This is a genomic window from Anaerococcus sp. HMSC068A02, assembly GCF_001811125.1.
Lineage (GTDB): Bacteria > Bacillota > Clostridia > Tissierellales > Peptoniphilaceae > Anaerococcus > Anaerococcus vaginalis_C.
This window is the reverse complement of sequence record NZ_KV803711.1, coordinates 57672-115342: the sequence shown is the minus strand read 5'-3', so window position 1 is coordinate 115342 and position 57671 is coordinate 57672. Positions and strand designations below refer to the sequence as shown.

Below are 57671 nucleotides of genomic sequence, written 5' to 3'. Positions count from 1 at the left end.
CAGTTTTGCCAAGAATTTTAATAGGAATTTTTGCAGGACTAGCTTTTAAAGGATTAAAAGACAAAAATAATGAAAAAATCAGAAAAATTTCTTTGATTTTGTGGACAATTCTTACAGGATTTTTAATTTATTTGGTATTTTATAATTTAACTCATCAAGCAAAAATATATCAAATTGTAATTTCTATAGTAATAACTATAATTGCTATTTGTATGCTTTATTTAACTTATAAAAATAAAAATTCAAATCTTTCTGTAGCTATTGCATCTTTTGTTGGAACAATGACTAATACTCTTTTTGTTATGGGTTTTATTTATTTGTTTTATGCTGAAAAATATGTAACAGCCTTGGGTATTTCTGTTGAGGCTGCAAGGAGTACAATTTTTGGCGCAATAATTACAAATGGACTTCCAGAAGCTATTATGTCAATAGTTTTGGTTTCTGCAATTGTAAAAGCTGTAAGAAGATAATAAAATTAAATCCCCTAGCTTTTTATATTTTTCTTATTGGCTTTGCCAGTAAAAAATTTAAAAAGCTAGGGGATTTTTTTAATTATTTTTAATTATTTCTGTTGCAAGCTCAAGCATATCAACTGCCAAATAATAATTATCTCCTAATAAATCATAAACTAAATCTTCTGAAAAAATACCTTGACTTATTTCTGGGTCAATTTTTCCTTGATTTGATTCTTCTAAGTCTTTCATATATTCTTCTGACGAATAATAATCGGATAATTTTTTATAATCTTTTTGGCTGTTTTTAAATTTTTCAAGTGCCTTTCTAAAATCTTCTACTTCTTTGGTGTTTTTATTTAGAATTTCTTCCATTTCTTTTATTTTATTTATATCTGCCATTTTCTACCTTCCTTATAATAAACTATTCCTTATATTATTACCCTATTTGAATTTTTTAATATAAAAAGGACTGTTGCAAAGTTATAATTATCTATAATTTTACAACAGCTCCTAATTATTACATATTTGATTTATTTATTATTTCTTTTAATGTTTTTGCGCTTTCTTTCATTCTTTCATCTTCTATATCAGTAAGTGGCACTTCAAGAACCCATTTTACTCCATTTTTTCCAATAACTGATGGAGCTCCAATAAAAATATCTTCTAAACCATATTCCCCATCAAGATATGATGAAGTAGAAAATACAGAATTTTGATCGTTTATAATTGCTTCAACAATTCTAGCAAGCGCCATGCCTATTCCATAAAAAGTTGCTCCTTTTTTATCAATTATTTCATAAGCTGCATTTTTTACTTTTTCAAAAGTATCTAAGAGTTCTTTTTCGTCAGTTTCGCTGTGGCTTTTAACCCATTCATACAAAGGCATACCGCCTACATTTGTGTGTGACCAAACTGCAAATTCGCTATCTCCATGTTCTCCCATTATAAAAGCTTCAACGCTTCTTGGATCAATTCCTATTAAATTTGCAATTTCTTTTTTAAATCTTGAAGAATCAAGAGTAGTTCCTGTGCCTATAACTTTATTTGCTGGAAATTTTGAATATTTCCAAGTTGCATAAGTCAAAATGTCAACTGGATTTGATGCAACTAAAAATATTCCATCAAAACCGCTATCTACGATTTGTCCAATCATATCTTTAAAAATTTTAAGATTTTTTTCTATTAAATCAAGTCTAGATTCTCCAGATTTTTGTGGAATTCCAGCTGTAATTACAACTATTTCCGCATCTTTACAATCACTATAATCTGCCTTATAAATGTGTTTTGGATTTGTAAAAGAAAGCACATCGGAAAGATCCATTGCATCTCCCTCTGCCTTTTTTTCATTTATATCTATAATTCCCAATTCTCTTCCAATACCAAGAATTGTAGAGGCATAAGCAAAAGAACTTCCTACAGCTCCATCGCCAACTAAAATTATTTTACTGTCTTTCATTATTCCTCCCTAAAAATTTTATTCCTAGTTATTTACTCGGATTTATAAAATTATTATACACCTTTGCGTGGAAAATGATAATAATTCTTAATTATTTAATCATTAACAAATAAATTCGAATTATTTCTTAAATAAAATAGCAAATTAATATAATCTTTTTGATAAGGAACAAATTCTTTTTCGTCAATAATTTTAATTAGCTCATTTAAACTTACAAATTTTGCATCAGAAACTTCTTCTTTTTGCAATTTTAATTTATTTAAATCTATATTTTTATTACTTATTATAAAGACATCATCAATTCTAAATCCAGTATTCACCGAAATATTTGGATAAGATTTTGAAAAATCATATTTTATTCCAAGCTCTTCAAATAATTCTCTGGATGCAGCTGTTTGCGAACTTTCTCCACTTGATACCGCTCCTGAAACTGTCAAGTCCCATAAATTTGGCCAAGATTTTTTTACTTTACTTCTTTTTTGAATCAAAAGTCTTCCCTTTCTATCAAAAATTAAAACATGGATGATAAGTCGATAAAGACCTCTTGGCACAATATCTCTTCTTTCTATAATTTCTCCAGTTTTATTTCTAAAATTATCGTACAAATCTACATACTCTTTCATCTTTTTCTCCTTTATACATTAACTTATTCTTACCCTATTTGACAATTTAAAAGCGACAAATAATTGCCGCATTTAAATAATTTTATTTTAAATTCTATTAAATAAATAAAATCCAAGAAAAATATGTAATCCTATAAAAATCGGAATGCCTATCATAAATTTTTTGTGACGAGTTTTATGATGAATTAATTTCATGGTAATATACATAAAAAACGCTCCTCCCATAAAGGCAAATAGCAAAAGAATATTTTCCCTTATTCTATTCCTTTTAAATTTTTTTGAAGCAATTTTATCATAGAACACTAGAAAAATCGAAATTAAGGAAACAAATATAAAATAAATTATTAAATATTTAATTTTCATTTTTTATCAAATCTTCAAAAATTTCTACAAATTTTTCTTTTTCATCTACAAATACAGCATGACCAGAATTTTCAAATTTTATAAAATTAACCTTGTTTGGAAAATATTCAATACTTTCTAAAGCATCGTCAATTGGTATAACCATATCTTTGTTTCCATGAATCCATGTAACTTTTTTATTTATTTTTTCAATCAATCCACTTCCTTTTTCTTTCGTGTTATTGTAGGTTACCATAGAAAGCAGAGATTCCAAAAAACACCTTTGTTTTAGAAAATCTTCAGCCATTTTCCTTAAATCATCAGGATTTGGATCGTTGACATTATAAATTGTTTGCCTAAATAAATCTTCAAAAAAATCAATATCCTTATCTTTTATTCCATTTAAAATAGGAACAGTAAAAGAATGATCGTGTTTAATGTTAAAATTTTTCAAAAAATTAGGAAGTTTTAATTTTTTATCTTCATCATTTACATCTTTATCTTTTGGCATAACAAAACCCTTAACTCCAACAGAAGCTATCAAAATTAATTGCTTTATTTTTTCAGGAAACATTCCTGCAAAATCCATGGCGACAAGTCCACCCAAAGACCAGCCTACAAGAGAAAAATTATCTATATTCAAAGAATCAGCAAAATATTTCAAATCCTCTGCCCACTCTTTCATTTCCTTGTGCTTATTTTCATAAGAGCTTTCCCCGTATCCAATTAAATCTGGAGCAAATACTTCAATTTTTTTATCAATATTTTCCAATAAATCTTCAAAAAATTGGGAAGATGATTGAAAACCGTGAATCAAAATAACTTTATTTTCTCCACAGCCCACATGTCTATAAGCCATGGTCTCGCCATTATCCAATTTTATTTTTTTAAAATCAATTTTACTCATTTTTTCCTCTGTTTTTATATAATATACTGATATTTTATCAAAAATATGTCTTTCAATCTAATAATTTTTGGTTAAAATTATCAATAAATATTGCACCAATAGGAGCTGTAATTATAATCCCCAAGACTGCCATCGATAAAATTATTTCTCCACTAGAAAGCCCATTTGCAAGTGGAACTGCTCCAATAGCTGCTTGAACGGTTGCCTTTGGCATATAAGAAAAAACTGTAAACAATTTTTCCTTTTTATTTAAATTTGAAGTCGAAATTGAAAGCAAAGTTCCCAAAGACCTAATAATAAGTGCCAAAAAAATCATAATAATCGAAGTAAATCCAAGTTTTCTTATATAAAAAATATTAACCTCAGCTCCAACCAAAACAAATAATAAAACTTCTGCAAAAATCCATAATTTTCCAAATTTTTCTGAAAGCCTTGAAGAAACTTCATCATTTGCCTTGATTTTGAAAACACAACTCATAGCTATAACTGCCAAAAGAGATGAAAAAGCAATTTTATCTTTTAATATATTTTCCATTGCTACTAACAAGAATGAAATAGCAAGAATTATTATAAGCTTAGTGGAATTTCTTATCATATCGCCTTTTTTATAAAAAAATTCAAAAACGATATATAAAATATAGCCAATAATAGCTCCTACAATAATTCCCAAAATTATAGAAATTGGAACATTTGCCAAAGAAATCAAACTTACATCTTCTCCCTTTGCCATTGACAAAAATGATGAAAACAAAACAAGAACAAATATATCATCACAAGATGCACCAGCAAGAATCATTTGTGGGATTGATTTTTCAACTCCCCTTTTTTCTTCAATTAATTTTACCATTCTTGGCACAACAACAGCTGGCGAAACAGCTGCAAGAACCGAACCCATTAAAAGTGCATCAACACTTCTTATTTTGAAAAATATTCTTGCAAAAATAAAATAGGCTAATATTTCAAAACTTGCAGGCAAAAATGACAATAAAATTGCAGATTTTCCTATTCTTTTTAAATCAGAAACATCCAAAGAAAGACCAGCCTTAATTAAAATTACAATCAAGGCAATTTGTCTAAGCTCTGCTGAAATATTTAAAGTCTTTGAATCAATTAAATTTAAAACATTAGGTCCTAAAATAATTCCAGTAAAAAGCATACCAATTAGAGCAGGTATTTTTAATTTTTTGCAAAAAAATCCAAATATTAACCCAAAAATAATAATTAGACCAAAAGAAACTAACATAAATCCTCCTTTTTGGGACAAAAAAACTGATGAAATCTGTCCCCTAATAGTAACAGAAGTCATCAGCAAAATGCGGTTTTAGAAATAATCTAAGGGAGAACTTCATTCCCTTTTAGTATTATAAATTTTTTGAAAAAATATGTCAATTTTTAATTTTTATAAATTCCTTGAACTCTTCTAAATTTTTTGCCATAAAAAATGGATTGATTAAAAATTCTTTTTCAACACTTGTCGGAAGGCTAGGAAGAGATCTTGAAAGTTTTTCTTTGGCCTCACTTATTGCATCGTCCATAATTTTATCTTTAATAATTCTTTTTGATGATTCTATACAATCAATAGTGTATTCATGAGCTGGATAAATCAAAATATTTTTATCCAATTGTTTGATTTTTTGAACGGAATCAAAAGAACTTTGATAATCTCCAGTAAAAACTCTTCCACACCCCGAAGAAAATATTGTATCTCCACAAAATAAATTTCCATCTACCAAATAAGAAATATGTTCTTCGGTATGGCCATTAGTTTTTAAAACTATAAATTTATATCCAAAAATTTCAAATTCATCTTTATCTTTTAAAGTAATATCATTTAAATTTTTCGTTTCAGCTGGACCATAAACTCTTACACCTTTATATTTTTCCTTTAATTTTTTCACTCCACCAACATGGTCCATGTGTTTGTGAGTTAATAAAATTGCGTATAATTTTTTATCTTTCAAATAATCAAAACAAGGATTTGCCTCTCCTGGGTCAATTAAAATTACCTCTTTTTCTTTTTCTATTGTCCAAATATAATTATCTTCAAAAGCTCTAATAAAATTTATTTTCATAAAAACTCCTCTCAAAAAATTTATACCCAAAAATCAAAATAAAAAAAGTAGGCAAAAGCCTACTAATTTAATTTATTTATTTTCTTTTGTAGAGTCATTTCCTAGTGCGAAAAATTTCTTTCTAATTTTCCTTCCTGTTTCTGTTCCTGCTATTCCACCTATTCCTGTTTCTCTTAAAGCTTCTGGTAAAGTAGATCCAACTTCTCCAGCCGCTTTACAAACTTCATCAAATGGAACTATGCTTGTGATTCCTGCCATTGCCATATCAGCAGAAATAAATGCGTTTACAACTCCAGATGCGTTTCTAAAAGTACAAGGATATTCTACAAGCCCTGCAATTGGATCACAAACAAGACCTAACACATGCAAAAATGCAAAACTTGCTGCGTGAAAACAAACTTCTGGGCTTTGATCGTAAAGAAAACATGCTGCAGCTGCTCCCATGGCAGCTCCTGATCCTGTTTCTGCTTGGCAACCGCCTTCAGCTCCTGCAAAAGATCCATAATATCCAATTATTTTTCCGATTCCAATAGCTGTTAACATTGCATCAACCATTTTTTCATCAGAAAATCCTTCACGTTTTTTAAGAGAATATAAAATCGCTGGCAAAATTCCAGAAGAACCTGCAGTAGGACTTGCAACAATTTCTCCCATTGCTGCACTAATTTCTAGAGTTGAAAACGCCATTGCCATTGCCTCTGTGACAAAATTTCCTGTAATGGATTTTCCTTCTTTTGAATAAGCGTTCATTTTTTTTGCAAATCCATCAATCATACCCATTGCAGTTTTTGTTTCATGATTTAAATTTCCTGTAGCAGATTCTTCCATAACCTTAAACATTTGTGTCAAATTAAATAAAATATCATCTTTATTGATTTGCGATGATTTTAATTCTTCTTCAAGAACTAAATCTTTGATGTGGACTCCTCTACTTTCACATTCTTCTATAACTTCAGATGCTTTTCTAAACATTATCTAACCCCTTCTATATAATTTGCGTAATCATATCTCTTATTATTTATAATCTCGTCAATAATTTCTACTTCTAATTTTTCATTTAATTCAACAATTAGTGTTACTTCATCGTCAGCTTTTACTGTTTTCATACTTTCAATATTGTAATCATTAGTTGCTAAAAGCTTACTTACTTCATAAATTACGCCTTTTTGTTCTTTGTATCTTAAAATAATTGTTGGGAATTTTCCATTATAAGAAATTGACACATCATTAATTTCAATTATTTCTATATTTCCACCACCAATTGATGAGCCAGTAACTGATGATGTTGTTCCATCTGGATAATAAAAAACAATTTTTGCAGTATTTGGATGAACCGGTCCTAGATCATCTTTTATAAAATGATATTCAAGTCCTTCATCGTCGGCAATTTTAAATGAATCTCTTAATCTTTTGTCATTTGGTCTAAAACCTAAAACTCCTGCAAGAAGTGCCTTGTCAGTTCCATGTCCCTTATAAGTTTGAGCAAATGATCCATGAAGATGAAAATCTACCCTAGTAAAACCGTCTTTTACAATTGATATAGCAACTTGTCCAATTCTTGCAGCTCCTGCAGTATGAGAAGACGAAGGTCCTATCATAATTGGTCCAATTATATCAAAAACTCCATACTCTTTCATAATACCTCCATTTAATTATAAAAACCTTTGCATTATATTACAAAAACTTACATCTAATATTATATTACACTTTTTGATAAAAAAATAAAAGCCAATTGATATTATTTTGCTAAAATTTTGCAAAATAATATCAATTGACTTCGATTAATTTCAATTTTTTAAAAATATAAAAATTTAAAAAGATAGAAAAATTATATAAAATTGCAGCCAATAAAAAATAAATTATTGCTGGTAGTTTATTTAATAAATTTGTAAAAACTGGACTATAAGAAAGATAAGCATAATTTAAATTAAATTTCAAATTTATTATTTCAGTTATTAGCAAAAATACATTTACAAATATAAATAAAAATTTCAAATTTTCTTTTTTTATTTTAATTTTGTCGACTATTAGGAAAAATAGTGAAACCCAAAATACTAAAAAATGTGTCAAAAAGAAATTTACATACATAATATGAGGCCATGAATATGGCATTAAATCTGGAAAAATCAATCCAATAATTCCACCTATTAGTCCCCAAAAAATTGTAAGAATTTTTAAATTATTTGAATTAAATATAAGTGCAAAAAATCCACTATAAATACTTATCCTACAAGTGTATAAGGGCAAGGCTTCATTTATTGTATCTTTTCTTACAAAACAAATAAAATATAAAAAACTTATCTGCTGAAATGCCAGCAAAAAAATAAAAATAAATCTTACATATTTATATATTTTTTTATTTTCTTTGATTTTTCTTCTGTATTTATATAATAAAATTGCTACAATTACCATAAAGGCAAATAAAATTAAATGCAAAAAACTATATGAATCAAAGACAAAACCATCTTCTTTTCTTCTAAAAAATTCATCCATAAAATTATTCATTACTACTCCTAAATTTTCTAGCTACTATCATATAATAATTTTTATTTTTAGTCTATTATTTTTTATCAATTAATAAAATAAATTTTAAATTTCTCAATAAAAAAAGCCAAAAGATTTTTTCTTTTGGCTAATTTACATATTAAATTTTTTAATTATCCTTATCAAAGGCTATAAATGCATTAGAAATTCGTCTTCCTAAATTATGCATTGATTCAAATTGTGGACTGCCTCCATGACTTACTGGCTCATCAAAATCACTCAAAAATGAAATTGCAAAAACACTATCGCCAACATCTATTATAGCAATATCATTTTCTATTCCACCATCTGGATATTCTCCCGATTTATTTAATCCCTTAGCTTTTTTTGGCAAATCAGCCAATAATTTTATTTTTGATGTTGTAGTATTTTCAGACATTGCTTTCATTGCTATATCGCAATGCTCACGGCTAATAATTTCTCCATCATAAATTACAATCAATGCCTTGTTGAGGTCTTTTGCATTTACAAGATTGGCTTTGCCTCTTCCATGCATTTTTGTATATAAGGCACATCTATTTTTTCCAGTTACCTTATTTATCATTCTCCCTACATTTAAACATGCAGTCTTCATATCATTATCGCCAATTTTATCTATTAATCTATCTGTAGCTTCATTGTTGGAATCTCTTAACATTAAATAAATATCATCTTCCACATCTTTTTCATCCAAAATTCCTTCTTCAACTTGCCTATAAGTTTCAAGTGCGATAAAAATTTTAATAGTTGATGCCGCAACTTGTGCATCATTTTCATCAGAAGATTTTTTCTCAATAGATATATTAGATTTTCCACTAATTGTATCAACAGCAACTTGCCAATCGCCCTTTAAATTTTCCGTTTCTTCATCAATTATTTTTTCAATTTTTGTATAAAGATAATCATCAGTTACTCTTTTGTTTTTGAATTCATTAGAATAATCTTTATCCATTTCATCAGCAAAAGTAACATTTGAATCATATAATTTTTCTATATCATTTAAATACTTATCAGATTTAAATCCAACCACGCTATTTTTTGCTGGATGTGGCTGAATTTTTTCTGATTTTTTGTCTGACTTAGATAATTTAATAATAAAAATTAAAACAAATAGAATTATAATAGCCAAGGCAAAACTAGGAATATTTTTCTTATTTTTTCTCATAGTTCCCCCAATAAATATGTACTTCTAATTTTATGCTAGCCCATTTGTAAATTAGTGTCAAATTTTTAGTGTTTTTTTATAAAATTTATAAATTTAAAATAAAAAATTCTCCTATAAAAATAGAAGAATTAATTATTGCCTATTAAATTATAAAATTAAATTCCTAGCATTTCATCTGTTATTTGAACTTCTTCACGATAAAATTCTTTATCTGTAAATTTTAATGGTTTACGCAATAAAACCAAAGGAAATTGATGAATTAAGCTATTGTAAGATTCAATGCACCTATTTAGTTCAATTTTGCTATTAGATAAATAATTTTCGCTATTAATAATTTCATCTAATAAAATTTTTACATTTTGATTGTTGCTAAGTTCTGGAAAATCATTAATAAATTTTCCAAATTCTTGTGAACTTGTTACAAGCACATCTTCATCGCTATAAGTTTTTAAACGATCTTTAGTATTTTTTTCGTGACGTTCTTCCTTTTTTATAGAACTTGCTTTTGCAATATCAATATAAGATTCTTTTTCATTTTTTTGATGTTTATCTATCAAACGATTTGCCTTATCAACCAAATCACGATTTCTAATTTTTATAGATTCAAGACTGCTTGTATTGCTATATATTCTTTGCTCCAAAGACTTAGCACTGTTATATTGATATATAAAATTTGCAATAAGAGCACATGCAAATCCAAAAGTCACACTTGCACCACTAAAAGGCTCTACTGTCATCTCAGCATCATCTGGAGTAATTGTCATAGAAAAAATCATTAACCAAACAATAGTTAATAAAAATCCTAATCCGACAAATACACATACAGATTTAAATACACTTTTTGATTTCATAATATCTCCTCAAATTTTTATACTATAAATATACAAAAAATACTTAATATAGTCAATAAAATTATGTATAAATGTAAAAACTAAATCAAAGCAAAAAATTCAAAAAAAAAAACAAGATTTTTAAAAGAGAGTAATTATTTCAAAAATCTTGTTTTTAAAATTGAACAAAAAATAATTTTTAAAATTACTTTTCATTTTCATATTAATAAGCTATTCATCTAAGGAGAAATCATAATTTTCATTTGATTTCTTGCTTATTTTTTTTAGGAACTTGTATAGCCATAAAAATGGAACCAGCAAAAAGAAGTACGCTTGCAATAATCATAAGATAAAAACCTGTTGTGGCAAATTCCATATATTGTTCAAATGATTGATATTGAAGAATAGCTATAGCTAAATTTAAAACAGAAAATACTATAGTAAGAATTTTTTTCTTCAATAAACATGAAAGAATTGCCAAAAGAGATAGACCAATCAATATAATTCCAGAGCCAAAGCTATCATCAGGTTTTAATAAATTTATTTCTTGACCCAAAATTTCTGCTGCAGGAATTACAGTGGAAATACAAACAAGAACGCCAAATACAATCACTAAAATTTGGCTAGCATAAATTTTTTTCATAATTTTCTCCTCTAATAATTTTATTTTTCAAATAAATGTTCCAAGATAAAAAACAATACTAATAAAAAATAATTTTCCCCTTAGATTTCAAGTTATTTTACTTATTATATAAAATAAAAATCGGTCAAAATAAATTAAGATAATATTATACACTATAAAATAAAATCCAATTTTAAATATAAAAAAAGCACCTCCTGCAAAAATCGCAAAAAGGCACCTTAAAAAATATCATCAAAATTTCGGATAAAATAATTTACTTTAAATTTTCTTATTTTACATAAATTCGCCATGAACATAATTAAACTCTCAAAAAGCATTAATTTTTTTAATATTATAGCACTTTAATTTACAAAACACAATATAAAAATAAAAATTTTTTTATATAAAATCATTATAAGATTTTAACTTAATAAATTCATATTATTTTAAAATAAAAATTACACGCAATAAAAAAAGACCCAAGTGGGTCTTAAATTACTATTTTCTTCTTTTTTTTCTCTTTGCTGCCTCAGATTTCTTTTTTCTCTTAAGGCTTGGCTTTTCGTAGTGTTCTCTTTTTCTATATTCTGTTAGAACACCGGATCTTGCGCATTGTCTTTTGAATCTTTTAATTGCACTATCTATTGATTCGTTTTCTCCAACTTTGATCTCTGTCATCTCTATCCCCCCTCTCGTATCACACAATTAAGTTTGAAATCAACCTGGTGGCCATTGCAAGGATCTTTGTGCTAAAACATGAAAGTGCATGTGCTTAACACTTTGTCCTCCATCTTCTCCTGTATTGTTGACTATTCTGTAGCCATCTTCTGCTACGTTTAGATCTTCTGTTATTTTTTTAATAACCATAAAGATATGAGAAATTATATCCTTATCTTCTTCATCTAATTTAGCCAAACTTTCTATGTGTTTTTTTGGTATAACAAGAAAATGGATAGGTGCTTGTGGATCAAGATCATTAAATGCAATTACTTTTTGATCTTCGTAGATTATATCTGATGGTATTTCTCCGTCAGCAATCTTACAAAATACACAGTCCATACTTCACCCCCATTGATAAATATAATATCATATTTTAATAAAAAGGTAAAATTTTTTTATAATTTTTACAAATTTATTTCTTTTATCTTTTCTTTTTTTATAATACTTATTAATAATCCTAAAATAATTCCAAATATTGCTGGAATCAACCAGCCAAATCCTAGTTCAAATGCTGGTAAATAATTTTTTGCAAAATCTACAATTTTGCTTATAGAATTCGTACTTGAAATATTTTTTGGCAAAGCTTTAAGCAAATCAAAAATTGAAAATATGGCCGTAAACAAAATAGTTAAAGAAAATATTATCTTGTTTTTGCCAATTATTGGATATGCCAAAGATAAAAATATTAGAACTATTGCAAGCGGATACAAATACATCAAAACTGGTATTGACAAGCTAATTATTTTTTGAAGTCCTAAATTTGCTATCAAAAATGATATTAAGGTAAAAACTACAGCATAAGCTTTGTATGAAAGTGTATTTGGATACATTTGTATAAAAATTTCAGAGCAGGCAATGATTAGTCCAATAGCTGTTTTTAAACAAGCTACTATTACTATTGCAGCTAATAAAATCTTGCCGAAATTTCCCAAATAATAAAATGAAATATTAGATAAAATTCTTCCACCGTTATTGCCTAATTTCATTATATTTACAGAAGATGATGACATAAAAGATAAAGAAATATAAACTGTGCTCATAGCAATCAAACAAATTACTCCACTTTTTAAAGTTTCTTTAGCAATTTGATTTGAATCTTTTACTCCAAGTTTTCTAATACTTGAAATAATTATAATTGCAAAAGCAAGGCTTGCAAGAGCATCCATTGTGTTATATCCATCAAGAATTCCTGTAAATAATGGATTTTTTTGGTAAATTTTAGTAGGTTGATTTTTTGCCAAATCTCCCATTGGTTTAATGATTGCAAAAATAACCAAAACTGACAATAAAATCAAAAAAGTTGGCGTCAAAATTTTTCCTATATTATCCATAACTTTGCCAGGTTTTAATGCGAAAGCTAAGACAGCAAGAAAAAATATTAATGAAAAAACAAATAAAAATAATTTTATTTTATCTTCAGAAATATTTGGAGCAATTCCAACTTCAAAAGCTACCGTTGACGTTCTTGGAATTGCAAAAAATGGTCCAATCGTCAAATACAAAGCTGTTGTAAAAAAATATGCAAATTTATCATTTACAGTCTTTCCCATTTCAAACAAACTATCATTTTTTGAAATAGCACTTGCAACAACTCCCAAAATTGGAAGTCCAACCCCACTAATTATAAATCCCAAAACAACTTTATAAAGATTAGTTCCAGAATTTTGTCCAAGCTCAATTGGAAAAATTAAATTTCCAGCTCCAAAATACAAGCCAAACAACAAAGAACCAACTAATAAAGTTTGATTAAAACTAAGTTTTCTTTTCATATTATTCCCCTATCTTTTCAAAATTAATATTTATATAAATATTCCTAATTTTATACAAAATATTACTTAGATGAATTATAACACAAGAAAAAAAATTATAAAAGCAAATCTACATATTTCTATCAAATTTCCCAAAAAATTTTAAAAATCAAAAATAAAAAAGAGCTATCAAAAAGCTCTTTTAAATCTTACAAATATTTATGATTTATTTTTTATCATAATCTCAAGAAGAGATTCATATATTGGTTCATTATTGAAATTTTCTGTTAGTAAATAAGCCACAAGACTTACAATTATAATTGGCAAGAAAAAATCAATTCTTCCTCCTGTCATCTCAATTATCAAAAACATTCCTGTCAAAGGTGCTCTAACAATTGATGCAAAATGAGCAGCCATAGCAAGCATTGAAAAAATTATAATTTCATTTTCGCCAACTAAATTTAATTCAAATAAAATACAGCCATAAAAATTTCCAATTAATGAACCCATAGCAAGCAAAGGAAAAAATATTCCGCCAGGAATTCCAGAGCAAAAAGCAATTAGCAATAGCAATAATTTCATAAAATAAAAATATATTAAAGTTGAAATTTCATAATTATCTCCTTGGGCAAGAGAAATAAAATTTTCTCCACTTCCCAATAATCTACTATCAAAAAGTAAAAAAATACTTGTGATAAAAAACGGAATTATAGATTTTATACTTTGAGAAATAGGCAAATTTTTATATAATTTTTTTCCAAACAAAATACCCTTATTAAATAGAATTGATGAAAATCCTGCTAAAATTCCCAAAAAAATTAAATAAATCCAAAATCTCATAGATAAATTTAGATTATTTTTAATTTTTATTACAGGATCATTTCCTATAATCAAACTTGTTACAATGCTTGATGAAATGATTGTTGATGTTATGTAAATAAAATTAATTCGAGAAGTTTTTTTCATAAGTTCTTCAAGGGCAAAAGCAATAGCAGAAATTGGTGCTGTAAAAGCACTAGTAATTCCAGAAGCAGATGAACCAATAATCATTATTTTTTTATCATCGTCATCCAATTTGAAAATATTTGCCATAACCTCACCAAGAGAGCCTCCTATTTGAACAGAAGGACCTTCCCTTCCCAAAGTTAAACCAGAACCAATAGCAAGCAAGCCCCCAATAATTTTATTAATCAAACAAGACAAGGCACTATAATCCAATTTATCATGCAATTTTCCTGAAATTTGAGGAATTCCGCTCCCACCAATCATAGGCTCCTTGTTTACACAAATCGAAACCAAAAAACCAATAAATATAAATGCAAAAACAAAAATTATAGCATTTAATAAATTTTTTTGACCAAAAATTATTAAATTAGAAATTACAAACATAATTTTTGGAATTAAAAGTCTAAATAAACTTACTACAAGACCTGCACATAAACCAATTATAATTGAAATCAACAATAATTTATAAGAAATACGTTTTTTCATTCTAACCCCATTTAATAAACTAACCAAATATTTGCAATTTGATCTTTGATGCTATTATATGACCAAGATTTCTCAGAATTTTTCATAGAATTCGGATCATTTATAACAAATCTTCCATTTTTATAAGAATCAATAACCAAAATATGTCCAAACAAAGTAAAATATCCTTTATTCACAGAAACAATAAGACTTCCCCTATCAAGAGCATTAATCATAGCGTCTTTATCATTTTCAATATTTTCAATATTATGGCCATATTTATTAGCCTCTTCAGCAAAAAATTTCCACTCAATGCCTTCACTTCCCATATAAGATTGAGCATCCTGAGCAATATTTAATGGACTAATATCCAAATTTGGATTTAATCTTTTTAAAACCATAGCCATAGAAGTAGGACCACAACCTGCAAATCCAATATTAGAATTTCCCAATTTATTATAGGCCCACCTATTATCCCATTGTAAAAAATAAGGAGTAAGCCTTCCATAATTTACACTTTCACCAGGATAATATTCAAAATCAACTATTCCATTTTTCAAATTATAAACAAACTCACAAGTATCTATATCATTTCCAACAAGATAAATTTCACTGTCAGTTAAGCTATCAAAATTCTCATAAAGCCAATTAATTTTTTCATTATCATCTTTGTGTTTTTCAATATTTTTATATAATTCATCCATATCATCAGTTTTTTCCTTATTAAAAATAAGGCCAATCAAATCATCAACCCCTCCCGTAATCGAACTTGATTTAACTAATGAAAAAATAATTACAACTAAAAAAATAAGAAAAATAAATTTTAAAAATTTTTTCATAATATTAATATATCATAAGCACATAAAATTTAATAGTAGACATAGTAATTGTTTTAATTCTAATTTTTTATTTTTAAAAATTTATATGACATTTGAAATTTAAAATAAAAAAGAAGGTGTTACCCCTCTTTTTATTAATTACTATTTAAAATTATAAAAATATTTCTAATATTTATTTAATTGAATTTAATTATTTTTAGGCATATAAATTTCTACGTGTTTTTCTAATATTTCTATTTGGCATGGAAGTTGTTCGTTTAATTCTCCATCCATATCTAATTCTATTTTTTTATCTTCCAAATTTTTTATTGAAAGCTTTTTGCAGGTAAATGATTTTATATTTTCATTTTCGTCTACTTTACCAAATAGCATATCTTTTGCCGCATCTACTTTTGACATTATTCCTTCGTCTGTCATCACGAATACATTTAAATATCCATCGCTAAGGTCCGCCTTATCTTTGGAAAATTCTAAATTACCAATTTTATTTACTGTCATAACATATACCAAAGATGCTTTGCATTCAAAAGATTTATCTTCGTATTCAATTTCTATATCTACTGTTTCATCTTTTGGTAATGTTTTTAAAACATTTTTAACGTAAGCAAATCCTCCCAATTTTTCTTTTTCTTTTGAATCTGTTGATGTTGTTGCTTCTATTAATTTTCCAAAACAAACATAGTAAGAAAAATATGTGTCGTTGCATTTTCCTATATCAACTTTTTTTGTTTTTTCAAATGATAATTTTTCAATCGCCTCACAAAGATCATTTGAACCACCTATTAATTGCATATAGGTGTTATTTGTTCCTCCTGGCAATAAGCCAATTTTTGGTCTGTAGTCCATTTTGGAAACTCCATTTATTACTTCATTAAATGTTCCATCTCCTCCTACTACAAATATTGAATCAAATTTTTCTTCGCAAGCTGTTTTTGCAAAATTTTCTCCGTCATTTTCTTTTTGTGTTTTTTTATCAATAATTTCATCAAATTCATCTTGTAATTTTTCTTTTAAATTTTCCATAAATTCATCATTTTTACCATCGCCTGAATTTGGATTTTCAATTAGCATACATTTTTTCATAATATCTCCTTGTGTGAGTTATTTTAATTTTATTATTTATTTCTCTTTTAAAATATACCCAAATTGAAATCAATTAAAAAACAGAATAAAACATTTAAAAATTTTTCAATTTCTAAATATTTTATTCTGCAAATTTAAAATTATATATCTATTGATAAATATATTGGTGTATGATCTTGTCTGTCTCCAGAATCTATCATATTAGATTCTTTTATTTTATCTTTTATTCTGTCTGATACTATAAAATAATCTATTCTCCAGCCAGAATTATTAATCTTACTTGTCTTTACTCTTTGTGCCCACCAAGTATATTTTCCTTCAACATCTCCATGAATATGTCTAAATGTATCTACAAAACCTTTGTTTAATAAATTTGTAAATCCATTTCTTTCTTCATCTGTAAATCCAGCTGATTCATGATTATTTTCTGGATGTTTCAAATCAATTTCTTTGTGTGCAACATTAAAATCTCCGCAAGCAATTACTGCTTTGTTTTTGTCTAAATTTTCCAAATAATTTGCAAATTTTTCATCCCAAATTTGTCTTAACCCAAGTCTGTTTAGACCATTTCCTGCATTTGGTGTATAAACTTGTGTCAAATAAAAATTTTCAAACTCTAAAGTAATAATTCTTGCTTCTTGATCCATTGTATCTGGAGCATCCAAAACTGGAAAAGTAATTTTTGTTTGAAGATTTTTTTTATAAAGCGTTAAACATCCTGCGTATGATTTTCTTGCAGGCTCTTGAGAGCTTACCCATGCATAATCATAAGATGGAAAATATTCTTCCAAAATTTTTTGATGTTTTTTGCTAGGACCAGTTCTTGGTAATTTTGTTTCTTGAAGACAAATCACATCGGCATCTTCACTAATTATAGTTTTTAAAACATCCCTAGACATAACAGCTCTATTTGAATCACTTGTAAGAGCAGCATTTAGGGAATCTATATTCCATGAAATAAACTTCATTGTATCTCCTTTAATTTATATTATTAAAAATATTTTACCAAAACTTTAAAATATTACCAATTTATTATCAAAAATAAATATTAACTTGTTTAAATTAGGGTATTAATTTAATAGAAAAAAATTGGAGGTTAATATGAAGTGGAAAAATAGGAGAAAAAGTTCCAATGTAAATAGAGGCTCTGGTGCACCAGTTGTTTTTGGTGGTGGAATTGGTGGGCTTATTTTAGTTCTTATTTTATATTTTCTTGGAGCAGATCCTTCTGTTATAAATAATAAAAATGTAAATGAAACACAAGAAAATAGGTATGAAGAAACTATTTCTGAAAATCAAAAAGAATTGGAAGATTTTCTTTCTGTTGTTCTTGCTGATACAGAAGATATGTGGCATGAAAAATTTTTTGAATATAATTTGACTTACAAGGAGCCTAGCATGACTCTTTATACAAAAACAACAAAGTCATCTTGTGGAATAGCTCAATCTGGTATGGGACCATTTTATTGTCCACTTGATGAAGCGATTTACATTGATGTTTCTTTTTACGATGAATTAAAAAATACATTTGGAGCTGGTGGAGATTTTGCTTTTGCTTATGTCCTTGCTCACGAAGTTGGTCATCACGTTCAAAATGAATTAGGAATATTAAATCAAACTCAACAACTTCAAAAAGAATTATCCGAAAAAGATTACAATAAATATTCAGTAGCTCAAGAATTGCAAGCCGATTATTTTGCTGGAGTTTACGCATATTTTTCAAAAGAAAATGGATATTTAGAAAAAGGAGATATTGAAGAAGCAATGAAAGCTGCATCATCAATTGGAGATGATAATATTCAAGAAATGTCTGGCTCAAATATAAATCCTGATAAATTTACTCACGGCTCAAGCAAAGATAGAAAAAATGCCTTTGACATGGGATACAAATATCATGATATTGAACATTCCATGGAATTTTACAAAAATTTGGATTATGAAATTAAAATTAATATTTAAAATAAAAAAGATAAGTTTTTGAAGTGAACCTAAAAATCCAGAATACGGATTGAGTAGTTCACTTCATTTTTTAGCTTATCTTTTTTATTCCTATAAATTTTTAGTATCTAAAATTACATTAAACATAAATTCGCTTAGTTTATTGTCGTTTGCCTTATAAAACATTTCTTTGCCTTCTCTTTTTGATGAAATAAGTCCTGCTGTTTTTAAAATTTTTAGGTGATGGCTTATAGCAGGAGATGACATTCCCATAATTGCAGCTATATTTATTACGCATTCTTTTCTATGGCATAAAAGCCAAAAAATTTGTAATCTTTTTGGATCTCCCAAATGTCTGAAAGCTTTAGAAATATCTGATGCCTTTTCTTCTTCTAATAAAAAATCAATTTTGTCATCGTTTTTATAATGTTTATGTGGTAATTTCATTTATTTCTCTCCTTATTTATACTTTACCACAAAAATATAATTTAATTTAAATTTTTTTGTTGACTTTACATAAATAATCTTGTATTATGAACTTAGATACAATTAAATATTTGTTTAATTGTAAATTTTTAATTAAAGGAGAATTTTTATGAAAAAATCTTACAAAATTGAAGTGGATTGCCCTTCATGTGCAAATAAAATGGAAATCGAAGCTAAAAATACAGATGGAGTCAAAGACTGTACCATTAACTTTATGATGTTAAAAATGAAAGTTACATTTGAAGATGGTGTGGACGAAAAAGAAGTAATGGAAAATGTTTTGAAAAATTGCAGAAAAATTGAAAAAGATTGTGAGATTTATTTTTAAGGACAAATTATGAATAAAAATCAAAAGAAAAATTTATCTAGGATAATTTTATCAGCCTTAATCTTAATTATCCTACATTTTCTAAATTTTAATAATGTTTTTACAAGTATAATGTATTTAATTTCCTATCTTTTGGTTGGATATGACGTTTTACTTGAGGCTTTCAACGGAATTAAAAATAAACAGGCTTTTGATGAATCTCTTTTGATGTCTATTGCAACAATTGGAGCAATAATTCTTGCTTTTTATACAAAAAGTGGAGATTTTGTAGAAGCTGTTGCTGTTATGCTTTTTTACCAAATTGGAGAATTTTTCCAATCATATGCTGTTGGAAAAAGCAGAAAATCTATTGCAGATCTTATGGATATAGTTCCAGATTTTGCAAATATTGAAGATGAAAATGGAAATATAGAAGAAGTAGATCCAGACGATGTTGAAATTGGTTCAACAATAGTAATAAAGCCTGGAGAAAAAGTTCCTTTGGATGGTATTGTAATTGATGGACAATCTTCACTTGATACCAAAGCCTTGACAGGTGAGTCAGTTCCAAAGGATGTAAGAGAAGGATCTGAAATATATTCAGGATCAATTAATTTAAATGGTTTATTAAAAATTAAAACTACAAAAGAGTTTGGAGAATCCACCGTCACAAAAGTTTTAGAATTAATTGAAGATGCATCAGAAAGAAAATCAAAATCTGAAAATTTCATTACAAAATTTGCAAGAATTTATACACCAGTAGTTGTTTATCTTGCTTTAGCCTTAGCGTTTTTACCAGGAATATTTTCATTTTTGATGGGAAATAGTCCAAATTTTTCATCTTGGATTTATAGGGCTTTGATATTTTTAATTATATCTTGCCCATGCGCCTTGGTTATTTCAATTCCTCTTTCATTTTTTGCAGGAATTGGATCTGCAAGCAAAAAGGGAATTCTTGTAAAAGGATCAAATTATATGGAAGTTTTATCAAATGTTGACCAAATCATTTTTGATAAAACCGGAACCTTAACAAAGGGAACTTTTGAAGTAACAGCTGTTCATCCAGAAAAATTATCTAAAGAAGAACTTCTTCATATAGCAAGTCACGTTGAAAGATATTCAACCCACCCTATTGCAGATTCTTTGAGAAAAGCCTATCCAAACGAAAAAGATGATTGTGAAATTCGTGATATAAAAGAAATTTCAGGCTATGGAATAAGTGCAAAAGTAAATGGTGATGAGGTTTACCTTGGAAATTCAAAATTAATGGATAAATTAAATATAGAATGGAAAGCTTGTGAAAAAATTGGAACCATTATCCATCTTGCAATAAATAATGAATACCAAGGTCACATTGTAATATCAGATACAATAAAAGAAAATTCTAAAAAAGCTATATCTGATTTGAAAAAAAATAATATAAGCAAGACAATAATGCTTACTGGAGATTCTAAAGAAGTTGGAGAAAATGTTGCAAAAAATTTATCTTTGGATGAATTTTACAGTGAACTTCTCCCTCAAGACAAGGTAAAAATCCTTGAAGAAATTTTAGATAAAAAAGATGATGTAAATAAAAAAATCGCCTTTGTTGGAGATGGAATTAATGATGCCCCATCACTTACCAGAGCAGATGTAGGAATTGCTATGGGAGCTATGGGCTCAGATGCAGCAATAGAGGCTGCTGATGTTGTTTTAATGGATGATGATCCAGGAAAAATTCCAACGGCCATAAAAGTTTCAAAAAAATGTCTAAGAATTGTAAAAGAAAATATATATTTTTCAATCGGTGTAAAAATTATAGTTTTAATTCTTGGAGCCTTGGGACTTACTTCAATGTGGGCTGCAATTTTTGCAGATGTTGGTGTTACAATTATAGCTGTATTAAATGCTATGAGATGTATGTATTTAAAATAGTAAAATGATTAAAGCAGTTTTAATTGATATAGATGATACGATTTTTGATTTTGAAAAATGTTCCAAAAATTCTTTTTTAAAAACTTTAGAAAAATTCAATTTAAAATTTAAAGAAGAAGATTTTTCTTATTTTAATAAGGTTAATGATATTTTATGGACCAAGCAAAAATTAGGAGAGATTAATATAAAAGAAGTTTTTATAAAAAGAGATTATCAGATGGGTAAATATTTTAATCTAGATATAGAAAAAGGCCTTTTCAATGATTTATTTGTAAAATTTTTATATGATGAAATTGAAATGGTCGATGGAATTGAGGATTTATTGTTATATTTATCGGATAAATACAAAATTTTTACTGCAAGCAATGGGATATTTAAAATGCAGGAAAATAGGTTAAAAAAATCAAATCTTGATAAGTATTTTGATAAAATTTTTGTATCAGATAAAATCGGTTTTGAAAAACCAGATAAGAAATTTTTCCAAAAAATAATGGATCTTACAAAATTTTCAAATGATGATTTAATCATGATTGGAGATAGCATAAAATCAGACATAATTGGTGCAAAAAATTCAAAAATCAAATCTATTTATTTAAATAAGGAAGACAAAAAAATTTCAGATAAAAATTTCACTTATCAAGTAAAAAATTTATCTGAAATTAAAAAAATATTGTAAAAAAGTGCGAAAATATTTTCGCACTTTTTAAATTTTATAATTTTATATCTTTTCCTTCAAGAATTAAATTCATGTTTCTAGCTGAGCACATTGCCCCACACATTGTGCAAGTATTTTCTTCTTCTGGACTTGATGAAGCTCTATATCTTCTACATTTTTCAGGATCTATTGCAAGTTCAAACATTCCTTCCCAATCAAGTTTTTGTCTTCTCTTGCTCATTTCAAGATCCCATTTGCTTGCGTCTTTTAATTTTGCAATATCTCCAGCATGAGCTGCAATTTTTGCCGCAATAATTCCTTCTTTTACATCATCAACATCTGGAAGTTTTAAATGTTCTGCTGGTGTTACATAGCAAAGGAAATCTGCCCCGTGACTTGCTGCAATTGCTCCTCCAATTGCACTTGTAATATGGTCATATCCTGGAGCAACATCACAAACCAAAGGTCCCAAAACATAAAATGGTGCGTTGTGGCACAATTTTTTTTCAAGTTTCATATTCATTTCAATATCATTTATTGGAACATGACCTGGTCCTTCAATTATTACTTGAACATCTTTCTCCCACGCTCTTTTTGTAAGCTCTCCAAGAGTAATTAATTCTGCAATTTGAGCAGGATCTGTTGCATCATGAATTCCACCTGGTCTTAAAGAATCCCCAAGTGATAAGGTAACATCATATTCTCTTAAAATATCCAAAAGTTCATCATAATATTCATAGAATGGATTTTCTTTATCATTCATTTTCATCCAACCAAATAAAAGTGAACCACCACGGGATACAATTTCATTTACCCTTCTATTTCTCATAAAAATTTCTGCATTCGCCCTATTAATTCCACAGTGAATTGTAACAAAATCAACTCCATTTTCTGCATGGTTTCTTACAACATCCAAAAATTCATGAGCCTTTATAAAACTTAAACCCTTATCCAAAAACCCAACAGCATCATACATAGGAACAGTCCCAATCATTGCTGTAGATTTTTCAATTAATCTTTTTCTAAATTCTTGAGTTTTACCATAATTTGATAAATCCATAATAGATTCAGCTCCCATTTTTAGTGCCATATCAACTTTTTGCATCTCAAGATCAAGGTCATTTAAATCTTTTGAAATTCCTAAATTTACATTAATTTTTGTTTTTAATCCTGTGCCAATTCCTTCTGGAGAAATTGAATTGTGATTTTTATTTCTAGGAATTACAATTTCGCCCTTTGCAATTTTTTCTAAAAGAAATTCTTCGCTAACATTTTCTTTTTTGGCAACAATTTTCATCTCTTCTGTTACAAAACCATGTTTTGCAGCTTCCATCTGTGTCTTATATTTCATAAATTAAAAAAACCTCCTAAAATTACTTATAGGAGAATAAATATGCTTCATCCCTTGCAGGCATTATCCTGTCCGGTTTGATGGTCGAAGTCGAACTTCCTCTCAGCACATAGCTCCCATAGATCATTAATTTACAACTATCATTATATTAGAAAAAAGAAATTAAGTAAAATAAAGCTTAAATTTTTGCAAAAAAAAAATAGAGCCATAATAATATGACTCTATACTAATTATTTATTTAAATAATTTTCTAAATTTTTAATAGCTTTTTTTATATTTTCAGCTTTAAATCCCTTATTTTCATTTCCAATAAGAATTTTTATATCATTTTCATCCATTTTACAAATATATGATAATTGTTCATAACTTAAATTAGAATTTTTTACTAGCTTTTTAAACTTATCTATACTTTTATAAAAAGATTTTTCATAAAAAGCCTTAGACATATTAGATAAAAATAAGCCAAGAATTCCAGCGTAAATATTTATCATTTTATATAGAGCAAAGCAAATTATTATATCACAAATTCCAAAAAGAAAATATTTATAATATAATTTATTCATCAAAAACCTCTTGGGCAAGTTTATAATTTTCTTCAAGATCCTTGCATGATTTATCAAACATTTCTTGTTCCTTTTTAGAAATGTCCATCTCAAGAATTTTTTCACAACCATTTGCCCCAATTACTGCTGGAACTCCTGTGTATAAACCCTTGTTATTATATTCTCCATCAAGATATGCTGATGTCATTATAATTTTCTTTTCATCCAATAAAATTGCTCTTGTAAAATCAAGCAAGCAATTTGCAATTCCAAAATGAGTTGCACCTTTTCCTTTTATAATTTGAAAAGCCTTGTCCCTAATTTTTTCAGAAACTTCTTCTTTAAATTTATCTTCATCTTCAATATTATCTAAAAATTTATCAATAGAAATTCCCTTAATTCTTGCATTTGACCACAAAGCAACTGATGAATTGCCATGCTCTCCTATTACATAAGCTTCAACATCTTTCGGATTACAAGAAACTTCTTTTGCCAAAAATTGGATAAATCTTGCCGTATCAAGATTTGTTCCGCTTCCTACAATTTTATTATAAGGAAGACCTGAAACTTTTTGAACAACTTTTGAAATAACATCAACTGGATTTGTTGCAAGCAAAATTATTCCATCATAACCATTTTCAATGACTTTTGGAATTGTATCAACAACCATCCTAGTTGCAATTTTTATATCATTTAGTCTATTTGTAAGATTTTTTTGGCTATTTCCATAACACAAAACAACCAAATCAGCATCTTTACAATCTTCGTAAGAACCTTCCTTAACCAAAGTTGGAGATTGTGTTTTACAACTTGCATCCATCAAATCATTAACATCTGCAATCGCCTTGTCCTTATCTATATCAATAATTGAAAGAGTACTTGCAAGTCCAGAATTAACCAAAGCAAATGCATAAGAAGATCCTACAAATCCACTACCAATCAAAACAACTTTTCTTCCTAACTTATTCATAAATACCTCCATGTACTTAACTTTACTTTTTGATTATACGATTTTATTTTTTAAATGAAATATTTTTTTAAATTTCTAGCTTATTTTACTTAACATATTTGTTAATATTTTGGAAAATAAAAAATCCTAGCACACACAAGCTAAGATTTTTTAGAATTTTAAATTTTAAAATTTTTATATTCGCCCTCATCAGAATAAAGACTATTATTTTCCTTATCCCAAACAGGCTTTTTGCCTTCTTGTTTTTGTTTTTCATAATTATCTAAAACAGTTTTTACGGATTTAAACAAAAACATTAATGTTATTACATTTATAAATACCAAAATTCCTACAAAAACATCAATCAACCCCCAAACTCTATCAAGAGACATTTTTGTAGAAACTATAAACATAACAGCTGCAAAAATTCTATAAATCCAAAGTGGAATTTTAAAATTTTCTTTGAATATATGAATTACATTAGCTTCTCCATAAAATAAATCTGCAATTAATGTTGTAAATCCAAAAAATGCCATAGCAAAAGCAACAACCCATCTTCCAACTACCCCAATTTGTGCAGAAAAAGCATCTTGAACAAGATTTATTCCGTCAGATCCATTTCCCAAAACACCAGTTAATAAAATCGCGAAAGCTGTAAGCGAACAAATTATACAAGTTGTTACAAAGGTTCCAAACATTCCCAAAAATCCTTGTTCTGCTGGATGGTCAACGTCAGCAGATGAATGCATAATTCCTGCAATTCCATTACCTGCATCGTTTGAAAATAATCCTCTTGCAACTCCATTTCTAAAAGCTTGCATTACACTATGACCAACAATTCCTCCAACAGCTGCTTGTGGACTAAAAGCTGATTTAAAAATTAATGCAATAACAGAAGGAAGTTTACTAATATTTGTAATTATAATTATAAAAACAACTAATACATAAAAAGCTGCCATAATTGGCACCAAAAATCCTGTAACTTTTGTAAGTCTTTTTACTCCACCAATAGTAATTATTCCTGCAAGAATTGTCACAATGACTCCTACTATAATTGGATTAAAATCAATAACATCCTTAAATCCATTTGCTATTGAATTTGTTTGCATAAATGCTATACAAAGTCCAACTCCGATTATATATAAAAATGCCGTTATAATTGATAAAATTCTTTTGCCCAAACCATTTCTAATATAATATGCTGGACCACCCCTATAAGTTCCATCAGATAATTTAACCCTATAAACTTGACCTAAAACTGTTTCGGCAAATGTGATTACCATACCTAAAATTGAAGTAACCCACATCCAAAAAATTGCACCAGGACCACCAGCTACAAGAGCAGAAGCAACTCCTACCAAAGAACCTGTTCCTACTTGTCCACCAACAGCAGCAGCCAAAGCTCCAAAGCCTGAAACATTATCATCACTTTTTAAATTTTTCTTCAAAACATCTTTTATATCTTTAGCATATCTTATCTGAGGAAAACCTAATCTTATTGTATAATAAAGACCTACTCCCAATAAAACATAACCAATAATATTGCTCCACAAAAAATCTGCAATACCAATTATGTTATCTAATAAAAACATAAATCCTCTCTTTCCTAAATATCAATTTTATCCATATTTTTTATGTTAGTTTCTAATTATACTTGACTTAATATTTAATGTAAAATAATTTATTTTTTAATTAATTTTTTCAAAAAATAAATTACAATAAAAAAATTTCTTACAAAATAAAAAAATCGCCCCTAATTAGAAATAAATCTTAATTTTTTAAAATTTTTAAGATAAAATTCTAATTAAGGACGATTGTATTTATACTTTTACAAAAATTCCAAATTTATTTTTTACTTTTATTTAAATATAGCATGAAAATAAAAATTACAATTGCTCCAAATGCTATTGAAATTAAAGCTGATTGTGTAAATCCTGCTATTATAAATGAAATTGTAGCTATTGATGCGACAGTTATTCCATAAGGCAGTTGAGTTCTTACATGATCAACGTGAACGCATCCTGCTCCTGCAGATGACATAATTGTCGTATCAGAAATTGGAGAAATATGATCTCCACAAACTGCTCCTGAAAGACAAGCTGAAATTCCTATAAAAAATATTGGATCAGTAGGATCAAACATTGATGCTACTATAGGAATTAAAATTCCAAAAGTTCCCCAACTTGTTCCAGTTGCAAATGCTAATAAAATAGCAACGACAAATATAACAGCTGGCAAAAATGTGCTAAGTCCACTTGCTGCATTTGTCATAAGATTTCCGACAAATTTTGTTGAGCCTAACAAATCATTTGAAATATTTTTTAAGCTTGTAGCCATTGTCAAAATCAAAATCGCAGGAACCATTGATTGAAATCCTTCTGGAATTGCATCCATAGATTTTTCAAAACTAATAACTTTTCTTATCAAAAAATAAATTATCGTAATAATTAAAGCTATAATTGCTCCCATTGGAAGAGCAACTGTTGAATCTGTATTTGCAAAAGCATTTACAAAATCCATATAAAATTCACTAGATTTATCAAAAAATCCACCAATATGAACTAAAGACAAAACAGAAATTATAATAAGACTTAAAATTGGAAAAACTAAATCAATAACTTTTCCTTCAGGATTACCATCTTCTGCACTAACTTCTGATTCTACTATATTTCCCAAGTCTCCATCATTAATTGCCCTATCTTCAAAATCTTTCATAGGACCATAATCTCTTCCAAAAAGAATAAGAGATATTACAAAAAACAAAGTTAAAATAGAATAAAAATTATAAGGAATCGCCTTTATAAATAATTCTATTCCCGAAAGACCTGTTCCTTGTGCATATCCAGAAACTGCAGCAGCCCATGATGAAATTGGTGCAATCATACAAATTGGAGCTGCTGTTGCATCTATAAGATAAGCAAGTTTTGCTCTAGAAATTCTGTGAGAATCAGTAATTGGTCTCATTACAGAACCTGATGTCAAACAATTAAAATAATCATCAATAAAAAGCATAATGCATAAAAAATATGTTGCAAGTTGTGATCCTTTTCTTGATTTTATCTTTTTGTCAGCCCATTGCCCAAATGCTTTTGATCCTCCAGAATGATTTATTAATACTACCAAAATTCCCAAAACTATCAAGAAAATAAAAATTCCTGAAGTTTGTGAAATAGAATTAGTTAGACCTTTTACAACAATATTATCTAAAAATTTTGCCAAAGATCTTTTTGATGCTAATATTGCTCCTATTACAATCCCCAAAAATAAAGAAGAATATACTTCTTTTGTCATAAGTGCCATTAAAATTGCCACAACTGGGGGTAATAACGCCCAAATACTAGCATAAGTTTCAATACCACTTTCTACAATAAATATCGAAACAATTATCGGTGCTAAAGAAATTACCAAAAGTAATGGTAATTTTCTTTTTTTGTTCATTTTAAAACTCCTCTCGAATTTAAATTGCAAAAAAAGTCATGACGCATGCCATGACTTAAATATTAAACTATATAAAATAATTATAAACCACGACAGCTCTCCATAAAAATATGGCAGTACGACAGATATTCTCCAATCGTCCCGGCAACTTTAAGTCTTGGGCAGACTCAAAATCCCTCGGTGGATTACCCTTTCAAATATTTTCGATTCCCAAAAAAATATTTTACTAATGTTTTCCGCACCTCTATCACGCTTGTTCAATTGCACTATGAATACTACCATTAATGAGTTGTTTTGTCAAATTGCAACAATCTTTAACAAGCTAACGGTTAAAATTTATTTATTTTTTTGTAATTAATTCCAATAATCAAGTTTTTCTTTCATACCAATATCTTTTGCTTTAAATATTGGATTTTTTCCACTTGCTTTTTGAATTTCATAATCTTTTAAACAATCAATAGCTTTTTTAGATAAAATTAGAATTGAAGGTAAATTTATTAAAGCCATTATTCCCATCAACAAATCAGAAATATCCCAAGCAAGTTTAACTTTGCTCATAGCTCCCAATAAAATTACAATTACTGCAAACAATCTAAATATTATCATAAAAATTTTTGATGGTGTTTTTTTATTTATATAAGCAAGGTTACTATCTACATAAAATAAATTTCCAATCAAAGTTGTAAAAGTAAATAAAGCTAAGGAAAAAGAAATAAAATAATTTCCAAAGCTACCCAACAAAGTTGAAAGACTTTCTTGAACATAAGGAGCTCCACTTAAAGCCTCGCTTGGTTCAATTCCAGAAGAAAGACACATAAAAGCTGTAGCTGAGCAAATCAAAAGTGTATCAATAAAAACTGAAAGCATTTGAACAAGACCTTGTTTTGCTGGATGAGAAATATTTGCACTTGCAGCAGCGTTTGGTGCTGAACCAATACCAGCTTCGTTTGAATAAAGCCCTCTTTTTATTCCATACATCATTGAAGAAGATGCAAGTCCTGCAAAAATCGCCCTAAAATTAAAAGCATCCTTAAAAATATTTGAAAAAACAGTTGGAATGTAAGAAATATTTACAACTATCATAATAATAGCCACCAAAATATAAATAATTCCCATAAAAGGAACTAAAGTTGATGTAAATTTAATTATTCTATCCCCGCCACCAAAAATACAAATTCCAGTAATGATTGCAAGAATTAATCCAATAATAAATGGAGTTTTGTTTGGATCATAAAAATCATAAGCAATAAAAGAAGTTTGAAGATTAAAAGATGCAAGCATATTAAAACCAATTGCATAAGTCAAAATCAAACTAATAGCAAAAATAATTCCAAGTGTTCTAGATTTTAAACCTTGTTCAATATAATAAGCAGGTCCACCGTAAGATTTATTATTTTCATCTCTTTTTTTATAAATTTGTGCAAGAGTAGATTCAATAAAAGCACTTGCTCCACCAATTATCGCAACAATCCACATCCAAAAAACTGCACCATAACCTCCTAGGCAAATTGCTGTAGAAATTCCTACAATATTTCCAGAACCAACTCTAGATGCAGTAGAAACCATCAAAGCTTGAAATGAAGAAACAGCACCTTCCTCTTCAGGTTTTTCCATTACAACATTAATTGATTCTTTCAATAATCTAACTTGTAAAAATTTAGTCCTAAATGTAAAATAAAGACCTATCAAAAGCAACAAAATTATTAATATCGGATAATAAAGAATTTCATTTATAGGCCCTATAAAATTACTAATTTTTGTTAACATATTCCCTCCTTTAGTTTAGTACAATAATACAAAAATGTATTAAAGTCACAATAAGATAGTAAAATTATATCACAAATTAATTTTCAAGTAAATTTTCTTTATCCATTTATAAAAATATAAAAATAATCGAGTCTCCCCGATTATTTTCTAATATCTTTCTTTAATTTTTTCATTCTCTTTAAATGTGTACAAAAATTTAAAAACTACTGTTGTTATAACTAAAACAAATAAACTTGGCAATAGCCATGAGAGTCCTTCTTTGTATAAAGGTAAAGATTCAACTAAATTTGTGACAAACCACAATTTTATTCCAAATGAATTATTTAATACTTCTACTAATGGTATTAAAACTGATAAGCTTGCTGTAAATAGATAAGATTCTTTTGAATAATTTAGAAAATCATGGCTTATTCCCATTAGTATTAAGACTAAAGCCACTGGATATATTATTGTTAATAGTGGAACTGAAAATTCTAATAATTTATTTAAACCAAAATTTGCCATCAAAAATGAAAATAAAGTCCAAACTAAAACCCATTTTTTATATGATAATTTGTGGTTAAATAATGATTCAAAATATTCTCCACCACTTGTTATAAGTCCTATACAAGTTGTAAGACAGGCAAGCGTAAATATTGCTGCAAGTAATACTATTCCAAAATTTCCAAAAACATTTTTTACTGCATATGTTAATATTACAGCGCCATTTTCTGCTCCAACAAGTTTTGATGAGCCTATCATTCCTACACTTGCAAGCATAGCATATACTAAAAATAAAACACTTCCTGCTACAAGTCCTGCTTTTATTGTATAATTTGTAACTTCATTTTTATCTTTTACTCCAAATCTTTTTATGGATTGAGCTATTACAAAACCAAAATTTAATGCAGCAACAGCATCCATAGTATTATATCCTTCCAAAAATCCCTTTACTAATGGAGCATTTTTATATTCTCCAACAGGAGCTCCTATATTTTTATCCATTGTTATAACTTTTAAAAACATAAAAACTATCATTATTAAAAGTGCAGGTGTTAAATATTTTCCAACTCTTTTGACAAGTTTATTTGGTTTTAAACATACAAATAAGGCAACACTAAAAAATACTAAAGTATATAAAAATCTTGCAAGATTTATATTAAATCCTTGAGGTATATACGGAGCTATTGCCATTTCAAAAGGAACAGAGCCCGCTCTTGGTATCCCAAGTCCAGGTCCTATTGATAAATATATTGCCGTAGTAAAAACTACAGAAAATAAAGGAGAAACTCTATTGGATAAATTTGTTAATCCTTCAGTTTTTCCTACTACTATAGCTCCCATTACAGGAAATATTACAGCAGTAACGCAAAATGCTAACAAAGAAATAAATGTAAAAGATCCTGCTTGATTTCCTAAAAGTGGAGGGAAAATTAAATTTCCAGCTCCAAAAAATAAACCGAATAGCATTACACTAACTTGTAAAAATTGACTTGTTGATAATTTTTTCATTCTATCCTCCAAAAAATTTATTACAATATTTATTCATTAAAAAAGTCCCTTGTCTAAAAATTAGACAAAGGACGAAAATTCCGCGTTACCACCTTTATTCTTATATAAAAATAAGCTCTTCAAGCATCAAACAATGCCGGGTTTTGATAACGCCAACCATGGCGACATATCTTACTATAATTCAGATATGCAAAAGAAAAATGATTTTCGAACTTATTTCAAAGGATGGATCTCACCAAACTCCAACTCTCTGTGCTTTTCCACAAGCCTACTCTTTTTTTCATAAATTTTTATAAATAAATTATTGTTATAGCTATTATAAGAGCTGTTTTTAATATTGTCAAATATTTTTTTATAAATTATCATTTTTTAGGATAAAAATTATGTAATTGCTCCCTCAAACAATACTTTTCACATAAATTTGGCAAGGATTATCTTCTGACCAAATTTCTTCAATTACTTCAAATTTTCTAAATCCCAAAGCTTGATAAAATTTATTTGTTTTATCATATCCATCGTCTATTCCTTCTTTTAAAGTTTTTACTTGAATAAATTCATAATTATACGTTTTTAAAATTTCAATGGATTTTTCAAATAAATATCTTCCTATATGATTTCTGTGATATTTTTTCAAAACTCCCATTACAAATATTTCAATAGTATAATCCGAAGTTTTTTTATAGACGATAAAGCCAAGATTTTTTGTTTTTTCGCTTGCTTTGAAAAAAATATATTCTTTAGATTTTTCTATATAATTTTTTACAGCATACTCATCTTCAAACCATGAATTTAAATCATTTAATATGTAAGATGAAATATTTTCTTTTTCTAATTTATTTTCAACTAAACTAACTTTCATAAGTTCCTCCTAATTAATTATATATTATTTTAAATTTATTTAACATCAAAAATCTGTTAAAATTAATAGGAAAGGATATCTTATGTATATAATTAGAAATATAAAAATTCCATTTGATTTGGATAATGATGAAAATTTAAAAAAAGCTATTGAAGAAAAAATTAATAGAAAAATTGATTCTTTTAAAATTTATAAAAAGTCAATCGATGCAAGGCGTGGTATTTTTTATGTTTATCAAGTTTTGATTGATTGTGATATTGATAAAAAAACTAGGAAAAAATTAAAAAATGATATTGGGGAATTTGTTGAAGAGGATTTAGTTTTAGAAAATAAAAATAAAATAAATTCTGCTATTATTGTTGGATCTGGTCCCAGTGGACTTTTTTGTGCCTATGCTCTTTGTAAAAATGGTGTTAAAGTAACTCTTATTGAAAGAGGCGAAAAAATTGAAGATAGGGTTAAAACTATCAATAATTTTATTAAAAATTTAAAATTAAATCCCGAATCGAATATTCAATTCGGCGAAGGTGGTGCTGGAACTTTTTCTGATGGTAAACTTACTTCAAGGTCAAAAGATAAAAGGTCTAGGGAAATTTTTAGAATTTTGGTTGAAAATGGTGCTCCCGAAGATATTTTATACACTCAAATGCCCCACGTTGGAACAGATCTTTTAAGAAAAGTTATCATAAATATTAGGAAAAAAATAATTGAAATGGGCGGAAATTTTCATTTTAATGAAATTTTTACAGATTTAAATATTGAAAATGGTAAAATAAAATCTCTTATTACAAATAAAAATGAATACCAAGCCGACGAATATGTGCTTGCCTTGGGCAATTCTTCTCGCGATACTTTTATAATGTTAGATAAATATATTGATATTAGCCAAAAAAATTTTGCCGTTGGTTTTAGGATTGAACACTTGCAAAAAGATATCAATTTTAGCCAATATAAAATCATTGATGATAGGCTTCCTCAAGCTTCCTACGCCCTTAAATATTTTGATAAGAAGAAAAATATTTCTGTATATACTTTTTGTATGTGCCCAGGTGGCTATGTTGTTCCTGCATCAAGCGAAGAAAATCGACTTTGTGTAAATGGAATGAGCTATCATGACAGGGGAAATTATAATTCAAATTCTGCAATTGTTTGTGCGATTGATTCTGAAGTTTTGGGAGATGATAATCTTGCTGGTATAAAATTTCAAAGAGAAATAGAAGAGAGGGCTTACAAACTTGGTGGTGGAAATTTTACAGCTCCTGTTCAAAAAGTTTCTGATTATATTAAAGGAAAAGTTTCAAAAGATTTTGGAGAAATTAAACCAACATACAAACCTTCTTATAAATTTGCTGATTTAAATAAAATTTATCCAGAAAAAATAAACAAGGCAATAAAACTTGCCCTAATTGATTTTTCAAAAAAAATGAAAGCTTTCTCAGATGATGATGCAATTTTAACAGGAGTTGAAACAAGAACTTCTTGTCCTATTAGAATTGAAAGAAATAAAAATTATTCAACTTTAAAATTTAAAAATTTAAGACCAATTGGCGAAGGTGCAGGTTACGCTGGAGGAATAATATCATCAGCTCTTGATGGATTAAAATGTGCAATTGAAATATTAGAAAATTGAGATGGCCTTTGCCATCTTTTTTTGACTTCATTAAATTAAATTGCTAATATTAAATTAGCTTTAAAGAAAGGAGAAGAAAAATGAACAATAATATTAAAAATAAAGAGGAGATTTGTAACTTGTAAGTGAGGAATAGCTCCTTGACTTACTACAACAAGGAGGATGCCGTTTAGGCTTTTTATGAAAGAATTAAAATATATTTTTAAATCAATGGCTAAGTATGAGCCAAGCATGTATTTATTAATCATACTTTACTCCATATTTATAGGCTTAAAACCATTTATATGGATTATTTCGCCTGCCTACATATTGAAAAATTATCAAAATGGACTTGATTTTATGTTAGGCTTTTTTATTTTATTATTAGTCCTATCAACGATTATAAGTTTTTTTGAATCTTATATCATGGGTAATTACCGTATGAAAATGAATAATATTAGGTATAAATATATGAATATGGTAACAAAATATGCCCTCTACCTTCCCTATGAAGAAAAAATGAAAAAATCTGAATCTGAAAAAATAAATAGTGCAAATAAGGCTGTCGACAGTCCCTATCTAGGAGCAGGAGCTGTAATGATGACTTTGCCAGAATTTTTAGCATCCCTAACTTCTATTGCAGGATTTTTGTGGATTTTTTTAAAAATTGGTGGAATTATTTTGGCTTTGATAATAATTTTGACAATAATTTCAACTTATATAGCAAATAAAATTCCTAGAGAATTTTCTAAATTTTGGAACGACCAAAATGAAAACTACAATAAATTTACAAAATTAAATAATGAACTTAGGTCTCCCTTGTCAAAACAAGATATACTTATTTTTGATTTTATAAATGTCTTTAAAAGTTTTTACAAAAAAACCAACCAAGATAGAATAGCATACCTAGTTAGAACAGATAAAAAAACCTTTAAAATTTATAGCCTTGTAAGACTTATAAATTTTATTAGAGATGCTCTTATTATGTATTGGCTTATTACAAATCTTATGAGCGGAAAGCTTGACCTTGGCGATTTTTATGTTTATTTTACAGCAATTTTAGCCTTTGTAAATTTTAACAATTTGTTTATGTGGATTTTTAATGATTTTTTTGATAATCTTACAAGATTTAAACCGTTTTTTAAAATTATAAATCCTTATCAAAAATCTTTTGAAAATAATAATTTACCAAAAATTTTAAAAATTGATCTAGTTAATTTATCATTTAAATATCCAAATTCAGACAAATACGTTCTAAAAAATATAAATCTGACTATAAATAATAATGAATCTATAGCCTTAGTCGGAGAAAATGGAGCAGGTAAATCTACTCTTGCTCTTATTCTTGCAGGTTTTTATAAGTCTTATGATGGGGAAATTTTTATTAATGGTAAAAATTTCAAAAAACTAGATTATGATTATAATAGTTTGGTATCAGCTGTCTTCCAAGATTCTCAAATTCTTCCATTTTCTATTAAAGAAAATATTTTGTTAAATGATTCTAATAAAAATCTAGAAAAAACTTATGGACTTACTCATTTGAATAAAATTATAGAATCTTATGACAAAAAAGACAAACAAACTTTGCTTAGAATTTTAGATGATGATGGAGTTGATCTTTCTGGTGGACAAAAGCAAAAATTGTATTTAGCAAGAAGTATTGAAAAAAATTCTTCAAAACTTTTAATTTTAGACGAACCAACCGCCCAACTTGACGCTCTTGCAGAAAGAGAATTATACACTTTGTACAATGATTTGATTAAAGATAAATCTTCAATTTTTATATCTCATCGTCTTGCATCAACAAAATTTTGCAACAGGATAGTCTATCTAAAAGATGGGGAAATAAAATCTACAGGAAGTCACGAAGATCTTATGAAAAATGATTCTGATTACAAGGATTTATACAATCTTCAAGCAAAAAATTATAAGGAGAAAGTATGAAAAATATTTTAAAATTATTAAAAAGAATAAATGAAATACACAAAAATTTCATCAAAAAATTTGTAGTATTTTCCCTTATTATGGGAATACTTCCTCTTTTTTCTATTATTGCACCAAAATTAATAATTGATGAAATATACGGACAAAAAAGATTAAAAATTATTTTTATAATCGCTTTTTTAGTTTTAATTTTTGATTTAATAAGGGGATTAGTTAACAGGTTAAATGCAAATTTAATTACTGAAGCTTTTGAGTCATTTATTGATATTTATACTTTTAAGTTAAGTGAAAAAGCAATTAAGTTACCAATAGAAAAATCTGATAGTAAAAAAATTCAAGATGAAATGGAAAAATCTCATCATGCAATTTTTGAAATTTATAAGGTAGTTGACACCTTTACAATATCTTTAAACCTTGCTATAACTGGAATCTTTTCTTTAATAATTCTAATGAAATTAACGGTTTTTGTTGTACTTGTAGTACTTATATTAATACTTTTAAATAAAAAAATTGTAGAATTAATAAAGAAAAATGAATTAGATTATCAAAAAAATGATATACCTGTTCTAAGAGCTTACAGATTTTTTATAAATTTTTCTCAAGATCACAGGTATTTTAAAGATATAAAAATTTATAATGGAGAAGATTTTATTTTAAAAAAATCTGAAATTTTTCATCAAAAAATGGTCAAAAATTCCAGCGCATACTATACAAAAAATGGAATTTATGTTGGTCTAATGAATGTATTTTCTAATTTTTCTATACTTGGATCTTTGTTTTTTCTTGTAGTTAAGCTTATAGAAAAAGCCATAAGCCTTGCTGATTTTACTTTATATTTTAACTCATTAATAAGTTTAATAAATGCAAGCAAGGAAATTCAAAAAAATTATGCCCAAGTAATTGCCTTTAATGCTCAGCTTCAAAGCTTATTTGATTTTTTAAATCAAAAAGAAGAAAATTTTGATGAGGGAAAAATCAAAAATATAAACACAGAAAAAATCACTATTAAATTTGATAATGTTAGCTTTAAATATCCAAAATCAAAGGAAAATATTTTGGAAAATTGCTCTTTTGAAATTAAAAATGGAGAAACCGTAGCTCTTGTTGGGAAAAATGGCGCTGGAAAATCTACAATTGTAAAACTTTTGTGCAAATTTTATAAGCCTACAAAAGGAAATGTTTATTTGAATGGGATTAATATAAATGATATTGATACAAAAACATATTACAAAATCCTCTCCCCAACCTTTCAGGATTTTAGATTATTTCCTTTTAGAATCTCTGAAAATATTTCAGCGAATTTATTTGATGAAATTACAAATTATCAAAGAGAAAAAATGGATGAATCATTTTATCTTTTGAATTTGAAATCTTGGATAGACAAACTTGTAGATAGAGAAGATACTTTTTTGACTTTCCTTTTTTCAAAAAATTCTGTCGAACCTTCTGGTGGAATCGGACAAAAACTTGCCCTAGCAAGGTCTATGGTACACGAAGGAAAATTTTTTATAATGGATGAGCCAACAAGCGCTCTTGATCCAAGAAGTGAACAAGAAATTTTTGAAAAAATGCTAGATATTTCAAAAGGACAAACTTCACTTTTTATTTCTCACAGGCTTTCATCAACAAAATATGCTGATAGGATTATCGTTTGTGATAATAAAAAAATTACAGAAAATGGAAATCATAAAAAGCTAATGAAAGATGATGGACTTTATAAAAAAATGTATTTAAGCCAAGCGAAACTTTATGATTAATATAATTTATTACAATAAAAGACTATTATGGTATTGTAATTTTGTTGAATTAATGTAGAATATTATTAAAATAAATGAAAGAGGTATGAAAAATGAAAAAGAAAAGCTTTTTCAATTCATTAGTTTTTAAGCTAGTGATGGGAATTATTGTAGGAATTATTATTGGACAAATTTCAAATGAATCTGCAATTTTGGTAGTTAGTTCGATAAAAACAATTCTTGGAGATTTGATTGGATATATTGTTCCTTTGATTATCCTTGGTTTTGTTACACCTGCTATTGTTTCACTAAAAGAAAATGCAGGAAAAATTCTAACTGTAACTTTATTGATTTGCTACCTTTCATCAATTGGTGCAGGAACATTTAGTTTTTTGGCTGGAAAAGCTATTATTCCTCATTTAAATATTGCATCAAATGTGGCAGGTGCAAAAGAAATTCCAGAATCTATTTTTAAACTATCAATAGATCCAATAATGCCAGTTATGACAGCTCTTGTAACATCAATAATTTTTGGTATAGCAGTTATTCTTACAAAATCTAAAACTTGGGAAAATTTATTATTAGAACTTAATAATATTGTTTTAAAAATCGTAGACGTTGTCGTAATTAATATGCTACCTTTTTATATAGCTTCAACTTTTGCAGTTTTAGCTTATGAAGGAGTAGTTTTACAAGAATTGCCTGTATTTTTGAAAATAATTTTAATAGTAATAGTTGGACATTTTATTTGGATGACACTTTTATATTCTTTGGGAGGACTTTTCTCAAAAACAAATCCAAAAGAAGTTTTTGGTCATTATTTACCAGCTTACCTTACAGCCTTAGGAACAATGTCATCAGCAGCAACCCTTTCAGTTGCCTTAAAATGTGCTAGAAAATCAAAAACATTAGATCCAAAAATAAGAGATTTTGTAATCCCACTTTGTGCCAACACACATCTTTGCGGTTCAGTTTTAACAGAAGTATTTTTTGTTATGACAGTTTCAAAAATTTTAACAGGACAAGTTCCATCAAACGCAAATATGATTGTATTTATTGCATTGCTTGGAATTTTTGCAATAGCCGCTCCAGGAGTTCCTGGAGGAACAGTAGTTGCAAGTTTAGGATTAATTATTTCTGTCTTAGGATTTAATGATACAGGAACAGCTCTTATGCTTTCAATATTTGCCCTTCAAGATTCATTCGGAACAGCTTGTAACGTAACAGGCGATGGCGCAATAGCTCTTATGGTTACAGGAATTTTTGATAGAGTTCCAAAAGGTACTAAAGAAATTGAAGAATAAAAAATAATGCTATACTTTTTGTATAGCATTATTTTTTTTAAAAGAAAAGCTTATTTTAAATGGAGGATTTAAAGTGAAATTTTTGGAGCTTTTCCTTCTTTTCTTAAATTATCTAATTGATTTGTTGCATAAATTTCTACTTCTTTTGGTGCGTGTGCTTTCTTTTTCATTTTTGTTTTTCCAAAAATATTTGTGTATGAACCATCTGCCCAAAATATATTTCTTTTAAAATACGCTGTTAATAGAGCATATATTGGATTTAATAAATTTACAAATGCAAATGGGAAATAATAAAGAGGATTTACTCCCAAAGTTTTCATTTGATAAGCTCCACAAGCTGTCCACGGAAACATAACTGCCCACAAAGTGCCTGCATCTTCTAATGTTCTTGATAAAAAATTTCTTGAAAGACCCATATCATCATATTTATCTTCATAAAGTGGAGCTGGAACTCCAATTCCTAAAAATTGATCACACATGGTTGCATCGCAAAAAATTGAAGTTACCATTGTTGTAAAAACAAGTCCACCAACTGAATTAATTTTTTCTTTTAAGTGAGCAAATAATTTTTCAACAACTCCAGATTTTTCTAAAGCTCCTCCAAAAGATACAGCTAATAAAATTAAATTTATAGTCCACATTTGATTATCCATTCCTCCCTTTGCCAATGCTTGATCAACAAAAGCATTTCCTGTTTCAATATCTGGACCATAGTGTAAAATTGAAAAAATTTTAGCAAGAGATCTTGGTTCTTGAAAAATTAAAGAAAAAATAATTCCAACTACAACAGAAATCATTACACCAGCCAAGCCTTCAATTCTTAATACACAAACTAAAATTATAATTGCAATCGGAAGTAAGACCAATGGATTTAAATTAAAATTATTTGCAAGAGAAGTTTTTATGCCTTCTGCAATTGTTGGATCATAATTAACAACATTTGCCCTAAGTCCCAAAATTGTATATAAAATCAAAGAAATTATAAAAACTGGACCAGTTGTAGAAATCATTGCAGTAACGTGATCAAACAAACCAGTTTTTGAAACACCAGCTGCAAGATTTGTAGTATCTGATAAAGGAGAAAATTTATCTCCAATATAAGCACCAGAAATTACCATACCAGCACTAATCGATGGATTAATTCCCATTCCCTTTCCTATTGTCATAAATGCAATTCCAATTGTTGCTGTCGCAGTCCAAGAAGATCCACAAGCAAGACTTACAATTGCTGTTATGATGCAACCAATTGGTAAAAATAATTTTGGATTTAATAAATCAATCCCATAATAAATAAGAGCTGGAATTGTTCCACTAATCATAAAAGAAGAAACCAAAAGACCAACAGTAAGTAAAATTAAAATTGCATCAAGAGTTGTGCTAATCCTATTAATCATTCCATTAATCATCTCTTTAAAAGAATGACCGCAAATCATCCCAACCAAACAAGCAACAATTATTCCACAAATCAAAGGCATGTGTGCCCCATCATAAATAGATTCAAATTTTCCATCAACTTTTTCTTTTGCAAAAGCAAATACATAAATCATCAAAGACACCATAGTTATAATCGGCAAAATCGCTTCAAAAAAACTAGGTAGCCTAATTGATTTTTCTTTTTTCATATTAATTCCTTTCATAGTAAATTATATTTTATTATAATTCCTTGATAAAATTATATGTTAAATTTTATCGTATAATTATTTTACAATATCAAGAGCTTATTGTCAATTTTGATTTTAATTATTTTATTTTGTTATCTAGATAAAGTAAAATAATTAAATCATAACCCATTAAAATAAATGGCTAAAAATATTTTTATTTTAATAGCTAAGTTAAATTTTTAATATAAATAAGAATTAATTTTTTTCTCTTAAAAATTTCAGTAAGCTTTAAAAATTCTAAAAATTTTTAAAAGCTTTCAATTTATTTTATTTTTTAAATAATTACATAAAAAAAAGACTATAGAAAAATTATTAATAATCATAATTTACCTACAGTCCCTTTTAATTTTCATTTGTAATTTTTATTTTGCAATAGATTTTAAAGACTTAAAGAAAAAGTAAAATGCTACTGCCATCAATATATGAAATACTCCTGCAATTCCTGAAATTGACATGTCCATTGCTTTTGTCAATTGGCTTGCGTTAACTTGTGTTAAGCCTCTTACAAACATTGTAAGACTTGTTCCTACTAGAGCAATGTTATAAACTTTATAAAATCTTGAAAAACTTTTTGTTTTTATTAAATCTTCTTTGTTGTAAGCGTAAGCTCCTATTATCAAAAATACTAACATTCCCAAAACTAAAACGTGAGGATGGACTTTTGAAAGACTTGTTAGTCCTGTAAATCCCTTAAATTTTGTATATTCTCTATAAAAAGCTCCTGCTGTTAAGCCATAAATCATATAAAACATTGCTGTGTTAATAATTTTTTTCATTTGATTATCCTTTTATAAACTAAATTGTGAATTGTAAAGATCAGCATAGAACCCATTTTTTTTCATTAATTGTTCATGATTTCCTTGTTCAATTATATTTCCCTCATCCATTACCAAAATCAAATCTGCATTTTTGATTGTTGATAATCTGTGGGCAATTATAAATGAAGTTCTTCCTTGTGCTAATTTATCCATAGCTTCTTGAACTAACTCTTCACTTCTTGTATCTACGTTTGATGTTGCTTCATCTAAAATCAAAAATGGTTTGTCATCAATCATAGCTCTAGCTATCGTAAGAAGTTGTCTTTGTCCTTGTGAAACTGAATCGTCATCATCAATTTTTGAATCTAGTCCTTTTGGTAAAGTTTTTATAAAATGATCTAAGCTTACAGATTTTATTACATGATTTAATCTTTTTTCTGAAATATCTTTTCTATTAAATAAAATATTTTCTCTAATTGTTCCTTTAAATAACCAAGTATCTTGCAAAACCATGGTAAATAAATCGTGGATATTTTCTCTTTTTAAATCATTTATTGATTTTCCATCAATAATAATATCTCCCTTATTTATTTGATAAAATTTCATTAAAAGATTTACCATAGTTGTTTTACCAGCTCCTGTTGGCCCAACTATTGCAACTTTTTGTCCTTTTTTAATATCAGCTGAAAAATTTGTAATAGTTGGTTTTTTATTTCCATCATAAGTAAATTCTACCTTTTTAAATTCAATATTTCCGAAGGCTTTTTGTGGATCTAAATATTCTTTTTTTTCTTTTTCATCTTCCATTTCTTTTTCATCAAGAAATTCAAAAACTCTCTCACTACTTGCTGCTGTTGATTGAATTGATGTCATAGCTTGTCCGATTTGTGAAAGTGGAGATGTAAATAATCTGACATAAGACATAAAAGCAACAATTACTCCAAAAGTAATTTTCCCTTTAATTGTCAAAACAGCTCCTACAATACAAATTGCAACGTAGCCCAAATTTCCAATAAAAATCATTAAAGGCATCATTAATCCTGACAAAAATTGACTCATCTGACTTGCTTTATAAACATCATAATTAGCCTTATCAAATTTATCTAGAACATAATTTTTGGCATTGTATGATTTTACAATATTTAAGCCCGAATAAACTTCTTCAATGTGTCCATTCAATTTTCCAAGTGATTTTTGTCGCATTGAAAAATATTTTTGACTTTTACCAATTATCAAAAACATAAATATAAAACCAAATGTGCTTGAAACAATAGCAGTTACTGCCATTTGCCAATTTGTGTAAAACATCATTATAATTGTTCCTAAAAATTGAACGATTGATGAGAAAAGACTTGCCAACGATTGGTTCATTGATTGGGCAATTGTATCAATATCATTTGTAACTCTTGATAAAATATCTCCAACAGAATTTTTATCAAAAAATGTCAATGGCAGTCTATTAATTTTTTCAGAAATTGAATTTCTTAGTTTTTTTGCAAATCTATTTGCAACTTCTGTCATTGAAATGGACTGGATAAATGTAAAAAATGAACTTATAAAATATAAAAGTGCTACTACAATTGCAATATTTTTTATTTTTTCCAAATCCATTTTTGGTTCAATTACTTTTTTTATTGATTTTGGGAATGATTCCAATTTTCTTAACTCTTTTAGCTGATCTTCTTTGGATAAATTTTTCATATCCATATTTTTTCCTTGGCTTTTTTGCATTATTTTTGCAAATTCCATTTGATCTTCTACGCTAATTTCAACTCCATCTATTGTTATTGGGACAAGACCTCTATTTTTCATTCCTTTTTGAATATTTTTAGCTATTGGTTCAATATTTTCTACTCTTGGTCTAATTCCAAGAGAAATTTCATCAACCATATCTGATAATTTATTTGGAGTAATTATTGTTAAAATTGAACCAACGATAGCAAGCACAATGCTAAGTCCTATTAAAAATTTAAATTCTTTTAATTCTTTTGTTAATCTTTTTATTGATGACTTTAAATCTTTTGGTTTTTCAATTTTCCCTCTTACATTTCCATGTCTAGCCATTATATAATTCCTCCTCACTTAGTTGGGATAGAGCAATTTCTCTATAAACATCACAGTTTTTTAATAATTCTTTGTGGCGTCCTTTTCCAACTATTTTTCCTTGATCTAAAACTATTATTTCGTCCGCATTCATAATAGTTCCAATTCTTTGAGCAACTATTAATTTGGTAGAATTTTCTGTAGATTTTTTTAATTCATTTCTCAAAATCGCATCTGTTTTGTAGTCAAGCGCTGAAAATGAATCATCAAAAATAAATATTTCAGGATCTTTTGCTATGGCTCTAGCAATAGATAATCTTTGTTTTTGTCCTCCAGAAATATTTGTACCACTTTGGGCTATCATAGATTTTTTGCCATCGTCCATTTTATTTACAAACTCACTTGCTTGAGCAATATCCAAAGCTTTTTCTATATCTTTATCACTAATTTCTTTTAGTCCTTCTCCAAAATCTATATTATTTTCTATGCTTTCATTAAACAAAAATGCTTTTTGTGAAACGTAGCCTAACTTATTATATAAATCTTTTAATGGATAATCTCTAACATCAATCCCATCTATTAAAATTTTTCCGCCACTTACATCGTAAAATCTTGGAATCAAATTAATCAAAGTAGATTTTCCTGAACCAGTTGATCCGATAAAGGCAACAGTTTCTCCCCTGTTTGCTGTAAAAGAAATATTTTCTAAAACTGCTTCTTCTGCATCAGGATATGAGAAGTATACATTTTGAAATTCTACTTTTCCTTTTATACCATTATCTTCTACTGCTCCATTTCCATCTTCTATTTTAATTTTTGTATTTAAAACTTCATTAATACGATCTGCTGATACATTTGCTCTTGGTAGCATCATAAAAATAAAGGCTAACATTAAAAATGACATAATAACTTGCATAGCATAAGATGAAAATACAACCATATTTCCAAATAATTCAATTTTTTCTGCAATCATTGCCCCATCAATTAATCTTGAGCCAATAAAATAAATTGCCAAAGCCAAAAAATTCATTACAAAAAACATAATTGGCATCATTAAAGCAAACATTTTTTGGTTAAAAGTTTGTAAATTTGTCAAATCTGTATTTACATCTTCAAATTTTTCTTCTTGATATTTTTCAGCATTAAAGGCTCTAATAACTCTAATTCCAATTAAATTTTCTCTTGTAACCCTATTTAATTTATCAATTAAATTTTGAACTAATTTAAATTTTGGAACTACAATCGCCATTATTATTCCTACAACAACCAACAAAAATACTACAGCTACGCTTGTAGCAGCTGACCATTGCCAGCTTTTATCAAGAATTTTATTTATAGCCCAAATTGCGGTTATTGGCGATTTTATTAACATTTGTAAGCCCATAGCCAAAAACATTTGTACCTGTGTTATATCATTTGTATTTCTTGTAATAAGGCTTGGAGTAGAAAATTCATTTATTTCCTCACTTGAAAAACTTGTAACCTTATCAAATAATTTTCTTCCAACATTTTTAGAAAATCTGGCAGAAACTGTAGAAATCAAATAACCAGTAATAACTGCACTAATCATTGAACCAAAGGCACAAGCCATCATGTAGCCACCATATTTTAAAACTTCATCAAGCTCACTTACTTCAGATTGAACCAACACCGTGATTTTTGACATATAATCAGGCATTTTCAAATCTAAATAAACTTGAAAGACAATAAAAATTATGGCTATTAAACCATAAATCACATCTATTTTTTTCAAATTTTTAAATAATTTTATCATTATTCATATCTCCATTATAATTTTCAATATTAATAATCATCTTATCAATAACATCACTAAATATTTCTAAATCTTTCTTATCTATATTTTTCGTCGCTATCCTTTCAATATCTCTCAAGTGATTTAAACCCTTTTGATACCTTTTGATAGCCAAATCTGTAAGAATAATTTTTTTAGATCTCAAATCCTTTTTATCAGTTTCTCTTACAATATATTCATTTGCTTCCATTTTTTTCAAAATATTTGATATTGTCGCTCGTCTTAGATTGAGAACTTCTTCTAAATCTCTTTGAAAAACATCCCTATCTTTATTTTCTATCAAATACGAAAAAATTTTTACTTGAGTTGGATTTGCTGCATTAGAATGGTCATGTCCTGAGCAGTTTTTTAGTTCCGACATTTTTCTAATCATACAAATATCCAAATCTTTTATTTTTTTTAAAATTCCTTCTTGCAAAATTTCCTCCTTGACGGAAAAATTATACTTTGAGAATTTTAATTGTCAACTAGCTAACATTATTTTCAAAAAAAATTCCAGCTATATATTTTTAATTTAAAAAATTTATAGCTGGATTAATTTTACATATTATCTTTTACTTTAACTGCAACCATTTTTGCTTTTGCTCGGATTTCTCCTTTTGCTAACAATTCCATATTAATAATTGCTTTTCTTTCGCCAATTTCTTCAAGCTTTGCTATTACTTCAATCTCTTCATTCATAGGAGTTGGTTTTTTAAAATCAACTTCAAGTCTTGCTGTTATAAATCTTCCTATTAATGTATTTTCATCAAATTCCAATCCATTGTTGATATGAGCAAAATATGCTGCTGAAGCTGTGCCATGACAATCAAAAATCATTGCAATCATTCCACCAAAAAGATTTTGAGGCACTCCACCCGTATACATTTCATTTGGAATAATTTTTGCCCTTACAGTTTTTTTATCATCACTTGGGAAAGATTTTAAATGCAATCCCTTATCATTTTTTGGTCCACAACCCCAACAATGTTGAAATCTATCGCCATAAGTTTCTTGTATAGAAATTTTTTTTGTATCTTTCATAAAAACTCCTTAATTTAAATTTTCTTTTATAATGCTATATAAGCTTATATCTTTTTTGCCCTTATTATTTAATTTTTCTTGCCAATTTTTAACTTCAATCTTATCCAAATACTGGCACAAAAGTGCTCCTGATTCATAAACTATTTTTTCTCCGATTATACTTTGATTGATTTGTCCTTTTTTTATTGTTGGAACTATTTCATCAAATTTTACATTTTTTGTATTATCAAAATACAAAATCCCATAATCATATCCAACAATTTTTGCTGCTTTTATCGATACATAATTTGCAGCTCCTTCCATTGTTTCTTCAAAAATTTCAGCTTGAATTTTTTCAGGATCAGTTTTTTCAAATCGTTCATCCATTACCTTTAAATATTCTTTACCCAAATTTTTTAAAATATTTACATCAGCATTTTCATCAAGAGCTTTTTTAATTTTTCCTAAAACTTTATACTCCCTATCCAACAAATCCAATTCCTTATCATTGTAAGAATATCCCCTAAAAGTTATATTATCCCAATCTTTTTGCATATAATAATGCAAGGCCTCATGGCTTAGAAAAGGCAAAAAATGTAAAGATGAAAATTTTTTATTTATTGAATCTTTGTCATATTTTACATAAAAAATATTATCCTTTCCTAAAATTTTATAATTCTTATCTTTTGTATTAAAATTTCCAATTAAATACTCAAATCTTTTTGGATATAATTTAGAAATCCTATAAATATTTATTTTATCTTCTTTGGTCTTTATTTTTTTAGCAAAAATCGACTTTATATTTTTATCCTTAGTAAGCAAATAAAAATTCCCCAGAATATTTTTATTGATTACTAATATATCCTTATCTTCTAGCTTATAATCTTGCCATAATTTTTTATCACTTTTTTGAAATTTATCGTATTCTTCTATAACTTGTCTATCTAATTTTGGCAAATTATCAAAGTCAGTTTTTAAAAATTTATTTGTCCATAAACTTATAATAAAACCTATAAAAACAATTATCAAAATATATTTTAATTTCTTAAATTTTTTTTCTTTCTTTTTCATTTTTTCTTCCTTTTTTTAAGACTTAGCTTTGTTAAAACCTATTTTATATTACAAAAATTCCACAAAAAAATCAAAATTTTATAAATAAAGAAATAAAAAGCATCTAAATTTAGATGCCTTAAAGTTATAATTCTATAATATTTACTTCATATCCTATATTATCCAAGTATTTGAACAAATCTTTTGTTTTTAAAAATAAAGTTTTTTCGTTTATATTTGGATGAAAAGTCATTATTTCTTCATCTACAATTTCTTTATCCATAAAAAATTTAATATCATGGTCTTCATTATTTAATAATCCAAAAGGAGAAACTGTTCCTGCTGGAAGTTTCATTTTTTCCATCAAAGAATTTTCAGATGCCATTTTTACTTTTTTCTCTCCAACTATATCTTTAAAACGATCCATATCTAATCTTTTATAATCATCCAATATAACCAAATAAAAATTTTTCTTTTTTCTATCAGTTAAAAACATAGATTTAGTACGAACACCATCATGCCCTTCTATATATTTGTCAGCTTCTTCAGTTGTAAATGCAGGCGGATGATCAACTATTTTAAAATCTATTTCCAATTCCTTTAATTTATTTTCAACCATTTTATATTGATCCATTTTTTCCTCCTAATAATTATTTTCCCTTACACATACTATACCCTTTAAAATTTTAGGCAAACATTATGAAAATTTATTGAAAACTTAAAAGTTATAAATATATTTAAATTTACCAAAATAAAAAACCTTCAAATTAATGAAGGTTTAATTTTAATGATCGTATTCGATTAATGAAATCACTTTATAATCTTTTAATTCCTCTCTTGCTTTAAGGCTTGTAAGTTCTATTAAAAATTCTAAGCAAACTATCTCGCCACCAAGTGATTCTACTAATTTTGTACAGGCTTTTGCAGAGCCACCCGTTGCTATTAAATCATCAACTATTACAACCTTATCCCCTTTTTTTAAAGCGTCTTCGTGAATTTCTATTGTGCTTTGTCCGTATTCCAAATCATAAGATAAAGATTTTATTTCTCCTGGCAATTTTCCTGGTTTTCTAACTGGAATAAATCCTACATTCAATCTGTCAGCAAGTGCTGCTCCAAAAATAAATCCTCTAGATTCTATTCCAATAATATAATCAAAATCTAAATCTTTTAATTTTTCTGCCATAAGGTCAATTGTTTCTTTGTAAGCCTCTTTGTTTTTTAAAAGTGTTGTTATATCTTTAAATGATATTCCTTCTTTTGGGTAGTCTTCAATTACTCTTATTGTTGATTTGATGTCCATAATTTCTCCTTTATTCTTCTAATAAATAATTATATAATATTTTATTTCTTATATCTATTGTCGCTTCATTGTCGGGAATATAATAAGATATTCCATCAATCATATCTGGGTATCCTGGAATTGTTTGTGTATTTATTTGAGCATCATCAATATTTTTAAATGCCCAGGCAAAAGATAAAATAGTTGACATACTTATATTTGAATCCATGTTTAAACTTACTTTTGAAATTACACCAGGAATTTTTATTATATTTTTTAGCTTTGTCATATTTTTTATAAATTGTACAACAAAATCTTGTTGGCAAGAAATTCTTCCCAAATCTGCATTTGCATATCCTTTTCTAAATCTACAATAATCAAGAGCTTGTTTTCCATTAAAATGATGAAGACCAGGTTCAATATTTTGAGCTGTTGCAATTTGGTCTGGAACATTTATATCCACTCCACCAAGTGCATCTACTCCATCTTCTACTGCCTGAAAACTAACTTCTGCATAATAATCTAAATCGATTGACAAGAAATTTCTTATAGTTTTTATTGTATCGTCCATACCACCATAAGAATGGGCAGCATTTATTTTATCCATATTCCCATCTACATTAACTCTTGTATCTCTAGGAATAGAAATTATATCTATGGTTTTGTTTTCTTTGTTCATCAAAACAAGCATAAGTGTATCAGTTCTTGTACCAAATTTTTCCCCAGTTGCATCTACACCTGCAAAAACAAATAGCAATTCATCTTTATTTTTTTGCTCAATCTCGTTACCTTCTCCAAGATCACTTCCTGTAAAATCATTTTCATCTTTTATTATTTGTGATCCTATAAATCCTCTTACAAGTTGAATTGCAAATAAAACTGTTAATCCCATTAAGATAATCAGTATTGCTTTTATAATTCTTTTTTTTATATTCATATAACTCCTTAAAAGAAAAAATTAGAAAAAGTATAAATAATAATTCCTGCAATTACATTTCCAACTGCTATCATCAACAAAGATCTTTTTTTATTTAAGCCAAGAATTGATGCAATCAAAGATCCCATCCAAACTCCTGTTCCCGGCAAAGGAATTGCTACAAATAAAAACAAACCTAAATATTCATATTTTTTTATTTTTTCTTCTTTTTTCTCAGCCTTTTTCAAAGCCCAAGCTGCAATTTTTTTAAGTTTAGCATTATTTTTCATGTATGCAAAAATTGGCATAATCCATAATAGTATAAAAATTGCTGGAATAGTTGAACCAATAATTGAATACAAATAAGCTTTAACTGGTTTAAATCCCATTGCAAGACCAATAGGAATTGAACCTTTTAACTCTATTAAAGGCAGCATGCTAATAATTATTAGGGCTATTTCATTTGAAAAATTTGATCTAATAAAATCTATTAGACTTTGCATTGATTCTCCTTTTTAAATTCTTATGTAGCTATTATATCATATTAATTAAACATGAAAAAACCGAAACCAAGATTTACTTGGTTTCGGAAAATTTTATTTTGAAGCTTCATTAAAATATTTATTTGATTTTGTATCTTGCTTCATTTCATAATAAATTAAGGAATTTAATTTATTATTTCTCTTTATAAATTCTTCATCTTTGCTTACTTCTTGACCTTCATTATTATATATTTGTTTAGTTGAAATAATTGGATAATCCTTGTGCATATCTAACATATATTTTTGATATGCTGATAATTTAATTCCACCAGCTTTTTCTAATAAATATGGCATTAAGTAATTTACTGATATATTTACATCCTTATCCTCTTCAATATCATAATTTGCCCAAATAGTAAGAGGCGTATGGAAAACATCCTTGTTTGTATAGTTGTCATTTGAGTTTATTAACTTCATAAATACATCGTAGTTTTGTGGTTGATGATCACCAAATATACAAAGTATTGTTGGTTCCTTATAAGATTTGAAGTATTCGATTAGATTTTTTAAATCCTCATCAGATTTTTTAAGCAAGTTTACATAATGGCTTGCCCCTTGATCATCTCCATTATTTTCATTTAAAACTTTGATGCCTCCAGGAATATTTGATGTATATCCACCGTGATTTTGCATTGATACAAGATATGCAAAAAGTGGTTTGTCATCAGATTTATTTTCAAATTGCTCTTTTATTTTATCGTAAGCCACTGAATCTTTTAAAAATCCATTAGTTGATTCAAAATTATTTGGGTTTTGGTCATAATCTGGTAAAAATGCAATATTTTTAAATCCTAAATTTGGCCATGCTTCTTGTCTTGAATAATTTGTTGGTTTATTTGGATGAGTTATAAATGTTTCATAACCTTGGTTTTCCAAAATTCTTGCTACTGATGTGTGACCTTCTTTTACATATTGTTGGAATGGATACGCTCCTAGTGGGAAAAATGTCAAAGGAACTGAAGTTAAAGTTTCGTATTCTGAATTTACTGTTCCTCCACCAAGGACTGAAACATAAGCATTTCCTTGAATTGCATTTTCTTCTAAAGATCTTTGGAAAGCTATTGGATTTTCACTTAATTTTAAATTTCCTTTTCCATAATAATCAGCAAGAGCTTCAGATTGAATCATTACAATATTTGGTTTCTTATTATCTTTTGTTCCAATATCCTTGTTGTAATATTCTTCTAATGTATTTTCTACTTCTTTTTCATCATAGCCTCTTGGTGCTGTAAGAATTTGGTTTGCAAAAATTCTATAAAAACTATATGGGGAACCTTCTACATAATAAGTTCTTGATGGTCTCCACAAGTTTACTCCAACTCCATTTTGCTTTATAAAATAATTTACGCTAACTACAGTAATCAATCCAAACATCGCACAATAACCAACAAGTTGTTTTGCATAAGACTTTTTGGAAATTGTAATTTTCCCTTCATTTATAGAAGAAATTACTAAAAGCCACAAGCTTGCAAGCGAAAATGCCATTAATGAATGTCCATTTAATTGAATAACTGTATCTTTTGCAACATCAGCTGCAACTCCAAGTGATCCCAAAAATGCTGGTATAAGAGGGGAATCTCTCAATATATACAAAGCATCATTAGCTATACCAAAAGCAATTGATAAAACTAAAATGAAAATCATTGAAAGTCTTTTTTTCCTAATTACAATATATATTAAAACTTGGATTAAGAATAAAATTAAAGCATTTATTAATATATAAATTACTTCCATGGAAGCAAAATTTGGATTGTAAGCTGATTCCAATATATAAAATGACATGAATGGATTTAGGATAAATAAAATCCAATTTGTCATATCAAGTGCTTTTATGTTTTGTTTTCTCTTGTAAATACTTTTCATTCCAAGAGATGCTAAAAATACAATTGATATAAATTCTACCAAATCATTGTAAGTAAATGGTGCACGGAAGAAAGTAAAATAAATTTCATTATTTACATGATCTCTTAGTTTACTCAAACCATAAACAGATACACCAAAAACTAAAAAATTCAAAATATAATCTTTACCTATGTATAAGATTTCTTTTTTCTTATTTTCTGCCTTTTCTATTCTTCTTATTAAATTATAAATAAAAAATGAAAATAGAACTATTGAGCCTATAAAAATTAATGTTTGTGTAAGAATTGATAAAAAGTCTGTGTAATTAATATCTACGTATGACCTGTTATCAGATGAGCTAGCATACATTGTCATTGTATGGTCTTTTAAATAAGTCATCACAGCTGTAGAATATTTTGGACTTGTTTCAAAATTTACTGTTAATTTATTAAACATCAATCTTGGACTAGGTTTAATACTTAATTTATTATCCTTGCTATAACCATTTGTTTGAATTGGATAGCCCGTTTTTGTATTTGCCTTTGTCCATCCTTTAATATCAACCTTGTTTAAGTCTAAAAGTTTATCTCCTTGATAAATCGAATTAATTTTAAAATTATTCGAATATTGGCTGCTAGGTTCCAATTGACTAATTTCAATTTTTTCGTTTGTATAAACTTTAAAAGAAAAATCTTCAATAAAGCTTTGAATAAAAAGCATTACAATCAAAGAAATTACAAACGAAGTAATTTTTAATTTTTTATTTTTATTCATTTAATCCTCTCTTTTCTAATTGTGAATTTTTTATATATTTTATGTTAAATTAATGTAAATTTACCAATACAATTATACATTATATCACAGATTATGTAAATAAAATGTCTAATTTCAAAAATTTATTTTTAAATTTTTTTAAGTATAATATTGGATAAAAGAAAGGATTAAAAATGTTAAATGAAAAATTAGATGATTATTTAAAAGAAGATTATTATCCATTTGCTATGCCTGGACACAAAAGAAATAAAAATTTGTTAAATAAAAAAATTTCTTACGAAAGAGATATAACGGAAATTAGAAATTTTGATAATTTGAATAATCCCCAAGGGCTTTTCAAAAAAATGGAAAATGAACTTGCTCATATCTATAAAGCTAATGATTTTATAATTTCAACTAACGGTTCAACCTGTGGAATTCTTGCATCATTAAGAGCTTTAACCCAAAAAAATAAAAATATTCTAGTCCAAAGAAATTCCCACAAATCTATTTTTAATGCAATTGAGCTTTTTGATTTAAATGCAGATTTTTTAAAGGTAAAAATTGACGAAAATGATATGGCTTATGACATTGATTACGAAGATTTGAATAAAAAAATCGAAAAAAATTCTTATTCTATGATTTTTCTTACTTCTCCTTCTTATGAGGGTTTTATGATTGATCTAAAAAAGATTAAAGAAATAATAAAGGATAAAAATATTTTATTGCTTGTTGATATGGCGCATGGTTCTCATACAATCTTATCCGATTATGAAAATAATTTTTCCTACGACCTAGCTATTACATCTTTTCACAAAAATTTATCAGCTTTAACTCCAGCTAGTGGCATTATTATAAAAAATAAAAATATTGATATTAAAAATTTAAGACGAAATATGGCAATATTTCAAACATCTTCCCCATCTTATCTAGTAAGTGGCTCAATTGATGATATGATTTCTAATTTTTCAAATTTTTATGGTCTGTGGGATAAATTATTGGAAAATTTAGCTAATTTGTATAAAACTGATTTGAAAAATTTAAAATTTATCAATTCTAAGTCTAAAGATATTTCAAAAATTATTATTTCTTGCAAAAATACAAATATTAACGGAAATGAGCTTTCTGATTTATTATATAAAGAAAAAATTGAAATTGAGATGGCAAGCCCAACTTATGTGATTTTGATTGCAAGTATTTTTGATAGGAAAGATGGATTTTTGAGATTAAAAAATGCCCTAGTTAAAATTGACAAGAATTTAAAATATAAAAAATCAAATTTTTCATTTGAATTTATTGAATGTGAAAAAAAATTATCTATTAAAGAAGCTTTTTGCAAAGATATTTCTTTGATTGATTTAGATAAATCTCAAGGCAAAATTTTTGCCTCATATATTTATGCTTATCCACCAGGAATTCCCCTTCTTATTCCTGGAGAAATTATTAATAAAAAAATTATTGACCAGATTAAATATCTTCAAACTATGGGAATTGATTTATCTTTGGAAAATTCTCACATTCCTATTATCAATTGACAAAAATTATCCATTTTGTTATTATGAATCTATAGGAAAAAGGAGATACATATATGAAAAGAATTATTACTTTAAATACAAGAAATCTTCACAAAAGCAAAAAAGACGGTGGCTGTGGCGAATGTCAAACATCTTGCCAATCAGCTTGCAAAACTTCTTGTGGAGTTGCTAACCAAGAATGTGTTAACACAAAAAATAAATAAGGGCAAGTCCCTTATTTTTTTATTGGATTAAATCCCAAGTATTTTACTATAAATTAAGGAGAAAAAATGATACACCAATATAAAGCAAAGGGTTATAATATTGTTTTGGATGTTTATTCCGGATCAGTTCATCTAGTTGATAAAATTTCTTACGATATTATAAGCCTATTAAATAAAAATAAAGAAAAATCTTACATAGAAAAAGAAATTAAAAATTTACATAACATAAATCAAGACCAATTTGACGAAGCTTATGAAGAAGTAAAAAGTTTAGTTAGCGAAAAAGTTTTATTTTCAGATGATGATTTTAAAGATTTAACCATTGATTTGGACAAAAGAAAAACTTATCTAAAGGCAATGTGCTTAAATGTAAGTCACACTTGCAATCTTTCTTGTGAGTATTGTTTTGCAAAAGAAGGACGATACCATGGCCCTGAAGCAATTATGACAGATGATGTTGCAAAAAAATCAATTGATTTTCTTTTAGAAAATTCAGGATCTCATTATAATTTGGACATTGATTTTTTTGGAGGAGAACCACTTTTAAATTGGGATTTGGTAAAAAATACCGTCGATTATGCAAGAAGTAAGGAAAAAGAATTTAATAAACATTTTAATTTCACTTTAACCACAAACGGAATGCTTTTGGATGATGAAAAAATCGAATATCTAAATAAAAATATGAAAAATGTTGTTCTTTCTCTTGATGGAAGAAAAGAAAAACACGATGAATTTAGGAAAACTCATGATGGAAAGGGCTCATTTGATAAAATTGTTCCAAAATTTCAAAAATTAGTAAAAAATCGTGGCGACAAAGAATATTATATGAGAGGAACTTTTACAGCAAACAATTTAGATTTTACTGAAGATATAAAGACATATTTAGATTTAGGATTTAAAAGAACATCCCTTGAGCCAGTTGTTGGAAATAATGAAGAGGATTACGCCCTAAAAGAAGAGCATCTTCCAAGAATTTTTGAAGAATACGAAAAACTTGCAGATATGTTAATAGATGCAATCGACAAAGACGACAAATTTATTTTTTACCATTATATGATAGATTTAAACAATGGGCCTTGCGTTTACAAAAGAATTTCAGGTTGTGGATCAGGATCAGAATATATGGCAGTTACACCAACAGGAGAATTATATCCTTGCCATCAATTTGTTGGAAACGATGATTTCAAAATAGGAAATGTTTTTGAAGGAATTAAAAAACCAGAAATAATTAAAAATTTCAAAAAAAATAATTTATATAGCCAAGAAAAATGCAAAGACTGCTGGGCACAAATGTATTGCTCAGGAGGCTGTGCAGCAAATAATTATAATGCAGGTGGAGATATAAATAAAATTTACGATTACGGATGTAAAGTTTTCAAAAAAAGAATAGAAATGGCACTTGCCGTAAAAATACACGAATTTTTAAAAGAAAGTGAAAAAGCAGAAGCATAGAAATAAGGTGCATTTATAAATGCACCTTATTTTTTTACCCTATGACTTGATGCAAGGGCAAGAATTCCTATATTTTTTGGATTTGCCTTTTCAATTGTTCTTATAATTTCTTTTATTGTATTAGAACTTGTAATAATATCATCAAAAATCAAAACTTTTTTCCCAGTCAAATCTCCGTCAAATTCAAAAGAATTTTTTAAATTTTTTGCCCTTTCTTCTCTTGACAGTTTATGTTGAGCCTTTGTGTTTTTTATTTTTTTAAAATTTTCTAAATATTTCATTTTAGTTTCATCTATAAAATAATCACAAATAAGTTTTATGTGGTCAAATCCCCTATTATTTAAAACAGATTTTGATGAGGGCGTCGTAAGAATATAATCAAAATCATCCATAGATTTTTCCTTAATATAATCATAAATCATTTGACCAAAAATTTTATAAAGGGAAGTATTTCTATTAAACTTAAAATCTCCAATCAAATGTGCCATAAAAGGATTATAAAAATACAAAACTCTAGCCTTATAATTTAAAATTTCAAATTCATTGTCAACATAATCAAGCTTTGAAAGACAAGTTTTGCACAAAGAAAATTTTTCTTTTTCTTCATCTTTGCAAAAAAGACACAAATTATCATCCAAAAACAAAAAATCTCCAATCATTTTAACGCCTCTGATAATTCTTTTATCCAAAAACTTAAATTTGTAAGTCTTTTTGATTCATTATTATTTTTAACCATTTGTTTTAAAATTTTCTTTTCTCCAAGTAAAATTACCAATTTTTTTGCTCTTGTTATGGCAGTATACAATAAATTTCTGTTTAAAAGCATAAAAGATGCTGGCATCATTGGAATTAATACGCAATCAAATTCAGAACCTTGAGATTTGTGAATTGTAATTGCATAAGATAAGTCCAAATCTTTAATATCTTCTTTTTTATATGAAACAATATTTCCATCATAAAATTCTACTTTTAAACTTTCCATATTTTTATCAATATCAATAATTCTACCAATATCTCCATTATAAACGCCATCATCAAAATTATCCGGATTTAAGCTTTCAAGTTCATAATTATTTCTAACTTGCATAACCTTATCCCCTAATTTAAAAATTCTATTGTTAATTTTAATTGAATTAGGATTTTTATTTAATTCTTTTTGGCAAAGATCATTTATATTAACAATTCCCCACAAAGATTTTTTGCTAGGCGCAAGTATTTGAATGTCGTTGATAGGATCAAGCTTATAGTAGTTAGGAAGTCTATTTTTTACCAAATCCAACAAATCATTTTGAAAATTTTTTGAATTTGAATTAATAAAGAAAAAATCCTTATTTTTTTGATTTAAAATTGGATACAAACCGTCATTTATTTTGTGAGCATTTACAACAATATTGCTCTCTTTGGCCTGCCTAAATATTTTTTTAAGTTTTACTGCTGTTATATCCGTATCCAAAATATCTTTCAAAACATTTCCTGCTCCAACACTTGGAAGTTGATTGTGATCTCCAACCAAAATTAAAGCGGTTTTTGATGAGAGAGCTTTCAATAATTTATCCATTAATTTAATATCAATCATACTTGCCTCATCAACGATTACATAATCGCAATCAAGAGTATTTTCCTCATTAAATTCTGGAATTGGGTTTTCTGGTTTTATTCCTATTAACCTATGAA

56 protein-coding genes, 2 riboswitches and 1 other annotated feature (2 of these 59 cut by a window edge) are annotated in these 57671 nt (G+C 27.4%); of the genes, 12 read left to right on the top strand and 44 right to left on the bottom strand.

From position 1 onward, the window contains the following. Positions 1-470 carry the 3' portion of an ECF transporter S component gene (locus HMPREF2782_RS00880; protein ID WP_070640178.1) on the top strand. 265 nt of this gene lie to the left of the window's left edge, so only the last 470 of its 735 coding nucleotides appear in the window; its start codon lies off the left edge, out of view; it ends in the stop codon at positions 468-470. A gap of 78 nt (positions 471-548) precedes the next feature. Here HMPREF2782_RS00880 and HMPREF2782_RS00875 read toward each other — a convergent pair whose 3' ends face one another. The 20 genes from HMPREF2782_RS00875 to HMPREF2782_RS00780 form a co-directional block, all read right to left on the bottom strand. Continuing rightward, on the bottom strand, positions 549-854 hold the full coding sequence (locus HMPREF2782_RS00875) for a DUF4298 domain-containing protein (RefSeq protein ID WP_019117545.1): 306 nt from the start codon (positions 852-854) through the stop codon (positions 549-551). Positions 855-972: 118 nt separating this feature from the next. Further along, positions 973-1911 (bottom strand): L-lactate dehydrogenase, encoded by a 939-nt coding sequence (locus tag HMPREF2782_RS00870; protein ID WP_070640175.1) that lies wholly within the window; start codon positions 1909-1911, stop codon positions 973-975. A gap of 95 nt (positions 1912-2006) precedes the next feature. Continuing rightward, positions 2007-2534: an NUDIX hydrolase gene (locus HMPREF2782_RS00865; protein ID WP_070640172.1), complete on the bottom strand. Its 528-nt coding sequence runs from the start codon at positions 2532-2534 to the stop codon at positions 2007-2009. Between the two features lie 87 nt (positions 2535-2621). Continuing rightward, complete coding sequence (locus tag HMPREF2782_RS00860) at positions 2622-2897, bottom strand: DUF1294 domain-containing protein (protein ID WP_070640169.1); 276 nt, start codon at positions 2895-2897, stop codon at positions 2622-2624. After that, a complete protein-coding gene (locus tag HMPREF2782_RS00855) occupies positions 2887-3783 on the bottom strand; it encodes an alpha/beta fold hydrolase (protein ID WP_070605000.1) in 897 nt (298 codons plus the stop codon). Before HMPREF2782_RS00855 ends, HMPREF2782_RS00860 begins: the two co-directional genes overlap by 11 nt. Before the next feature lie 52 nt (positions 3784-3835). Continuing rightward, on the bottom strand, positions 3836-5026 hold the full coding sequence (locus HMPREF2782_RS00850; RefSeq protein ID WP_070640166.1) for a cation:proton antiporter: 1191 nt from the start codon (positions 5024-5026) through the stop codon (positions 3836-3838). Between the two features lie 46 nt (positions 5027-5072). Beyond that, positions 5073-5145: riboswitch (Fluoride riboswitch) on the bottom strand. A 23-nt stretch (positions 5146-5168) separates the two neighbouring features. Further along, complete coding sequence (gene gloB, locus HMPREF2782_RS00845) at positions 5169-5855, bottom strand: hydroxyacylglutathione hydrolase (protein ID WP_070604994.1); 687 nt, start codon at positions 5853-5855, stop codon at positions 5169-5171. 72 nt (positions 5856-5927) lie between these two features. Next, entirely contained in the window at positions 5928-6827 is a 900-nt protein-coding gene (sdaAA, locus tag HMPREF2782_RS00840) for an L-serine ammonia-lyase, iron-sulfur-dependent, subunit alpha (RefSeq protein WP_004838979.1), read from the bottom strand. Continuing rightward, positions 6827-7492, bottom strand: a complete 666-nt coding sequence (gene sdaAB, locus HMPREF2782_RS00835) for an L-serine ammonia-lyase, iron-sulfur-dependent subunit beta (RefSeq protein ID WP_070640163.1) — start codon at positions 7490-7492, stop codon at positions 6827-6829. Before sdaAB ends, sdaAA begins: the two co-directional genes overlap by 1 nt. 130 nt (positions 7493-7622) lie before the next feature. Continuing rightward, complete coding sequence (locus HMPREF2782_RS00830) at positions 7623-8360, bottom strand: YwaF family protein (protein WP_070640160.1); 738 nt, start codon at positions 8358-8360, stop codon at positions 7623-7625. 148 nt (positions 8361-8508) lie between these two features. Beyond that, the gene (locus tag HMPREF2782_RS00825; protein WP_222563131.1) at positions 8509-9543 is read right to left on the bottom strand and encodes a serine hydrolase; all 1035 of its coding nucleotides are present in this window, start codon (positions 9541-9543) and stop codon (positions 8509-8511) included. A 155-nt stretch (positions 9544-9698) separates the two neighbouring features. After that, positions 9699-10394, bottom strand: a complete 696-nt coding sequence (locus tag HMPREF2782_RS00820; RefSeq protein WP_070640157.1) for a LemA family protein — start codon at positions 10392-10394, stop codon at positions 9699-9701. Positions 10395-10632: 238 nt separating this feature from the next. Continuing rightward, the gene (locus HMPREF2782_RS00815) at positions 10633-11016 is read right to left on the bottom strand and encodes a hypothetical protein (RefSeq protein WP_070640155.1); all 384 of its coding nucleotides are present in this window, start codon (positions 11014-11016) and stop codon (positions 10633-10635) included. Positions 11017-11493: 477 nt separating this feature from the next. Next, the gene (rpsU, locus tag HMPREF2782_RS00810; protein WP_004838985.1) at positions 11494-11673 is read right to left on the bottom strand and encodes a 30S ribosomal protein S21; all 180 of its coding nucleotides are present in this window, start codon (positions 11671-11673) and stop codon (positions 11494-11496) included. Positions 11674-11712: 39 nt separating this feature from the next. Then, positions 11713-12054: a histidine triad nucleotide-binding protein gene (locus HMPREF2782_RS00805; RefSeq protein WP_019117533.1), complete on the bottom strand. Its 342-nt coding sequence runs from the start codon at positions 12052-12054 to the stop codon at positions 11713-11715. A gap of 65 nt (positions 12055-12119) precedes the next feature. Further along, entirely contained in the window at positions 12120-13484 is a 1365-nt protein-coding gene (gene brnQ / locus HMPREF2782_RS00800) for a branched-chain amino acid transport system II carrier protein (RefSeq protein WP_070604979.1), read from the bottom strand. 198 nt (positions 13485-13682) lie between these two features. Then, positions 13683-14954 (bottom strand): ClC family H(+)/Cl(-) exchange transporter, encoded by a 1272-nt coding sequence (locus HMPREF2782_RS00795; protein ID WP_070640152.1) that lies wholly within the window; start codon positions 14952-14954, stop codon positions 13683-13685. 11 nt (positions 14955-14965) lie between these two features. Then, entirely contained in the window at positions 14966-15772 is an 807-nt protein-coding gene (locus HMPREF2782_RS00790; RefSeq protein ID WP_070640149.1) for a C39 family peptidase, read from the bottom strand. Between the two features lie 186 nt (positions 15773-15958). Then, positions 15959-16855: a diacylglycerol/lipid kinase family protein gene (locus tag HMPREF2782_RS00785; protein ID WP_070640146.1), complete on the bottom strand. Its 897-nt coding sequence runs from the start codon at positions 16853-16855 to the stop codon at positions 15959-15961. A 140-nt stretch (positions 16856-16995) separates the two neighbouring features. After that, a complete protein-coding gene (locus HMPREF2782_RS00780; protein ID WP_070640143.1) occupies positions 16996-17823 on the bottom strand; it encodes an exodeoxyribonuclease III in 828 nt (275 codons plus the stop codon). A gap of 133 nt (positions 17824-17956) precedes the next feature. Here HMPREF2782_RS00780 and HMPREF2782_RS00775 point away from each other — a divergent pair, with 133 nt between their 5' ends. Next, a complete protein-coding gene (locus tag HMPREF2782_RS00775) occupies positions 17957-18814 on the top strand; it encodes a KPN_02809 family neutral zinc metallopeptidase (protein ID WP_070604965.1) in 858 nt (285 codons plus the stop codon). 90 nt (positions 18815-18904) lie between these two features. On the opposite strand, the gene HMPREF2782_RS00770 is transcribed toward HMPREF2782_RS00775, so the two are convergent. Continuing rightward, the gene (locus HMPREF2782_RS00770; protein ID WP_004838993.1) at positions 18905-19240 is read right to left on the bottom strand and encodes an ArsR/SmtB family transcription factor; all 336 of its coding nucleotides are present in this window, start codon (positions 19238-19240) and stop codon (positions 18905-18907) included. 148 nt (positions 19241-19388) lie between these two features. Between HMPREF2782_RS00770 and HMPREF2782_RS00765 the strand changes: the two genes are divergently transcribed. Genes HMPREF2782_RS00765 through HMPREF2782_RS00755 form a run of 3 tightly spaced genes read left to right on the top strand, consistent with a single transcriptional unit; the run spans position 19389 to position 22176 of the window. Continuing rightward, a complete protein-coding gene (locus tag HMPREF2782_RS00765) occupies positions 19389-19607 on the top strand; it encodes a hypothetical protein (protein WP_070604963.1) in 219 nt (72 codons plus the stop codon). A gap of 9 nt (positions 19608-19616) precedes the next feature. Then, positions 19617-21500, top strand: a complete 1884-nt coding sequence (locus HMPREF2782_RS00760; RefSeq protein ID WP_070604960.1) for a heavy metal translocating P-type ATPase — start codon at positions 19617-19619, stop codon at positions 21498-21500. A gap of 4 nt (positions 21501-21504) precedes the next feature. Continuing rightward, positions 21505-22176 carry a YjjG family noncanonical pyrimidine nucleotidase gene (locus tag HMPREF2782_RS00755; RefSeq protein WP_070604958.1) on the top strand — a complete coding sequence of 224 codons (672 nt, stop codon included), beginning with the start codon at positions 21505-21507 and terminating at the stop codon, positions 22174-22176. 34 nt (positions 22177-22210) lie between these two features. Here the strand turns inward: HMPREF2782_RS00755 and thiC are convergent, their stop codons facing one another. From thiC to HMPREF2782_RS00715, 8 genes are all read right to left on the bottom strand, one after another. Next, positions 22211-23506 carry a phosphomethylpyrimidine synthase ThiC gene (gene thiC / locus HMPREF2782_RS00750; RefSeq protein ID WP_070640140.1) on the bottom strand — a complete coding sequence of 432 codons (1296 nt, stop codon included), beginning with the start codon at positions 23504-23506 and terminating at the stop codon, positions 22211-22213. Between the two features lie 230 nt (positions 23507-23736). Beyond that, positions 23737-24069: an integrase gene (locus HMPREF2782_RS00745; protein WP_070640137.1), complete on the bottom strand. Its 333-nt coding sequence runs from the start codon at positions 24067-24069 to the stop codon at positions 23737-23739. Continuing rightward, a complete protein-coding gene (locus HMPREF2782_RS00740) occupies positions 24062-25018 on the bottom strand; it encodes an L-lactate dehydrogenase (RefSeq protein ID WP_070640134.1) in 957 nt (318 codons plus the stop codon). Before HMPREF2782_RS00740 ends, HMPREF2782_RS00745 begins: the two co-directional genes overlap by 8 nt. Before the next feature lie 158 nt (positions 25019-25176). Next, positions 25177-26589 (bottom strand): alanine/glycine:cation symporter family protein, encoded by a 1413-nt coding sequence (locus tag HMPREF2782_RS00735; RefSeq protein ID WP_070640132.1) that lies wholly within the window; start codon positions 26587-26589, stop codon positions 25177-25179. Positions 26590-26842: 253 nt separating this feature from the next. After that, positions 26843-28435: a Na+/H+ antiporter NhaC family protein gene (locus tag HMPREF2782_RS00730; RefSeq protein ID WP_019117520.1), complete on the bottom strand. Its 1593-nt coding sequence runs from the start codon at positions 28433-28435 to the stop codon at positions 26843-26845. Positions 28436-28520: 85 nt separating this feature from the next. Continuing rightward, positions 28521-28690, bottom strand: a riboswitch (Lysine riboswitch). A 99-nt stretch (positions 28691-28789) separates the two neighbouring features. Next, on the bottom strand, positions 28790-30202 hold the full coding sequence (locus tag HMPREF2782_RS00725) for an alanine/glycine:cation symporter family protein (RefSeq protein WP_070640129.1): 1413 nt from the start codon (positions 30200-30202) through the stop codon (positions 28790-28792). A gap of 147 nt (positions 30203-30349) precedes the next feature. Then, positions 30350-31693 (bottom strand): branched-chain amino acid transport system II carrier protein, encoded by a 1344-nt coding sequence (brnQ, locus tag HMPREF2782_RS00720; protein WP_070640126.1) that lies wholly within the window; start codon positions 31691-31693, stop codon positions 30350-30352. Positions 31694-31757: 64 nt separating this feature from the next. Continuing rightward, positions 31758-31987, bottom strand: a binding site (T-box leader). Positions 31988-32090: 103 nt separating this feature from the next. Further along, complete coding sequence (locus HMPREF2782_RS00715; protein WP_070640124.1) at positions 32091-32552, bottom strand: GNAT family N-acetyltransferase; 462 nt, start codon at positions 32550-32552, stop codon at positions 32091-32093. Positions 32553-32634: 82 nt separating this feature from the next. Here HMPREF2782_RS00715 and HMPREF2782_RS00710 point away from each other — a divergent pair, with 82 nt between their 5' ends. Beyond that, a complete protein-coding gene (locus HMPREF2782_RS00710) occupies positions 32635-34182 on the top strand; it encodes an NAD(P)/FAD-dependent oxidoreductase (RefSeq protein ID WP_070640121.1) in 1548 nt (515 codons plus the stop codon). Positions 34183-34217: 35 nt separating this feature from the next. Here HMPREF2782_RS00710 and HMPREF2782_RS09450 read toward each other — a convergent pair whose 3' ends face one another. After that, positions 34218-34430 carry a hypothetical protein gene (locus HMPREF2782_RS09450; RefSeq protein ID WP_186821640.1) on the bottom strand — a complete coding sequence of 71 codons (213 nt, stop codon included), beginning with the start codon at positions 34428-34430 and terminating at the stop codon, positions 34218-34220. Here HMPREF2782_RS09450 and HMPREF2782_RS00705 point away from each other — a divergent pair. From HMPREF2782_RS00705 to HMPREF2782_RS00695, 3 genes are all read left to right on the top strand, one after another. Next, positions 34363-36105, top strand: a complete 1743-nt coding sequence (locus HMPREF2782_RS00705; RefSeq protein ID WP_070640117.1) for an ATP-binding cassette domain-containing protein — start codon at positions 34363-34365, stop codon at positions 36103-36105. The genes HMPREF2782_RS09450 and HMPREF2782_RS00705 overlap by 68 nt on opposite strands. Next, positions 36102-37862 (top strand): ABC transporter ATP-binding protein, encoded by a 1761-nt coding sequence (locus HMPREF2782_RS00700; RefSeq protein WP_070640114.1) that lies wholly within the window; start codon positions 36102-36104, stop codon positions 37860-37862. The genes HMPREF2782_RS00705 and HMPREF2782_RS00700 overlap by 4 nt, the downstream gene beginning before the upstream one ends. Before the next feature lie 92 nt (positions 37863-37954). Beyond that, positions 37955-39145, top strand: coding sequence for a dicarboxylate/amino acid:cation symporter (locus HMPREF2782_RS00695; RefSeq protein ID WP_070640111.1), 1191 nt, complete (start codon positions 37955-37957; stop codon positions 39143-39145). 68 nt (positions 39146-39213) lie between these two features. On the opposite strand, the gene nhaC is transcribed toward HMPREF2782_RS00695, so the two are convergent. The 12 genes from nhaC to HMPREF2782_RS00635 form a co-directional block, all read right to left on the bottom strand. Then, positions 39214-40767 (bottom strand): Na+/H+ antiporter NhaC, encoded by a 1554-nt coding sequence (nhaC, locus tag HMPREF2782_RS00690; RefSeq protein WP_070640107.1) that lies wholly within the window; start codon positions 40765-40767, stop codon positions 39214-39216. Positions 40768-41168: 401 nt separating this feature from the next. Then, complete coding sequence (locus HMPREF2782_RS00685) at positions 41169-41582, bottom strand: DUF2871 domain-containing protein (protein ID WP_070605061.1); 414 nt, start codon at positions 41580-41582, stop codon at positions 41169-41171. 12 nt (positions 41583-41594) lie between these two features. Then, the gene (locus HMPREF2782_RS00680) at positions 41595-43628 is read right to left on the bottom strand and encodes an ABC transporter ATP-binding protein (protein ID WP_070640104.1); all 2034 of its coding nucleotides are present in this window, start codon (positions 43626-43628) and stop codon (positions 41595-41597) included. Further along, on the bottom strand, positions 43621-45381 hold the full coding sequence (locus tag HMPREF2782_RS00675; RefSeq protein WP_070640101.1) for an ABC transporter ATP-binding protein: 1761 nt from the start codon (positions 45379-45381) through the stop codon (positions 43621-43623). Before HMPREF2782_RS00675 ends, HMPREF2782_RS00680 begins: the two co-directional genes overlap by 8 nt. Next, entirely contained in the window at positions 45365-45838 is a 474-nt protein-coding gene (locus HMPREF2782_RS00670; RefSeq protein WP_070640098.1) for a MarR family winged helix-turn-helix transcriptional regulator, read from the bottom strand. Before HMPREF2782_RS00670 ends, HMPREF2782_RS00675 begins: the two co-directional genes overlap by 17 nt. Positions 45839-45960: 122 nt before the next feature. After that, complete coding sequence (locus HMPREF2782_RS00665; protein ID WP_070640095.1) at positions 45961-46443, bottom strand: hotdog domain-containing protein; 483 nt, start codon at positions 46441-46443, stop codon at positions 45961-45963. Positions 46444-46452: 9 nt separating this feature from the next. Beyond that, positions 46453-47493, bottom strand: coding sequence for a hypothetical protein (locus HMPREF2782_RS00660; protein ID WP_070640092.1), 1041 nt, complete (start codon positions 47491-47493; stop codon positions 46453-46455). Positions 47494-47617: 124 nt separating this feature from the next. Beyond that, positions 47618-48106, bottom strand: a complete 489-nt coding sequence (locus tag HMPREF2782_RS00655) for a prolyl-tRNA synthetase associated domain-containing protein (RefSeq protein ID WP_004839015.1) — start codon at positions 48104-48106, stop codon at positions 47618-47620. Positions 48107-48256: 150 nt separating this feature from the next. Then, positions 48257-48775, bottom strand: coding sequence for an adenine phosphoribosyltransferase (locus HMPREF2782_RS00650; protein ID WP_070640088.1), 519 nt, complete (start codon positions 48773-48775; stop codon positions 48257-48259). Positions 48776-48785: 10 nt separating this feature from the next. Further along, on the bottom strand, positions 48786-49691 hold the full coding sequence (locus HMPREF2782_RS00645) for an LCP family protein (RefSeq protein ID WP_070640085.1): 906 nt from the start codon (positions 49689-49691) through the stop codon (positions 48786-48788). An 8-nt stretch (positions 49692-49699) separates the two neighbouring features. Beyond that, positions 49700-50173 (bottom strand): COG2426 family protein, encoded by a 474-nt coding sequence (locus tag HMPREF2782_RS00640; RefSeq protein ID WP_070640082.1) that lies wholly within the window; start codon positions 50171-50173, stop codon positions 49700-49702. A gap of 93 nt (positions 50174-50266) precedes the next feature. Then, complete coding sequence (locus tag HMPREF2782_RS00635; RefSeq protein ID WP_070640079.1) at positions 50267-52828, bottom strand: alkaline phosphatase family protein; 2562 nt, start codon at positions 52826-52828, stop codon at positions 50267-50269. A 173-nt stretch (positions 52829-53001) separates the two neighbouring features. Between HMPREF2782_RS00635 and HMPREF2782_RS00630 the strand changes: the two genes are divergently transcribed. From HMPREF2782_RS00630 to scfB, 3 genes are all read left to right on the top strand, one after another. Continuing rightward, on the top strand, positions 53002-54342 hold the full coding sequence (locus tag HMPREF2782_RS00630; protein ID WP_070640076.1) for an aminotransferase class V-fold PLP-dependent enzyme: 1341 nt from the start codon (positions 53002-53004) through the stop codon (positions 54340-54342). 53 nt (positions 54343-54395) lie between these two features. Next, positions 54396-54545 carry a six-cysteine ranthipeptide SCIFF gene (gene scfA / locus HMPREF2782_RS00625; RefSeq protein WP_004817312.1) on the top strand — a complete coding sequence of 50 codons (150 nt, stop codon included), beginning with the start codon at positions 54396-54398 and terminating at the stop codon, positions 54543-54545. 66 nt (positions 54546-54611) lie between these two features. After that, a complete protein-coding gene (scfB, locus tag HMPREF2782_RS00620; protein WP_070640073.1) occupies positions 54612-55997 on the top strand; it encodes a thioether cross-link-forming SCIFF peptide maturase in 1386 nt (461 codons plus the stop codon). Between the two features lie 26 nt (positions 55998-56023). Here the strand turns inward: scfB and HMPREF2782_RS00615 are convergent, their stop codons facing one another. Further along, entirely contained in the window at positions 56024-56656 is a 633-nt protein-coding gene (locus HMPREF2782_RS00615; RefSeq protein WP_070640070.1) for a ComF family protein, read from the bottom strand. Further along, positions 56653-57671, bottom strand: the final stretch of a protein-coding gene (locus tag HMPREF2782_RS00610) for an SF1B family DNA helicase RecD2 (RefSeq protein WP_070640067.1). It continues 1135 nt past the right edge of the window; the window shows 1019 of its 2154 coding nt (coding positions 1136-2154); its start codon lies beyond the right edge, outside the window; the stop codon is at positions 56653-56655. The genes HMPREF2782_RS00615 and HMPREF2782_RS00610 overlap by 4 nt, the downstream gene beginning before the upstream one ends.

Coding starts and splice junctions, on each gene's coding strand:
- HMPREF2782_RS00875 (WP_019117545.1), bottom strand. CDS start 854: ATGGCAGATATAAATAAAATAAAAGAAATGGAAGAAATTCTAAATAAA.
- HMPREF2782_RS00870 (WP_070640175.1), bottom strand. CDS start 1,911: ATGAAAGACAGTAAAATAATTTTAGTTGGCGATGGAGCTGTAGGAAGT.
- HMPREF2782_RS00865 (WP_070640172.1), bottom strand. CDS start 2,534: ATGAAAGAGTATGTAGATTTGTACGATAATTTTAGAAATAAAACTGGA.
- HMPREF2782_RS00860 (WP_070640169.1), bottom strand. CDS start 2,897: ATGAAAATTAAATATTTAATAATTTATTTTATATTTGTTTCCTTAATT.
- HMPREF2782_RS00855 (WP_070605000.1), bottom strand. CDS start 3,783: ATGAGTAAAATTGATTTTAAAAAAATAAAATTGGATAATGGCGAGACC.
- HMPREF2782_RS00850 (WP_070640166.1), bottom strand. CDS start 5,026: ATGTTAGTTTCTTTTGGTCTAATTATTATTTTTGGGTTAATATTTGGA.
- gloB (WP_070604994.1), bottom strand. CDS start 5,855: ATGAAAATAAATTTTATTAGAGCTTTTGAAGATAATTATATTTGGACA.
- sdaAA (WP_004838979.1), bottom strand. CDS start 6,827: ATGTTTAGAAAAGCATCTGAAGTTATAGAAGAATGTGAAAGTAGAGGA.
- sdaAB (WP_070640163.1), bottom strand. CDS start 7,492: ATGAAAGAGTATGGAGTTTTTGATATAATTGGACCAATTATGATAGGA.
- HMPREF2782_RS00830 (WP_070640160.1), bottom strand. CDS start 8,360: ATGAATAATTTTATGGATGAATTTTTTAGAAGAAAAGAAGATGGTTTT.
- HMPREF2782_RS00825 (WP_222563131.1), bottom strand. CDS start 9,543: ATGAGAAAAAATAAGAAAAATATTCCTAGTTTTGCCTTGGCTATTATA.
- HMPREF2782_RS00820 (WP_070640157.1), bottom strand. CDS start 10,394: ATGAAATCAAAAAGTGTATTTAAATCTGTATGTGTATTTGTCGGATTA.
- HMPREF2782_RS00815 (WP_070640155.1), bottom strand. CDS start 11,016: ATGAAAAAAATTTATGCTAGCCAAATTTTAGTGATTGTATTTGGCGTT.
- rpsU (WP_004838985.1), bottom strand. CDS start 11,673: ATGACAGAGATCAAAGTTGGAGAAAACGAATCAATAGATAGTGCAATT.
- HMPREF2782_RS00805 (WP_019117533.1), bottom strand. CDS start 12,054: ATGGACTGTGTATTTTGTAAGATTGCTGACGGAGAAATACCATCAGAT.
- brnQ (WP_070604979.1), bottom strand. CDS start 13,484: ATGAAAAGAAAACTTAGTTTTAATCAAACTTTATTAGTTGGTTCTTTG.
- HMPREF2782_RS00795 (WP_070640152.1), bottom strand. CDS start 14,954: ATGAAAAAACGTATTTCTTATAAATTATTGTTGATTTCAATTATAATT.
- HMPREF2782_RS00790 (WP_070640149.1), bottom strand. CDS start 15,772: ATGAAAAAATTTTTAAAATTTATTTTTCTTATTTTTTTAGTTGTAATT.
- HMPREF2782_RS00785 (WP_070640146.1), bottom strand. CDS start 16,855: ATGAAAAAATGTATGCTAATTGAAAATCCAAATTCAGGCGATGGTAAA.
- HMPREF2782_RS00780 (WP_070640143.1), bottom strand. CDS start 17,823: ATGAAGTTTATTTCATGGAATATAGATTCCCTAAATGCTGCTCTTACA.
- HMPREF2782_RS00775 (WP_070604965.1), top strand. CDS start 17,957: ATGAAGTGGAAAAATAGGAGAAAAAGTTCCAATGTAAATAGAGGCTCT.
- HMPREF2782_RS00770 (WP_004838993.1), bottom strand. CDS start 19,240: ATGAAATTACCACATAAACATTATAAAAACGATGACAAAATTGATTTT.
- HMPREF2782_RS00765 (WP_070604963.1), top strand. CDS start 19,389: ATGAAAAAATCTTACAAAATTGAAGTGGATTGCCCTTCATGTGCAAAT.
- HMPREF2782_RS00760 (WP_070604960.1), top strand. CDS start 19,617: ATGAATAAAAATCAAAAGAAAAATTTATCTAGGATAATTTTATCAGCC.
- HMPREF2782_RS00755 (WP_070604958.1), top strand. CDS start 21,505: ATGATTAAAGCAGTTTTAATTGATATAGATGATACGATTTTTGATTTT.
- thiC (WP_070640140.1), bottom strand. CDS start 23,506: ATGAAATATAAGACACAGATGGAAGCTGCAAAACATGGTTTTGTAACA.
- HMPREF2782_RS00745 (WP_070640137.1), bottom strand. CDS start 24,069: ATGAATAAATTATATTATAAATATTTTCTTTTTGGAATTTGTGATATA.
- HMPREF2782_RS00740 (WP_070640134.1), bottom strand. CDS start 25,018: ATGAATAAGTTAGGAAGAAAAGTTGTTTTGATTGGTAGTGGATTTGTA.
- HMPREF2782_RS00735 (WP_070640132.1), bottom strand. CDS start 26,589: ATGTTTTTATTAGATAACATAATTGGTATTGCAGATTTTTTGTGGAGC.
- HMPREF2782_RS00730 (WP_019117520.1), bottom strand. CDS start 28,435: ATGAACAAAAAAAGAAAATTACCATTACTTTTGGTAATTTCTTTAGCA.
- HMPREF2782_RS00725 (WP_070640129.1), bottom strand. CDS start 30,202: ATGTTAACAAAAATTAGTAATTTTATAGGGCCTATAAATGAAATTCTT.
- brnQ (WP_070640126.1), bottom strand. CDS start 31,693: ATGAAAAAATTATCAACAAGTCAATTTTTACAAGTTAGTGTAATGCTA.
- HMPREF2782_RS00715 (WP_070640124.1), bottom strand. CDS start 32,552: ATGAAAGTTAGTTTAGTTGAAAATAAATTAGAAAAAGAAAATATTTCA.
- HMPREF2782_RS00710 (WP_070640121.1), top strand. CDS start 32,635: ATGTATATAATTAGAAATATAAAAATTCCATTTGATTTGGATAATGAT.
- HMPREF2782_RS00705 (WP_070640117.1), top strand. CDS start 34,363: ATGAAAGAATTAAAATATATTTTTAAATCAATGGCTAAGTATGAGCCA.
- HMPREF2782_RS09450 (WP_186821640.1), bottom strand. CDS start 34,430: ATGATTAATAAATACATGCTTGGCTCATACTTAGCCATTGATTTAAAA.
- HMPREF2782_RS00700 (WP_070640114.1), top strand. CDS start 36,102: ATGAAAAATATTTTAAAATTATTAAAAAGAATAAATGAAATACACAAA.
- HMPREF2782_RS00695 (WP_070640111.1), top strand. CDS start 37,955: ATGAAAAAGAAAAGCTTTTTCAATTCATTAGTTTTTAAGCTAGTGATG.
- nhaC (WP_070640107.1), bottom strand. CDS start 40,767: ATGAAAAAAGAAAAATCAATTAGGCTACCTAGTTTTTTTGAAGCGATT.
- HMPREF2782_RS00685 (WP_070605061.1), bottom strand. CDS start 41,582: ATGAAAAAAATTATTAACACAGCAATGTTTTATATGATTTATGGCTTA.
- HMPREF2782_RS00680 (WP_070640104.1), bottom strand. CDS start 43,628: ATGGCTAGACATGGAAATGTAAGAGGGAAAATTGAAAAACCAAAAGAT.
- HMPREF2782_RS00675 (WP_070640101.1), bottom strand. CDS start 45,381: ATGATAAAATTATTTAAAAATTTGAAAAAAATAGATGTGATTTATGGT.
- HMPREF2782_RS00665 (WP_070640095.1), bottom strand. CDS start 46,443: ATGAAAGATACAAAAAAAATTTCTATACAAGAAACTTATGGCGATAGA.
- HMPREF2782_RS00660 (WP_070640092.1), bottom strand. CDS start 47,493: ATGAAAAAGAAAGAAAAAAAATTTAAGAAATTAAAATATATTTTGATA.
- HMPREF2782_RS00655 (WP_004839015.1), bottom strand. CDS start 48,106: ATGGATCAATATAAAATGGTTGAAAATAAATTAAAGGAATTGGAAATA.
- HMPREF2782_RS00650 (WP_070640088.1), bottom strand. CDS start 48,775: ATGGACATCAAATCAACAATAAGAGTAATTGAAGACTACCCAAAAGAA.
- HMPREF2782_RS00645 (WP_070640085.1), bottom strand. CDS start 49,691: ATGAATATAAAAAAAAGAATTATAAAAGCAATACTGATTATCTTAATG.
- HMPREF2782_RS00640 (WP_070640082.1), bottom strand. CDS start 50,173: ATGCAAAGTCTAATAGATTTTATTAGATCAAATTTTTCAAATGAAATA.
- HMPREF2782_RS00635 (WP_070640079.1), bottom strand. CDS start 52,828: ATGAATAAAAATAAAAAATTAAAAATTACTTCGTTTGTAATTTCTTTG.
- HMPREF2782_RS00630 (WP_070640076.1), top strand. CDS start 53,002: ATGTTAAATGAAAAATTAGATGATTATTTAAAAGAAGATTATTATCCA.
- scfA (WP_004817312.1), top strand. CDS start 54,396: ATGAAAAGAATTATTACTTTAAATACAAGAAATCTTCACAAAAGCAAA.
- scfB (WP_070640073.1), top strand. CDS start 54,612: ATGATACACCAATATAAAGCAAAGGGTTATAATATTGTTTTGGATGTT.
- HMPREF2782_RS00615 (WP_070640070.1), bottom strand. CDS start 56,656: ATGATTGGAGATTTTTTGTTTTTGGATGATAATTTGTGTCTTTTTTGC.